General features: G+C 58.2%; 45 protein-coding genes, 2 tRNA genes and 2 pseudogenes (2 of these 49 cut by a window edge). 21 read left to right on the top strand and 28 right to left on the bottom strand.

Annotated features, from left to right (window positions below):
* Positions 1-682, top strand: the 3' portion of a protein-coding gene (locus tag ACSMXM_RS03805) for a CDP-alcohol phosphatidyltransferase family protein (RefSeq protein WP_460314087.1). It extends 23 nt beyond the left edge of the window; 682 of the gene's 705 nt are visible here — the last part of the coding sequence; its start codon lies off the left edge, out of view; its stop codon occupies positions 680-682.
* 786 nt (positions 683-1,468) lie between these two features.
* On the opposite strand, the gene ACSMXM_RS03810 is transcribed toward ACSMXM_RS03805, so the two are convergent.
* Together ACSMXM_RS03810 and ACSMXM_RS03815 are read right to left on the bottom strand one after the other, a co-directional pair.
* A complete protein-coding gene (locus tag ACSMXM_RS03810) occupies positions 1,469-1,717 on the bottom strand; it encodes a hypothetical protein (protein WP_460314088.1) in 249 nt (82 codons plus the stop codon).
* 338 nt (positions 1,718-2,055) lie between these two features.
* Complete coding sequence (locus ACSMXM_RS03815; RefSeq protein WP_460314090.1) at positions 2,056-2,262, bottom strand: response regulator; 207 nt, start codon at positions 2,260-2,262, stop codon at positions 2,056-2,058.
* A gap of 222 nt (positions 2,263-2,484) precedes the next feature.
* Between ACSMXM_RS03815 and ACSMXM_RS03820 the strand changes: the two are divergent.
* Positions 2,485-3,287: pseudogene (locus tag ACSMXM_RS03820) on the top strand (transposase); the annotation flags it as partial.
* 428 nt (positions 3,288-3,715) lie between these two features.
* Positions 3,716-4,828 carry a sigma-54 interaction domain-containing protein gene (locus tag ACSMXM_RS03825; RefSeq protein ID WP_460314092.1) on the top strand — a complete coding sequence of 371 codons (1,113 nt, stop codon included), beginning with the start codon at positions 3,716-3,718 and terminating at the stop codon, positions 4,826-4,828.
* Between the two features lie 290 nt (positions 4,829-5,118).
* On the opposite strand, the pseudogene ACSMXM_RS03830 reads toward ACSMXM_RS03825, so the two are convergent.
* Both ACSMXM_RS03830 and ACSMXM_RS03835 read right to left on the bottom strand, forming a co-directional pair.
* Positions 5,119-5,355, bottom strand: a pseudogene (locus ACSMXM_RS03830) (transposase); the annotation flags it as partial.
* A gap of 225 nt (positions 5,356-5,580) precedes the next feature.
* Positions 5,581-7,164, bottom strand: coding sequence for a ShlB/FhaC/HecB family hemolysin secretion/activation protein (locus tag ACSMXM_RS03835; protein ID WP_460314094.1), 1,584 nt, complete (start codon positions 7,162-7,164; stop codon positions 5,581-5,583).
* A 259-nt stretch (positions 7,165-7,423) separates the two neighbouring features.
* Here ACSMXM_RS03835 and ACSMXM_RS03840 point away from each other — a divergent pair, with 259 nt between their 5' ends.
* Together ACSMXM_RS03840 and ACSMXM_RS03845 are read left to right on the top strand one after the other, a co-directional pair.
* Positions 7,424-9,310 carry a FecR family protein gene (locus tag ACSMXM_RS03840; RefSeq protein ID WP_460314096.1) on the top strand — a complete coding sequence of 629 codons (1,887 nt, stop codon included), beginning with the start codon at positions 7,424-7,426 and terminating at the stop codon, positions 9,308-9,310.
* A 2-nt stretch (positions 9,311-9,312) separates the two neighbouring features.
* Positions 9,313-11,649: a putative bifunctional diguanylate cyclase/phosphodiesterase gene (locus tag ACSMXM_RS03845; RefSeq protein ID WP_460314098.1), complete on the top strand. Its 2,337-nt coding sequence runs from the start codon at positions 9,313-9,315 to the stop codon at positions 11,647-11,649.
* 268 nt (positions 11,650-11,917) lie between these two features.
* Here the strand turns inward: ACSMXM_RS03845 and ACSMXM_RS03850 are convergent, their stop codons facing one another.
* The 4 genes from ACSMXM_RS03850 to ACSMXM_RS03865 all read right to left on the bottom strand — a co-directional run bounded on the left by ACSMXM_RS03850 (position 11,918) and on the right by ACSMXM_RS03865 (position 13,908).
* Positions 11,918-12,238: a YidH family protein gene (locus ACSMXM_RS03850; RefSeq protein WP_460314100.1), complete on the bottom strand. Its 321-nt coding sequence runs from the start codon at positions 12,236-12,238 to the stop codon at positions 11,918-11,920.
* Positions 12,239-12,413: 175 nt separating this feature from the next.
* Entirely contained in the window at positions 12,414-13,304 is an 891-nt protein-coding gene (locus tag ACSMXM_RS03855) for a VOC family protein (RefSeq protein ID WP_460314102.1), read from the bottom strand.
* Between the two features lie 59 nt (positions 13,305-13,363).
* Complete coding sequence (locus ACSMXM_RS03860) at positions 13,364-13,642, bottom strand: hypothetical protein (RefSeq protein WP_460314104.1); 279 nt, start codon at positions 13,640-13,642, stop codon at positions 13,364-13,366.
* Positions 13,643-13,707: 65 nt separating this feature from the next.
* Complete coding sequence (locus tag ACSMXM_RS03865) at positions 13,708-13,908, bottom strand: hypothetical protein (RefSeq protein WP_460314105.1); 201 nt, start codon at positions 13,906-13,908, stop codon at positions 13,708-13,710.
* Between the two features lie 805 nt (positions 13,909-14,713).
* Here ACSMXM_RS03865 and ACSMXM_RS03870 point away from each other — a divergent pair.
* Positions 14,714-15,604 carry a GGDEF domain-containing protein gene (locus ACSMXM_RS03870; RefSeq protein WP_460314107.1) on the top strand — a complete coding sequence of 297 codons (891 nt, stop codon included), beginning with the start codon at positions 14,714-14,716 and terminating at the stop codon, positions 15,602-15,604.
* 84 nt (positions 15,605-15,688) lie between these two features.
* On the opposite strand, the gene ACSMXM_RS03875 is transcribed toward ACSMXM_RS03870, so the two are convergent.
* Together ACSMXM_RS03875 and ACSMXM_RS03880 are read right to left on the bottom strand one after the other, a co-directional pair.
* Positions 15,689-18,505 (bottom strand): bifunctional diguanylate cyclase/phosphodiesterase, encoded by a 2,817-nt coding sequence (locus ACSMXM_RS03875; RefSeq protein WP_460314109.1) that lies wholly within the window; start codon positions 18,503-18,505, stop codon positions 15,689-15,691.
* Positions 18,506-18,801: 296 nt separating this feature from the next.
* A complete protein-coding gene (locus tag ACSMXM_RS03880; RefSeq protein ID WP_460314111.1) occupies positions 18,802-19,125 on the bottom strand; it encodes a hypothetical protein in 324 nt (107 codons plus the stop codon).
* Between the two features lie 226 nt (positions 19,126-19,351).
* Here ACSMXM_RS03880 and ACSMXM_RS03885 point away from each other — a divergent pair, with 226 nt between their 5' ends.
* Together ACSMXM_RS03885 and ACSMXM_RS03890 are read left to right on the top strand one after the other, a co-directional pair.
* Positions 19,352-19,690: a hypothetical protein gene (locus ACSMXM_RS03885; RefSeq protein ID WP_460314113.1), complete on the top strand. Its 339-nt coding sequence runs from the start codon at positions 19,352-19,354 to the stop codon at positions 19,688-19,690.
* A gap of 11 nt (positions 19,691-19,701) precedes the next feature.
* On the top strand, positions 19,702-20,340 hold the full coding sequence (locus ACSMXM_RS03890; protein ID WP_460314115.1) for a hypothetical protein: 639 nt from the start codon (positions 19,702-19,704) through the stop codon (positions 20,338-20,340).
* A 753-nt stretch (positions 20,341-21,093) separates the two neighbouring features.
* Here the strand turns inward: ACSMXM_RS03890 and ACSMXM_RS03895 are convergent.
* From ACSMXM_RS03895 to ACSMXM_RS03915, 5 genes are all read right to left on the bottom strand, one after another.
* Positions 21,094-22,275, bottom strand: a complete 1,182-nt coding sequence (locus ACSMXM_RS03895) for a surface lipoprotein assembly modifier (RefSeq protein WP_460314117.1) — start codon at positions 22,273-22,275, stop codon at positions 21,094-21,096.
* Complete coding sequence (locus tag ACSMXM_RS03900) at positions 22,272-23,039, bottom strand: transferrin-binding protein-like solute binding protein (RefSeq protein ID WP_460314119.1); 768 nt, start codon at positions 23,037-23,039, stop codon at positions 22,272-22,274. Before ACSMXM_RS03900 ends, ACSMXM_RS03895 begins: the two co-directional genes overlap by 4 nt.
* Before the next feature lie 344 nt (positions 23,040-23,383).
* On the bottom strand, positions 23,384-24,064 hold the full coding sequence (locus ACSMXM_RS03905; protein WP_460314121.1) for a PEP-CTERM sorting domain-containing protein: 681 nt from the start codon (positions 24,062-24,064) through the stop codon (positions 23,384-23,386).
* 393 nt (positions 24,065-24,457) lie between these two features.
* Positions 24,458-24,799, bottom strand: a complete 342-nt coding sequence (locus ACSMXM_RS03910) for a hypothetical protein (protein ID WP_460314123.1) — start codon at positions 24,797-24,799, stop codon at positions 24,458-24,460.
* Positions 24,800-25,418: 619 nt separating this feature from the next.
* A tRNA-Gln gene (locus tag ACSMXM_RS03915) sits at positions 25,419-25,493 on the bottom strand.
* 146 nt (positions 25,494-25,639) lie between these two features.
* On the opposite strand from ACSMXM_RS03915, the gene ACSMXM_RS03920 reads away from it, so the two are divergent.
* Together ACSMXM_RS03920 and ACSMXM_RS03925 are read left to right on the top strand one after the other, a co-directional pair.
* Positions 25,640-26,641: a GDP-mannose 4,6-dehydratase gene (locus tag ACSMXM_RS03920; protein ID WP_460314124.1), complete on the top strand. Its 1,002-nt coding sequence runs from the start codon at positions 25,640-25,642 to the stop codon at positions 26,639-26,641.
* 11 nt (positions 26,642-26,652) lie between these two features.
* Positions 26,653-27,393, top strand: a complete 741-nt coding sequence (locus ACSMXM_RS03925; RefSeq protein WP_460314125.1) for a YdcF family protein — start codon at positions 26,653-26,655, stop codon at positions 27,391-27,393.
* A 6-nt stretch (positions 27,394-27,399) separates the two neighbouring features.
* Here the strand turns inward: ACSMXM_RS03925 and ACSMXM_RS03930 are convergent, their stop codons facing one another.
* The 3 genes from ACSMXM_RS03930 to ACSMXM_RS03940 form a co-directional block, all read right to left on the bottom strand.
* Positions 27,400-28,683 carry a nucleotide sugar dehydrogenase gene (locus ACSMXM_RS03930; RefSeq protein ID WP_460314127.1) on the bottom strand — a complete coding sequence of 428 codons (1,284 nt, stop codon included), beginning with the start codon at positions 28,681-28,683 and terminating at the stop codon, positions 27,400-27,402.
* Between the two features lie 49 nt (positions 28,684-28,732).
* On the bottom strand, positions 28,733-31,441 hold the full coding sequence (locus ACSMXM_RS03935; RefSeq protein WP_460314128.1) for an SLBB domain-containing protein: 2,709 nt from the start codon (positions 31,439-31,441) through the stop codon (positions 28,733-28,735).
* Between the two features lie 156 nt (positions 31,442-31,597).
* Positions 31,598-32,500, bottom strand: coding sequence for a branched-chain amino acid aminotransferase (locus ACSMXM_RS03940; protein ID WP_460314129.1), 903 nt, complete (start codon positions 32,498-32,500; stop codon positions 31,598-31,600).
* Between the two features lie 79 nt (positions 32,501-32,579).
* Between ACSMXM_RS03940 and ACSMXM_RS03945 the strand changes: the two genes are divergently transcribed.
* A complete protein-coding gene (locus ACSMXM_RS03945) occupies positions 32,580-33,086 on the top strand; it encodes a MarR family winged helix-turn-helix transcriptional regulator (protein ID WP_460314131.1) in 507 nt (168 codons plus the stop codon).
* Here the strand turns inward: ACSMXM_RS03945 and proC are convergent.
* Genes proC through ACSMXM_RS03965 form a run of 4 tightly spaced genes read right to left on the bottom strand, consistent with a single transcriptional unit; the run spans position 33,083 to position 36,487 of the window.
* Positions 33,083-33,886, bottom strand: a complete 804-nt coding sequence (gene proC, locus ACSMXM_RS03950; RefSeq protein ID WP_460314132.1) for a pyrroline-5-carboxylate reductase — start codon at positions 33,884-33,886, stop codon at positions 33,083-33,085. The two genes, ACSMXM_RS03945 and proC, sit on opposite strands and share 4 nt — an antisense overlap.
* A gap of 53 nt (positions 33,887-33,939) precedes the next feature.
* Positions 33,940-34,272: a 2Fe-2S iron-sulfur cluster-binding protein gene (locus ACSMXM_RS03955; RefSeq protein ID WP_460314134.1), complete on the bottom strand. Its 333-nt coding sequence runs from the start codon at positions 34,270-34,272 to the stop codon at positions 33,940-33,942.
* On the bottom strand, positions 34,269-35,402 hold the full coding sequence (locus tag ACSMXM_RS03960) for a cysteine desulfurase family protein (RefSeq protein ID WP_460314136.1): 1,134 nt from the start codon (positions 35,400-35,402) through the stop codon (positions 34,269-34,271). The genes ACSMXM_RS03955 and ACSMXM_RS03960 overlap by 4 nt, the downstream gene beginning before the upstream one ends.
* Positions 35,399-36,487 carry a cysteine desulfurase family protein gene (locus ACSMXM_RS03965; RefSeq protein WP_460314138.1) on the bottom strand — a complete coding sequence of 363 codons (1,089 nt, stop codon included), beginning with the start codon at positions 36,485-36,487 and terminating at the stop codon, positions 35,399-35,401. Before ACSMXM_RS03965 ends, ACSMXM_RS03960 begins: the two co-directional genes overlap by 4 nt.
* Before the next feature lie 83 nt (positions 36,488-36,570).
* Between ACSMXM_RS03965 and ACSMXM_RS03970 the strand changes: the two genes are divergently transcribed.
* On the top strand, positions 36,571-37,215 hold the full coding sequence (locus ACSMXM_RS03970; RefSeq protein ID WP_460314140.1) for an alpha/beta hydrolase: 645 nt from the start codon (positions 36,571-36,573) through the stop codon (positions 37,213-37,215).
* 78 nt (positions 37,216-37,293) lie between these two features.
* On the opposite strand, the gene ACSMXM_RS03975 is transcribed toward ACSMXM_RS03970, so the two are convergent.
* Entirely contained in the window at positions 37,294-38,376 is a 1,083-nt protein-coding gene (locus tag ACSMXM_RS03975) for an anhydro-N-acetylmuramic acid kinase (RefSeq protein ID WP_460314142.1), read from the bottom strand.
* Positions 38,377-38,408: 32 nt separating this feature from the next.
* Here ACSMXM_RS03975 and tyrS point away from each other — a divergent pair, with 32 nt between their 5' ends.
* The 4 genes from tyrS (at position 38,409) to ACSMXM_RS03995 (ending at position 43,601) form a co-directional block, all read left to right on the top strand.
* Positions 38,409-39,635, top strand: coding sequence for a tyrosine--tRNA ligase (gene tyrS / locus ACSMXM_RS03980; protein ID WP_460314144.1), 1,227 nt, complete (start codon positions 38,409-38,411; stop codon positions 39,633-39,635).
* 104 nt (positions 39,636-39,739) lie between these two features.
* Positions 39,740-40,684: an MraY family glycosyltransferase gene (locus tag ACSMXM_RS03985; RefSeq protein ID WP_460314146.1), complete on the top strand. Its 945-nt coding sequence runs from the start codon at positions 39,740-39,742 to the stop codon at positions 40,682-40,684.
* Positions 40,681-41,658 (top strand): NAD-dependent epimerase/dehydratase family protein, encoded by a 978-nt coding sequence (locus tag ACSMXM_RS03990; protein WP_460314148.1) that lies wholly within the window; start codon positions 40,681-40,683, stop codon positions 41,656-41,658. Before ACSMXM_RS03985 ends, ACSMXM_RS03990 begins: the two co-directional genes overlap by 4 nt.
* A 59-nt stretch (positions 41,659-41,717) precedes the next feature.
* The gene (locus tag ACSMXM_RS03995) at positions 41,718-43,601 is read left to right on the top strand and encodes a polysaccharide biosynthesis protein (protein ID WP_460314150.1); all 1,884 of its coding nucleotides are present in this window, start codon (positions 41,718-41,720) and stop codon (positions 43,599-43,601) included.
* On the opposite strand, the gene recG is transcribed toward ACSMXM_RS03995, so the two are convergent.
* The gene (recG, locus tag ACSMXM_RS04000; protein WP_460314151.1) at positions 43,593-45,665 is read right to left on the bottom strand and encodes an ATP-dependent DNA helicase RecG; all 2,073 of its coding nucleotides are present in this window, start codon (positions 45,663-45,665) and stop codon (positions 43,593-43,595) included. The two genes, ACSMXM_RS03995 and recG, sit on opposite strands and share 9 nt — an antisense overlap.
* A gap of 16 nt (positions 45,666-45,681) precedes the next feature.
* On the opposite strand from recG, the gene ACSMXM_RS04005 reads away from it, so the two are divergent.
* Positions 45,682-45,990: an FAD assembly factor SdhE gene (locus ACSMXM_RS04005; protein WP_460314152.1), complete on the top strand. Its 309-nt coding sequence runs from the start codon at positions 45,682-45,684 to the stop codon at positions 45,988-45,990.
* A complete protein-coding gene (gene mfd / locus ACSMXM_RS04010) occupies positions 45,987-49,454 on the top strand; it encodes a transcription-repair coupling factor (RefSeq protein WP_460314154.1) in 3,468 nt (1,155 codons plus the stop codon). Before ACSMXM_RS04005 ends, mfd begins: the two co-directional genes overlap by 4 nt.
* Positions 49,455-49,488: 34 nt before the next feature.
* On the opposite strand, the gene ACSMXM_RS04015 is transcribed toward mfd, so the two are convergent.
* Both ACSMXM_RS04015 and ACSMXM_RS04020 read right to left on the bottom strand, forming a co-directional pair.
* Complete coding sequence (locus tag ACSMXM_RS04015) at positions 49,489-51,585, bottom strand: methyl-accepting chemotaxis protein (protein WP_460314156.1); 2,097 nt, start codon at positions 51,583-51,585, stop codon at positions 49,489-49,491.
* A 165-nt stretch (positions 51,586-51,750) separates the two neighbouring features.
* Positions 51,751-53,883, bottom strand: coding sequence for a putative bifunctional diguanylate cyclase/phosphodiesterase (locus tag ACSMXM_RS04020; protein ID WP_460314158.1), 2,133 nt, complete (start codon positions 53,881-53,883; stop codon positions 51,751-51,753).
* A gap of 90 nt (positions 53,884-53,973) precedes the next feature.
* Between ACSMXM_RS04020 and moaA the strand changes: the two genes are divergently transcribed.
* The 3 genes from moaA to ACSMXM_RS04035 all read left to right on the top strand — a co-directional run bounded on the left by moaA (position 53,974) and on the right by ACSMXM_RS04035 (position 55,903).
* Entirely contained in the window at positions 53,974-54,981 is a 1,008-nt protein-coding gene (moaA, locus tag ACSMXM_RS04025) for a GTP 3',8-cyclase MoaA (RefSeq protein ID WP_460314160.1), read from the top strand.
* Positions 54,978-55,751, top strand: coding sequence for an NAD kinase (locus tag ACSMXM_RS04030; protein WP_460314162.1), 774 nt, complete (start codon positions 54,978-54,980; stop codon positions 55,749-55,751). The genes moaA and ACSMXM_RS04030 overlap by 4 nt, the downstream gene beginning before the upstream one ends.
* A gap of 77 nt (positions 55,752-55,828) precedes the next feature.
* Positions 55,829-55,903 (top strand) — tRNA-Asn (locus ACSMXM_RS04035).
* 305 nt (positions 55,904-56,208) lie between these two features.
* Here ACSMXM_RS04035 and ACSMXM_RS04040 read toward each other — a convergent pair.
* Positions 56,209-56,994 (bottom strand): succinate dehydrogenase iron-sulfur subunit, encoded by a 786-nt coding sequence (locus ACSMXM_RS04040; protein WP_460314164.1) that lies wholly within the window; start codon positions 56,992-56,994, stop codon positions 56,209-56,211.
* Between the two features lie 58 nt (positions 56,995-57,052).
* A protein-coding gene (locus ACSMXM_RS04045) for a lipopolysaccharide biosynthesis protein (protein ID WP_460314166.1) crosses the window boundary here: on the bottom strand, positions 57,053-57,671 show its 3' end. It continues 722 nt past the right edge of the window; the window shows 619 of its 1,341 coding nt (coding positions 723-1,341); its start codon lies off the right edge, out of view; it ends in the stop codon at positions 57,053-57,055.

Here is a 57,671-nt window from a genome sequence, read left to right on the forward strand (position 1 = left end):
CGGCAAAGCGCCGATCCAGCGCACCCAAGACAGCCTTGTTGCAAGCGTTGAGCGGCGCGTCCTCACTCGGATCTGTGGTATCCTGCCTCAATGGGTGACGCCGGACAAGTTGACCTTCGCCGGCATGATGGGCGCAGTGCTGGTTTTTGCAGGCTATCTAGCAAGCAACGTCAACTCCGACTGGCTGGCACTTTCCATCGGGGGATATGTTCTCCATTGGTTCGGGGACTCGCTGGACGGGAGCCTCGCACGGTTTCGCGCTATCGAACGGCCGCGATATGGGTATTTTCTCGATCACAGTTGCGATGGGTTCGCCACGGCGCTTGTGGTGGTGGGCATTGGCTTAAGCTCGTACGTAGAGCTTGAAGTAGCGCTGATTGCCCTCGCCGGATATCTGTTAATGTCGATCCACGCGTTTCTATCGGTGCGCGTTATGGGCGAACTACGCCTGTCCTACTTCAATGCTGGTCCTACTGAACTGAGGATCATTCTGATTGGGCTAACGGCGACAATGTGGATCGTCGGACCAGAGGAACCAATCGTCTGGCAGCTGAATGGCTTCGATTTGTTCGTTGGCTGCGCAGGCTTCCTGCTCATTGGGCTGTTTGTGACGCAAACGACGGCAACTGCTCGACGGCTTGCGCGCGAAGATCCGCCCGTACGCCGTGACGGCAGTTCATAATCCCTGCGCCGGGTATGGATTTCCTGGCACTCATCGCCGGCATGAAAAATACTAGGCGTCCGTTCCAAAATCCCCCTGAAAATTCGGGGGCGTCGAATACGAAAATCCCAAACCGCGCCGCTTCAAGTGCGAGGATCACAGTTTACACAGATGAGGTGTTAGAAGGATGGCGGCATCCGCCTGAACAGCAGACGTTCGGGGGCGTTGATCCGAGCTTTGCAAGCTGCCGTTCGTTTATGTACAGCTGGCCAACATGGCGCGATAATCGGCCACCCCGCCACGCTATGTGGACGGTTATTGGCTCTAATTATAAAAATTTTCTCTAATGTCGAAATGTAAATTTTCGATAACGTGTGCGCACGGCAAGGTATTTTTGGGGGAACATGAAGTACGAGATCAACGCCGATTGTAGAAGCGGAGACAAGAGGTACGAATCTTGACCACGCATTCTTGACCGATCTCGCGTTTTCGTTCCCAGCAAAAGCAGGAGCCTGTCCGCCCTTTGTCGATTTACTGCGTTTAGCTCGCAAAGCTGGATCAACCGCATCGGTTCATACCAGACTTGGTTCAGCTGCAGCTAAACATGTCCCGAACTCCGCAGAGTCATCGTTTGCGGCGGCGGATGCTAGCTCAGTGACAATGTGCCGAAAAGATCGACGATAATTCTCGGCTCGTCTTGAAAGCAGCGCAAGGTCAAGAAGCTGGGTGGAAAAGTGTTGGTCCGAACCAGAACAGCTTGCGGTCTTAACTGACGGCTTATTCCAACAAACCATTGGTTAGATATTGTCAGTCTTGCTCCGCAAGTATGCTGTCGATCATCGTCTGCCAGACGCTACTGGTTCGACTCTCGGTAATTGCGTCGGCAGTGTCCTGACCGGCGCGGGTTTGGGCGTAGCTCGGTATGCGGATCGCCTCGAGAACGGCGCGGACCTGGTTTTTCAACGTCTGCTGCAATCGCTTGTCCAGCGATTCCCAATCACTTGTGCTGCTTTGCGCTTTCGCTAGTGCGCGAGCTGCTCGTTCGATTTGCGTCACGGGCCGCCCCCCAATCGCGTATCTGACCCACACGGATTGCATAACAGATCATTTCGGATATGTCACTAACAATGCATTACTTTGCGCTGAAAGGTTCCAGGGACTACCGACCGGTTCGGTGTAAACGAGATTTTCTGAATACACTCTTCTCGCGGCCTGGGGCCCAAGGTTCTGTTTTTCTCCACCTGGGACGTAACATTTCAAAGGCCGTTAAGTCAGAAGAAATGGCGTCGGCGAGATCGCGCACACTGAAGGGTTTCGCAGGACGATGGACGCCCCCCCACCGTTCCGCGGGGCAGATCGCACATCCTGAGGCAACGATCACCTTGAGATCTGGCTTACGCGCGCGCCCTCTCGATCAGTTCCGCACCGGTCAAGCTGGGCATAGCGAAGTCAGTAATCATCAGATCCCCATCTTTATCGAGGATCTCTAAAGCTGATCTGCCAGAATGGACCTGCGGGACCTCGTGACCCCTCTCCACAAGAATGGTTGACGTGTTGAGCAGGATGATCTCATCATCATCCACGGCGAGAATGCGGAGCATTTCGGCCGCGACGGAGGGTGGCTCGTCCGAAGCGCTGCTAAAGACTTTGACGCTCGTCCGCCGTCAACACACGGATTTGAGGTTGTGATTCAAGAAGGACTTGGGCTTTGTCGAAGTGACGGAGCCAAAATCGTCCTCGAAAAAACCGCCGGTGAGGGTCTCTGCGGAGCTTGTCCTGACGGACATTCGCCGCGCGACGCGGCGGCACTTCTCGGCCGAGGACAAGATGGCGGGCCGGAGGCGCTTGCCGATCGGCCGTCGTCACCAGGCCGTGTGTGGAACCGCATCCCTGATACCGAACAGGATCAGATCATGGAGCGGGCGCTGGAGCAGTCCGAACTAAACCCGCGCGAACTGGCGGTGCGGTTCACGGATGAACGGCGCTACTTCGTATCGGAAGCAAGGGCTTATCGGCTGTTGAAGGCCCATGATCTGATCACTAGCCCCGCGTATGTCGTGATGAAGGCCGCCGATCGCTTCCATACCCGAACGACCAGGGTGAATGAGATGTGGCAGACCGACTTCACCTACTTTAAGATCATCGGCTGGGGCGGAGCCTGCCAAGGTTCCGGCGATGCGTAGCATCGTTGGAAAGCAGGCGGAGGGTGGATGTATCTGTCGACCGTGCTCGACGACTTCTCGCGCTACATCATCGCCTGGAAGCTGTGCACCAATATGCGGGCCGTGGATGTCGCCAATACGTTGGACCTCGCGCTGAAAGCCTTGGGCTGTGGCAGCGCCACGGTGCTGCACAAGCCCCGGCTCCTCAGCGATAATGGTCTCAGCTACATCGCCGACGAACTGGCAGAATACATCGAGGTCCGGAATATGAGCTATGTGCGCGGCGCTCCCATGCATCCGCAAACACAAGGCAAGATCGAACGCTGGGACTAGACACTCAAGAACCGCATCCTGCTGGAAACTACTTCCCGCCTGGCGACCTTGAGGCCCAGATCGAGGCGTTCGTCGAACACTATATTCACCGGCGCTACCACGAGAGCCTGCCAAATGTTCTGAAGACGGACACCATCGAAGAATAGTGGCGACCCGATCTCTCCAGACACCATGGAGCGTCTATTTGCGCCGTTCTCGAGGGGTGAAGTCAGATCAAGCCTTAAAACCCTCGGTCTTGATCTCTACATCTCTTCTTAGATTGCCAACGCGCACGGGGGGACCCCTATCTGCTCATTCGATTGGCAGCGAAACAGCCTTTGTTTTTCAAATGCCTGCTGAACAAGCGTAGTATGCTGTCCGACTTACGTCGCAAGCCCGAATTACCTGAGCCTGTGGTCTATCCCGCCTGAGAGGAAAGGCAGGATCTAGGTTGATGCCGTAGATTCTGTTTAGAGTTTCGTTAAGACTCGTCTTTATTGGCCACCTCAATGAATTGCTGCTTTTGCGCCTGCCTCGGGTGTTGAAAATGCAGGGGCAGATTGCGGCTGGGATCCTTTTCATGCGTAGCTCTTTATCTAACGGCGCCATAGCGACGTCGCATGAATTGCTGGGATCCAGCGCGGCAATTCAGGCCGTCCGCTATTTCGTCCGCGAGGTTGCGGCATCGGACGCCACCTGCCTGATCACCGGGCCGTCGGGTTCGGGGAAGGAAGTGGTGGCGAAGCTGCTGCACCGGCAATCGCCGCGTGCAAAGGCGCCGGTCGTCTCGATCAATTGCGGTGCCATTCCGCGCGAGCTTATCGAAAGCGAGCTGTTCGGCCACGAAAAGGGGGCGTTCACCGGCGCAACTGCGGCGCGGCTTGGCCGGTTCGAGGCGGCCGACGGCGGAACGCTGTTCCTGGACGAAATCGGCGACATGCCGCTCGACATGCAGGTCAAGCTACTGCGGGTTCTGGAAGAGCGCGTGTTCGAACGGATCGGCGACAACCGCACCCGCGCGTTCAACACCCGCGTCGTCACGGCAACACACCGCGATCTTCCCGGCCGGATCGCCGACGGCGAATTCCGCGAAGATCTCTATTATCGCCTGAACATTTTCCCCATCCACCTGCCGCCCCTCAATCAGCGGAAAGAGGACGTCGCCGAACTGGCGGAACATTTCGCACATCACTTCGGCGACGGCGCGCCGGCCTTCACCCTGACGCCGGATGCTATTGACCGGCTGACCGATTATGACTGGCCGGGCAATGTGCGTGAGCTGAAAAACTGGGCGGAGCGCGCGTCAGTCCTCTATCGCGGCAAGCAGGTCGATGCTGCCGGCGCCGACTTTTTATTGTCGCTGGGGCGTATGCGCGAACAGATCGCAGCGGGCGACCAGGTTTCGCCGCTGCCGCGCGCGGCCTTTGCGCCGCAACCGATGGCGCCTGCGACTCCGCCTGTGCCGTTAAATAATCCGGAGGGCATGAGCGAACAGGATAGCCCCTTTGATCAGATCGCGCGCGGGAACGTCAATCTCAAGCAAATCCTTGAGGATATCGAAATGAAGTTCATCGAATCGGCGCTCGCCAAAACGCATCACACCGTCGCTGATGCGGCCCGCCTGCTGGGGCTGCAGAGAACGACGCTTTCGGAAAAAATTCGCAAATACAGCATACATCGCGACGTTGCTTAGTTTCGTGTGGCGGCAGTGTATGCGCCGGGAGCGGCGCTCCCCATGCTAAATGGTCGCGAAGAGCTGTCTTCGTGAGACGGTGTCGGCGTGACCCGACGGCTTCCCTCCGGCGCAGACGCCGGATGTCCTTAGCGCTCCGATGGCTGTTCGGAGTAGCGGGTCACAACCCTTCCGGCCGCACTGCTCCAGTGCCGGCAATTATAACGTTCGGACGTCACGAAACTTTGCGTTTAATCGACACGATCCTCCGCACGGGCTTATCCTGACCTGCGTCTTTTCCAAGTTCGATTGTCGAAATTCATTTGACAGATTGCTCGTCTAAGCTGTTGGTTTTCCTTCTCCAGCTCCTTAATTCGCCGCGCCTGGTCCGTCGTCACCTGTTCCTGCTCTTTTCGCCAACGGTAATACGTGTGCTCGCTGACCGGGATCCGACGACAGGCTTCCGCTGTGGATAGACCGTTCGCCAATGCCATCTCGATTTCCCGCAGCTTGCTGATGATTTCGTCAGGTGAGCGCTTTGTCGGCATTCAGCTTTTCCTTCGGAGGGCTAATAGCAAAAATTTGGAGCAGTGACGGCGGCACGGCTAGCCACAAATGGTATTCATGCCACCTTTTCCGGGGTGCATACCGTTAACTGTAGTGACCGCAATCATAACGCCAACCTGACGCAAGGCGCAATTACACGACAGACCGATTGAAATGAGATGGCCAATTATTTGCGGCCTTATTGGTCAGCCATCGCCTGGCAGCCTTTATATTCGGTAAATCAAACGGAAGCGAAGACGTGCAGCATTCTTTTCGACGAATAGACTGTCAATGTGCAGCGGAACTGCCAATTCCGCGCCGAGGTCGAGATCGCCCGTCAACCATCTTGCGCCGACGCTTGCCGAAGAAAGTGACTGTGCGGGAAGCCCGCTTATCATCCGATAATCGGCAAGACCGGCCTCCACGAGGGCTGAAAGAATCAGATAGTCTTTGCCGCCGCTAAGGGATTGTACATTGCTGACTTCGGCGCTTCCTCCAATCCCCATATCACCCGCGATATCGCCATCATCGAACGCATGTCCGAGCACTGCGCCGCCCAAAAAGAACTGCTCAGAAGACAGGAGCGGTCCACTTGCCATTTGTCCGGTGCCCCCGATCTCGACGCGCCACTCGGGCGACAAGCTGCGACGATAGCTGGCGTTCATGCGGAAAATAGTGAACGCGGGTTCAGCATTAATGCGCGAGCTCAACTCATCGCCCTCAACAGAGGCGCCCAATATGGGTAGCCCCTGGCTAAGAGCGACGTTAGCGCGAACACGGTGCTCTTCCGTCTGTTTATATGTAAAGATCCCGATCCGGGCGGCACGGATCGAATCCTCCCGAGCCATACGTCCGTCCCGCTCAAAGTCATTATCGCGCAGGTCGAGACCAAGGTTTAGCCAGGTGCCACTTTCTCGCTCCCGCGCCAGCGGCATTTCCCAGCGCACACCGCCGCGCACGCTTCGGCCGACGCCGTTCACTCCTTGAGGTTCGATGCGGCTGCTGCCCAGATTGAAGCCGATGCGGTTTCCTTTGCCATCCGCTGCGAATGCTCCGTCAATTTCTGCAGAGAGGAACTCGTTTGGTCGGTCAGGTACAGTTACCAATCTTAGCTTCCACTCGTCGCCGGGCAAAAGCAGGCGGTTAGCTGAAAACAGACCATATGCGCGCAGCGGCCCCACGGACTTCGAGCCATATCCGTCCAGCACGACGTAATTGCCCGCATCCTGTGGTGTGATCTCGACGTCGAGCCGGTAGACGCTTTGCAAGACCGCGTCTGGAACGAGCGTCGCGTCGACGGCATTTACTTCCGGTAGATCCTCCAGAGCAAGCACAGCGCTTTTGAGCTGTTCTGCCCCCAGAGGTCCCTCGGCAGAGGTTGAGCGGAAGAATCTTGCATATTCCGGTGCAGCTTGCCCATCGCGAGTAATTCGGAGTTCCCCGAGGCGACCCTCCTCGACCTGCAGGCGTAGAATGCCTGACGATAATGTCTGCGGCGGAATATAAACTCGCGTGAGGGTATGCCCGGCTGCCTGATATGCCTCTCCGACGGCTGAGATGATTTCGGATAGTTCCTGCGTCCCAACCAGTGTCGCGAGATAAGGCTCGTACGCTGCCGCAACTGCCGCTGGATCTAAAGCCTCTCTGCCTAAGACCTGCACCCCGCTAAGGATGAAGGGAGCTATTTGCAGGTCTGCCGCGCGCATATTTTGACGAGGCGGAGGCGAGTTCAGCTGCGACTCAAGCTCGGCAATCCCTTCCTCAATGCGCATCGGGTCCAAGGCAGAGGGATCTTGAGCATAGGCGGACATAGACCAGCAGCCACTGAACATGAGAGCCAATCTGATCAGCCTGGTGCGGCACTGAACTGAAGCACGCGACATGGAAACTCCGCTTAAAAACTGGACCAGCGGCGCCTCTACGGCAGCATCTCTAATAAAACGTTGAGAAAAACAGACATTTCTGGGCGTTAACCGCAAAACGATACGGACCGTTAATGAGCTAGTGCCACTCTAAAGGTTCTGCGCTCCTCGAGGGGCGGTGGCACTCACGCCAAAAAAGGGTTCGCTCATGTCTGTCGCACGCTTGCTCAGCTTTCTTGCTGTCATCTTCCTCTGGAGCGCCGCGGCTCTCGCAGCGCCTAGCTGGAAGGTCACCGAGATGTCGGGAGACGTCGTACTGACGCGCCCTGGGATGCAGAACGTCGCGCTCTCACGTGGTGCGTCCTTGCAGGCGGGTGACGCCATCCAAACTGGTAAGGGTGGCCGTGCAGTCCTGACCCGCGACCAGGAATATGTAATCCTGGCGCCAGAATCTCGTCTAAGGCTTCCCGAGGTGCAGGCGGAGCGTTCGCTAGGACAAGTATTACAGGATTTCGGCACCGCTCTCTTTAAGATCGAGAAGAAGGCGACGCCGCATTTCGAGGTGCGCACGCCTTATCTGGCCGCCGTCGTAAAGGGTACGAAATTTTCTGTGACCGTAGGTGCCGCTGAGGCCTCCGTTCAGGTGACGGAAGGTGCAGTATCGGTGGAGGCGCTTGACGGTTTGTCTCAGGTTCTCGTCACTCCTGGTGACATAGCAATGGTAAGAGCCGGTGGAAGCGTGGAAATCCTCGATCCCAGTGCACCTGTAGCACCGCCCGCAGAGCCTGCCAGTCCAACGGAGCGAGCGACCCCCAGTCAGCAGCAAGCCGCCCTCGAAGAAAGCGTCGCTCCAGCTGAGCAGCCAGTTGTACAGAAGGCCCAGGTAGCCCCGGCTCCGCGGATTGAACGGGTGATCTCAGCTCCGCGCGTGGATATTGCAAGTGCAACCGACGGACTCATCACCGAGATATCGCCAACAACAGGCCCAGAAGCATTCGTGCAAGCAGCGGCACTCGACGCCGCAGCCACAAAGGTGGCTGTAGAACCGCGTTCTGTCGTCAACCCTGACACTGGAGGAGGGGAGCGTTCTGAGACTCCCGGCTCGAATGAGAGCAACGGCAATGGCGGCGGTAAGCCTGACGTCGCGCCGGGCACTCCCGGCAATGGAAATGGCAACGGCAATGGCGGCGGTAAGCCCGACGTCGCTCCGGGCACTCCCGGCAATGGGAATGGCAACAGCATTGGCGGCGGCAAGCCTGACGTCGGACCAGGCACTCCCGGCAAGGGGCCTGGCAATGGCAATGGCGGCGGTAAGCCTGACATCGCGCCGGGCACTCCCGGCAATGGAAATGGCAACGGCAATGGCGGCGGTAAGCCCGACGTCGCTCCGGGCACTCCCGGCAAGGAGCCTGGCAACGGCAATGGCGGCGGTAAGCCCGACGTCGCTCCGGGCACTCCCGGCAAGGAGCCTGGCAACGGCAATGGCGGCGGTAAGCCTGACGTCGCGCCGGGCACTCCCGGCAATGGAAATGGCAACGGCAATGGCGGCGGTAAGCCCGACGTCGCTCCGGGCACTCCCGGCAATGGAAATGGCAACGGCAATGGCGACGGTAAGCCCGACGTCGCTCCGGGCACTCCCGGCAATGGGAATGGCAACAGCATTGGCGGCGGCAAGCCGGACGCCGGACCAGGCACTCCCGGCAAGAAGCCTGGCAATGGCGGCGGCAAGCCCGACGTCGCGCCGGGCACTCCCGGCCAGGAGCCTGGCAACAGCAATGGCGGCGGTAAGCCTGACGCCGGACCAGGCACTCCCGGCAAGGAGCCTGACAACAGCAATGGCGGCGGCAAGCCGGACGCCGGACCAGGCACTCCCGGCAAGGGTGAGGGCGGCGGCAAGCCCGACGGCGCGCCGAACGCTCCCGATAATGGCAATGGCGGCGGTAAGCCCGACGTCGCTACGATCGCGCCTGAATTTAACGACATTTCGACGACGCCTTCCGCACCTCAGCGGCCAGACGCGGATGCTCGAATTGACACCCTACCTGAATCGGTGGGTAACGGCCGCTCAGGACGACCATCGATGCACGTCAGGTAATTATGGTCGCCAGCTTTGTCGGTCATCCCAAGTATGCTCGTGCGATGCTCCTCACCATGCTGGGTGTCGCTATCGTCGCCGGGCTCCTTGGCTTCCTTGCACCCTTCGAGCGCATGCTACTCGACGTCCAGACCCGCTTGGGTGACACCCCGGCATCTGGTGAAATCACAATCGTTGAGATCGATGCCAAAAGCATCGAGGCATTAGAGCAGTGGCCCTGGCCCAGGAAGTTCCACGCGGAGGCACTTACTAAGATCGCTGCAGCGGATCCTCGCCTGATTTCTTTCGACGTCGATTTTTCATCAAAGCAGTCATCTGTAGACGATGCCGCATTGGGAGCCGCCTTGGAGAAGACGTCAGCAACGGTGATTTTGGCCGCCTTTGAACAGGATGTGGAAGGGGGATCGCGGCGTACGGCATCGCTCCCGTTGCCCGCACTGCGAGCCAGTAGCTTTGTCGGCAGTGCGAACGTGATGCCTGATCCCGATGGAGCGGTTCGGACCTATCCAGTCGCCACTGAGATTAATGGAATTTTGCGTCCCTCGCTCGCGACACTGACGGCGGAAGCAAATCTGCCTGATACAGAGGCCGTCGTCATAGACTACGCCATTGACCCAGACACTATAGGACGCTTGTCATTCGTCGACGTGCTAAGAGGCGACTTTGACCCCTCAGCTATCTCTGGGAAACGCGTACTGATTGGCGCTACGGCAATCGAGCTTGGTGATCGCTATCACATTCCGGGCCATGGACTCCTTCCTGGTGTCGTCGTCCAAGCTCTAGCAGCGGAAACGTTGCTGGATGAAACTCCCCTCGTTCCCCTGTCTCGCCAGGCCTCGGCACTGCTGGCGCTGATCGCCGCGCTGCCATTGGTAATTATGTTCGGGCAAACGCGCCGCTTTGTTGCAGTGGCGGCGGCAGGAGCTACGAGCGCTGTCATCGTTGTCACCTTTTTACAGGGCGAATATGGCCTCGTTCTCAACATGGCGACGCCGGTGGCAGCATGGGCTATCGTCTTGATCGCGGGCCTTGGCATAGAAGGTCGTTTGCAGTTTCGTCGGCGGGATCTCCTCAACCCATTTACTCAGTTGCCCAACAGACGCTTGCTGGAACGAGAGCTCGCAACAGATGGGTCCAGCGGAAAGGCACTCGCGCTTGTTCGGGTGCAGTCATATGACAAAATATCTTCTGCCTTTGGCGTGGAGGCCTCACAGGGGCTTATGCTCAGAGTGTCAGAGCGTATTTCTTTCCGAAGTGAAAACGCAGCCGTCTATCAACTAAGCAGCAATCTTTTTGCTGTTCTGGTAGATTCTGTTTCCTGTGACCCAGAAATATGGTTCGCAGGGCTTGAGCTCGACCTTGTTCGGGTGACAGAGCAAGGCGATGTTCATGCCGATATCCGCGTTAACGCTGGCTTTGATCTCCCCGCTCAAAGCGCCGATCCGTTCTCATCACGAATAGACCGCGCACTTCTTGCGCTCAGCCAAGCAGAGGAAGGTAAACGGAGGCTAAGTTTGTCGGGCCAGCAAGACCGAGATAATGAGCGCTGGCGAGTTGGTCTTGCGAATACGTTGCGAAAGGCCATTGAGGTTGGCCATCTGCGCTTGGTCTATCAGCCGAAGATGTGCATCCGCAGTGGAGCGATCGAACATGTAGAGGCACTTGTGCGATGGCAGGATCCTGAGCGAGGGCCGATCTACCCTGACCAATTCATTCCTTTGGCGGAAGCGAATGGAAGTATCAGCGATCTCACCCGTTTCGTCATTACTGAGGCTGCCGGGATGGTCGCAATCCTGCGCCAGCGCGGTTTGGAAGTGGGTGTAGCAGTTAACATCTCTACCAATGATCTCGCTGATCCAAAATTCGTGTCGTTTGTCGCCGAAACCTTACGGGAGGCCGCCATTCCCCCTGCCCTTCTCACGATGGAAATCACCGAAACGGGTCTTATTGACGGGCGGCATGAAGCGCTTTCTGCAGCGCGTGAACTAAAGGCATTGGGCCTACGTCTTTCTATCGATGACTATGGCACGGGCCAGTCCACCATGGCCTATGTAGAGCAGTTCCCGGCCGACGAGCTGAAGATCGACATGTCTTTCGTCATGAAAATGATTGGCGACAGATCCAACTCCATCCTCGTCAATTCTGCTATAGAACTTGCCCATGCCTTAGACATGCAGGTCGTCGCGGAAGGTGTGGAAAACGAGGAGATTCTTGCTGCGTTAAGAGCTAAAGGCTGCGACTATGGACAGGGCTATCACATTGCGCGCCCGCTAGAAGCGGAAGCCATGATGGCATTTCTGGCTGAACAGACAAATGAACCCCAGCGGCGCGTTGCCTGAAGAAGTAAGGCTCCTTCTTGGTGCTCAGCGCTCTCTACCCGGTGGGTGTGGCATGATTTCCAAAGCTCATTGAGCCAAGTTCTATAATTGGGGAAAATACGCCCTCCCCGAACAGACGCTCCTGTTCAGCTTCGCTCCACCTCCCGGCGGCCGTGGCGCCGCAGGCAATAATGCACTAACAATCCACCCGAACCACTCGGTGGAGACCGGTCAGCTTTTTCAACTTTCTAATAATCCGTTTTGTGACGAGGTGTCGTGACACGGGCGTCTACTTTCCAGGTTTCATGGACAGACTCCAGAAGGCAGCGATCAATAGCAATGCACCAAAAATAACGAGAAAACTCATCGTACGAATACGGAAGGTCTTTGGCTTCTCGATAGCATGCGCGGATAATCGCTTAAACGCACTGCAGGCGCGCAGCTGCGCTAAATATACTATTATGCAACCAAGAAGTATGAACAGCGTAGCAATCGCTTTGGGGACCCAAGCGGGTTCGAGCCTGTCAAAGAGGGCGTTGAACCCAATGCCGATACCGATCGCGGCAAAAGCTGTTCGCATCCATCCCGCAAATGTTCGCTCATTTGCCATTGCCGTACGGTCCTCGGCCCAGTCCGTCCGGTTCTCTGCATAATCAGTGCGCTCCTCAGCGAGGTCTTCGCTTCCTTCGCTGGAAGGTGTTTGTGATCGCACCATCCTGAACCTTTGAAATTGAGTGCCGCTGCTTACGGCTATTGATGACGCGTGCCGGATACTCAATACCGGATCAGCTAGTCACGTGGTCTGCCCAACTTCCGCCTGCCTCGATGAGCTTCGCACGCACGGCGTCGATGTCATCGGTCCACCAAGCGAGATGTGTGAGACCTATCTGATTGAGCTTGCGCCGCTCTCGCGGTCCGAAGCTGCCAGGTTCGTAGACCTCAAGTAGTTCGATGGTATTGCCCTGCGTATCGCGTACCATCTGCGCGCGCAGCTTAATGCCCGCAACTTCATTGATCTTGGCGAGCCAGTCGAACCCGCCGTCGAGGACGTAGTTCTCCGCGGGCTCGAAGCCTAGCGCATGATAGTAGGAAAGCGCAGCATCAACAGACTCGACGCAGATACCAGAATGCGAGAAGCGGCCCGGTGTTCGGGGATCGTGCATCAGTTCGATGCGTATCCCATCCGGATCCGTGCAGTAGAGCATAGTCGTCCGATTATCGGCGAAATGCGCGCGGCTTTCCTCTACGACGTGGCCGCCCGCCTTGCGAAGCCGTTCCGCTGTGACGTCTATGTCATCCACGTAGAAGCTCAGGTGAACTAGTCCATACTGGTTGGTAGCGCGCCTTTCGCGCGACCCAAATGCGGGTGGGTTTTCGAAGTGGAGTAGCTCAATCTTTATTCCGTCGGGATGCATCAGCATAATCGGATGCAGCGCAATATCCGGGATTTCTGTGGTGAGCGCCATTTCCGCACTCGCCATCACGCCATAATCCATCTCCTGCTCGAACCCCAGGCCATCTGTATAGAAGCGGAGAGACGCGGCGAGATCACTCACGCATAAGCCACGGTGTGAGAAGGTAAGGGGCATCGGGCTCTCCTGTTGTCCTTGATCGTCGCCGCGATAACTAACAGCGTGCCGTTTCCCTGTCAGCAGCCGCGGCGGAACGCGGCGCATGCTTCAGCTCAACCGACTCAAATACCATAACCGTGAATCCGGCGAAGCGCGGCGGAGGTTCACTGCGGCTCGAAATCTAACCGCCGCTGATACAAGGCGATCAGCCGCTCGTGTCGCTTGGCTGGCGTTCGAGCAGCGCCCAGGCGCAGGCCGAACAACTTCAGGAGTCCGCGCAACTGGTTGCCCATCGCTAATCGGGTTGTAATCAGTTGCGTGCGGATGCGTAGCGCAGCACGATCAATGTGCGTTGCTGACGCCTTCATATGCACGCGCTTGACCCAGCCTGTGCGAGCAAGTTGGGCCAGACCTTCGGCGTCGTGCACATCACTCTCGTTCACGCAGGCCGCCAGCACGCCTTTGGGATGACGGGAGCAGATGCAATCAACCGGCACGCTTCGCTCGATCAGGCCATGGTACAAGAAGGTCGTAATGGGCCGGTCTCCAGCACAATACGGACTATGCCAGGACAGTGCTTGCCGATCCACTTGGCAAGGAGGTCTGGATCGCTCGCCACGACGTCGCGTTTGAACACAACACCGTCCGCATCAGCCACGCGCACGTGACTGGTCTTGTCGCTCACATCCAAACCGACAAAAATCGTCATGGGTTACCCTTCTGCATTGAAGTGCCAAGGCGCTTCATACCATCCAGGATCGGTGGCTAAATCAATTACGCGTTGTCCAACCATGCAGACATTCGGCTTCAGAATTACCCGTCGGGGTTCGCCAAGGTTCGCGATCGAGCTCTTCGATAGGGTTGAGGCGCGAAGCTGCCGCACCGGCATTCACACCGCCTGTGGATGGGTTCGCCCTTAAAAATAGCGGCTAATAGGCTCCATCCGGATGGACGATCTCGTCTCTGGTTAGGACATCCATTATATTGCGCACTGAACATAGTGTGAATGATAGACCACACCTTCAAACCGCCAAATCGTGCGGATCACGGCCGCTCCACGTGGCTGGGATAAATCAATGAGGACGGCTTTTAGTTTCTTCGAAAACCGCAAAATCTATCAACCTACAGTCAACTTAATGAAACTTACGAGGGGAAAAGCGTTTAATTACAACGACCGGAAATTCACCTTATCGAGGCATAGCTTGCTCCTTTGAAGAGGGAAAACAGGTCTTCTCGGTTTGGAGTTATAAGCGTTCTGAGTCCCTACCCTTTTCTGACACTCCGGCTTGCAATCAGCCTCTTTGATGTCCTTCAAGAAACAGATGCACTATCCCCATGATGATGCTCAAGCGCGTTCCCATGGGCAGAGGCGAAGACGCACGATCGTCAGTGTGCGAGGTAGCAAACCAACTGCCCCACGTGCTCCTGCGGACCTCAGAACGCCGGAGATCGCTAATCCAATTTTCATACCCCATCTGCTAAGCGTACGCGCTCAGTAGCAATGCGGTGCAGTAATGTTAGCGAGTACCCCATCCTTTTCGAAGGAGAACCCGAGCTCGATTTTCGAGCGCGCACTGGATGCGCTGCCGGATGGGGTCCTTCTTGTCAGCGCGGATCGGGAGATCCTATATTCGAACGCCGCTTTCGCCCGCTTATGGAATATGCCGCCAGGTGCAGCCCATCGCGACGACAGGAGGACGTTGCAGTCGATTCTGGACCAGCTTGTCGATCCTGACGGGTTCCGCGCCGAAGTGGAGCGGCTTCACCGCACGCTGGAATCATCCGAGGACGAGGTCCTGTTCAAAGACGGGCGGATATTTTCCCGACGCAGCGTACCCTTTCATGGAGAGGGCGATGCCCATGGCCGCATCTGGATCTTTACAGACGTAACGGAAGCAAGGAACGCGGTTGTCGATCCACTCACCGGCTTGGGAAATCGGTTGGCATATCAGCGTGAGTTTCCACCGTTCGTGGAAGGGGATCGTAGCGGGCAGGTACGTTCGGTCGCCCTTATGGATGTAGACAATTTCAAGAAGTACAACGACATGTATGGCCACGCGGCTGGCGACGAGGTTCTCCGGCAAATCGGCACCATCTTGCGTTCGCATCTTCACCGGGCTGACGATCTGCTTTTTCGGATCGGAGGAGAAGAATTTCTGATGGCGATCCACACTCGGCGCGACATAGATGCCCACCGTCTTTTTGAAGCGATCAGGACCAGCATCGCCGTGATGAACAGGCCTCATTCGGGTAATGACCCGCATGGAATTGTCACTGCGTCATTTGGGGCCGTGTCGTTCGTCGGGCCAGGATCATCTGATGATGTTTTCCAGCGCGTCGATAAAGCTCTCTACCGGGCAAAGGACCAAGGCAGGAACAGGGTCGCCTACGCAGAGGCTGTTTAGCGGAACGGCTTCTGCGGTAGTTTGGTCCACGGTCATCTCAAGAGCTTAGAAACGTGCACAACAAAACCGCCGAGAAAGAGCGCTCTATCGTTTGGTAATCGCGGGATTGAACCTCCAATCGCTTAGAACCCGCTCGGGTTTCCATTCCGATACGAAATGCGACACCTCCGGACCGGGAAGCGGGCGTGCGAAAAAATAGCCCTGGCCGATATCACAGCCCCGGCGGCGTAACATAAACGCCTGTAGTGGCGTCTCAATGCCCTCAGCCACAGTCTGAATGCCGAGGTTTTTTGCCAGATCAATCAGGGCTCCGACTATAGCGGCATCTCGCTTATCATCAGATATCAGGCGGGACACGAAGGTCCGGTCTATCTTTAGCACGTCTATCGGGAACTGCTTGAGGTGGGTCAGGGACGCATACCCGGTACCAAAATCGTCCAGCGCAATTGTAACGCCCTCCTTTCTGAGAGCCCGCAGCGCGGAGCCGACCTCTTCCACATGCTTGCCAAGGAAGACCGTTTCCGTGATTTCAAGTTCAAAGAGATCTGGGGGAACTTTCGTAATGCCAAGTCCATCCAAGATGCGGTTCGCCAGATCTCCGCGGCGAAAATCCTCGGGCGATCCATTCATCGCAATTCGCCCGAACTCTTGTCCTTGATCTAGCCATATTGCCATGTCGGAGGAGATCTGCGTCAGCATCCGATCAGTGAGCTCGGGTGCGAGGCGCGGATCTTCAAATGCCGCCTGGATTGACGATGGTGGCTGAATCCCGCGCTTAGGGCAGCGCCATCGCAGGAGCGCCTCGAATCCGACGATTCGCCCTGTTCTGAGACAGATTTTCGGCTGATAATATGGTATCAGTTGCTCACCAAGCAGGGCGTCCCGCGCATTGATACGCATGCGCTTCTCCCGCTCCGCGGTTTCGCGCATCGAAGGCGTGAAGCGACGCGTGTTTCCCGTTCCTTCCGCTTTCGCAGCATATAGTGCGAGATCGGCGCTCTTGAGCAGGCTTTCAGACCCCTGTCCGTCAGCGGGAAAGACAGCGGCTCCCATACTGAGGCTGATCTCGATCTCTTGACCGTCATAGGTAATATGTTTGCTGGTCCCCTTCAGGATTTGCCCCAAGGCTCCCGATTCTTTGTCCACTTCGGCAAGGTCCGAGATTATCAGTGCGAATTCGTCGCCTCCTAGTCGCGCAATGGTTGTATTCGGGCCAGTCCCATCCGAAAGAAGAGCGGCCACCTCCTTGAGTGTGGCATCACCCGCGGCGTGACCAAGTGTATCATTGATCGTTTTGAACCCATCAACGTCCACCACGATCAATCCCACCTTTCCGCCGGTTTTCGTTGCCTTTTCAAGTGCAGCGTCAAGCTTAATTGAGAAGAGCTTCCGATTTGGCAGGTGCGTTAGTGGGTCGTGATGCGCCGCCCAGCGAAGTTCGTCCTCGCCGCGCTTACGGGTGGTAATGTCCATAAGAGATCCGACCATACGCAATGGCTTCTGGTCCTCATCGCGAACCACATGCCCGCGGCTTAACAGACAGACGTAACGTCCGTCTTTTGCCCAGAACCGAAACTCCTGCGTCCAGGAATTAGCGCCTGAGTGTAGAATGGATTCAAGTTCAGCGAGCACACCCGGCCGATCCTCTGGATGTACTCGGTTAATCCACCATTTCCTGTCCGTCCCAGATCTCATTTCCGGATAGCCGAGGACGTCTTCGACAGCGCCGGCCCATTCAATGACCTCACAGTTCGCTCTCACATCCCAAATTACATCATTGGTTGCGAGCGAAGCTAGACGGTAGCGTTCCTCACTCGCTCGAAGCGCAAGCTCGGCATTTACCTGCTCATGAATATCTTCAAGGCTACCGTACCACAGGACAATTTCCCCATGTTCGTCGCGTCTCGGTCGCGCTCGTGCACGAAACCATCTATAGGATTCGTCCGCCTGTCGCAGACGATACCGAACATCGGCTTTATCGGCGTCTCCGCTCAGAATTGCTGCTTTCCAAACCGAAAGCACGGTAGGAAGGTCATCAGGATGAACTTTGTTCGCCCATCCAATGTCGTTCGCATTCTCAGCAGGTTCGCCTACGACCTCGCTCCAGCGCGGACTTATCTCGATAATCCTGCCGTTCGCATCTGCAATCCAAGGTATCTGGGGGCTGAGTTCCACAGAATAGCGGTGATGCTCCTGACTTTTGAATAGGCGCTCGCGATCCACTGCGGTCGCACGAGCCACTTCGAGATCGTGCAACGCTAATCCTGCTCCAACCGCTAGGATGAGCGCAGAAGTGACTATCACCAGAAAAGTGAGGCCATCGAAACCAAGGTCGAGATTTGTGAAATTAGTCTGCCCCGTGGGGATAATTCCCACAGATGACATCGCCACCATGTGGAGTGTTGCTGTGCCTGCGATAAGGCACACCGCTGCCCAGGGCAGACTTTGTGGGTTTCGATTGCGCGCTAGCATCCCAGAGAAAACACAAAACGGAAAGCCTAAGCCTATCGCCACGGCTATAAGCACTGGGTCGTAAAAAATAATGCCGTCAACTCTCAGCGCGCTCATGTCGATGAAGTGAGCAGCAGATAAGGCAAGTCCAATAAAAGCCCCGCCTAAAACGCCCCGGCGACGACCGTCGACCGACAGAATGAACCAAGCGCACGTGGCCATGAGCACTGCCAAGCAGGCCGAACCAAGCATTACCGGCGCATTGAAGCGAACTTGGACTCCGGGTGTATAAGCCAGCATTGCTGAGAAATGCGTCGCCCAGACCGTAAGGCCGGTCGAAAGCCCCGCGAGATAAAGTCTGTACCGTCGCTGCGGCCCCTGAGACTGAATTCCACGCCGACCAACGGAGAGCGAGATGACCGACCCGAAACCACAGATCAGGAGGGCCACCAACAAGACTGCTGGGTCGTGGTCATACCTGATGCAGGTGTATACTTTGTACATATCTGCTCTTTAACGCGGGGTGTCGTTTTAGCGTCCAGCGTCAGGCCTACCCTGGGAGAAAGAAGACTTTGTTAAGGCTACTGCAACTATGTTCTATGGACGCGCCGTCCCAGATTGCAGCGGTCTAGACCAAGCTCCTGTAGGCTCACACCCGTTAACCTGTTCTGGCCTTCGTGATATATAAAGGCGGAAAAGCATAATCAGGGGAATGGGGCTGCCTAAGGCAGACAGCCCCTCCTCATCTATCTCCTGTTCTTAAGAAAAACCAAATCTTCTATCCGCCCGCCGGACGGAATGATTTGCCAACCACGCTTCTCGTCGTACCTCCCGATGCCGGAGAGATTCCTTGAGAGAGCATTTTTCAGGCGCTTTCTCTTCTGCGGTTCAAATTCGTCCGGAGAAACCGGTCCGATCCGATATCCGAAGTTCCGAAGGCCCAAGCCCACGTGAACGGCAGTGAAAAGAGATCCTGCCCTTATAGTATCCGGAGAAAACACATAAGCCTCCGAATTCAGTACCTCCCTGGTTTTTGCGTCATGGACCATGCTTACGCGATACAGCTTCATTTGCCTTCCTTTCGCTCGAGTTTGCTGTGGTATGAGCAAGCTAGAGCGACCCGTCTTGGGATGCGGGTGGGAAAACTTTGGAAAATTTGTGAGACTCGTCTCCGAAATCATTCTCTCGAAAAACGCTTAAGGGCACCTATCTGAGCCGGGCGCGTAACTATCCCCTCAGAGCGGGCGGAGGTCGCTCACCAGCTTTCAACAAAAGTGGACCAAGTTGCTAAACACAATGGTAGATCCGGCACGAAAATCTCAACACCTGACAAAACTTTTTGAAATGGACGCTGACAAACGCGTCCGGTACTGGTCACAGAAAAATCCTTGGCGAATTCTACCTAATGATACGTTGCGCCTAAAAAACGTAAAAATAGCTTATTCTGATATCGAGACTGATGGCAGAGGCAACGTTAAGAGGATGCCAGCTAATGCCGAATACCGCCCCTGCTTTGGCGAAATTGTGTGTTATCTTCGCTTCCCCCAAGAAGAGATTAGAATAGTGATGGGTCGTCCGCAGGTAAAAAAACTAGATGCGGTAGATGCAATTCCTTCAATGCGTGCCGGCTTTTAGCGCAGTCCAGGATGACACGCTTGCCTTTGTCAGCTAAATCTGCGATAAGTAACTGGCAGTCTTTAGGTGGCCGAGATCTATTTCAACAATTTAACTCTGACGAGGAAATTAGAAGCTCGTTACATCCATTTCCTACAAGTTGGTTGAAATTACTTCGCGAGTTAGAAACACACTCTGCGTTCACCAATGCAGCCGATCCACGCATGGCGGCGTATTGGGCCAGTTCACAGGAGCGGCACCTTGAAAAGAACAGAAAGGCCGTTGCTGCGGCTCGTCAGCGCCGACTTCGTCGAGGAGAGAAGGACGATCGTTTCAACGAAAGGCTATTAGAGCAAGCGAAGATACGACAAGATGAGTTAAAGCGCCTTTGCAATCTACCGAACCGGCCAAGGAGACTTCGGAATTTAGATAGCAAAGGCATTAAATTTACATGCGCCGCTTGGGTGGCGAAGGTAGATTTAGAATTTGCGGGTAACAAAGTTAATCCCTCCTCTGTTGCAAGGCGACTAGTTAAGCACTTTGGTAAAAATCATAACACCCTTAGAGACAGAACCGAGAGGGATTTGATCCGCGTAGACTTTCTAGAAAAACTCCATCACTCAAGTGGCGGTAAGGAAGGATGGGCGCCCTTTGACCCATATGGTGACTGAGGCGATCTGAGTGACCGGGAGTTTGCGTTGAAGCCGGATTCGAGACTGCTACCTCGAAACTGAACGTTGAACAGGAGGAGCCAAGCTCAGGATACAGCTTCGTGAGCTGCGCGGTAATCGCCCCAAAGATTAATAAGCTGTTTCCCGCCGCAGACGCGTGGCTGCGCACTTACGATCATCCTAGGTAGAAATGTCCGGAGTGCGCCAGAGCCTAGAGCATTTATAAGGACGGCACACCCTGTTGTACCCCCTACAAATTATTCCACGTCAATCTCCTACAAAATGGATGGAAATCACATCACTCCGGTGATTTTCTAATTTCCTGTGACTTAAAATAGTATTAGAGTTTAAGGGGTTAACTATCTACAAAATCTGTCGTTGGAATTGGTAGAATACTCTAAATATTCTACCATTCCGAGACTGAGACCGGAACGGATGGGAAAAAGAGTGAATGCGGTGTTCCCCGGTCCAGGAGACAAATCACGGCTCTCATAACTTCAGCAGACTGAGACGCCCCAGCATGTCTTATCTCTCATCCCGGCGGGATTATTCGTATCCATCCCGTGAGGGCCGCGACGTAGCCCAATATGCGCGGTGATGGCGGTTGATCGCGGCGCCCAGTTCCATGGCAGTAGTTCATCGAGTTCGCTGACCGGGTGATCGGCGAGTCCAGCTTGGACCGCCGTCGTTGTGCAAGGTCCACATCTAAGAGTCTAATCACTGGACCGGCCATCTTCACGGAGGTGCCACTGCTCAGAACCGATATAAAAGGTCGGCGGATACAGACATTCGATCGAACTCATAAAAGGCGAGCGTCGAATGGCGCTCATCATACCGAAAGCTAATTGCTGGAAAAAACCTCCACCACGGCCTGTTGCCGATGATCGTTGCGGCACCGGTGACATAAACTTCCTGCCTCCGCCCCGAAAAAACTGGATCATCTCCTTCGAAAGCTCGCCTTTCCAGGGAGGTTTCGAGAACGGCATCAACCCCGATTTCGGGCATGGATCTTACAAGCTGTGCGGTGAGGGCCATCGCGGCCTGATGGTAGCCGCTATCTTTCGCCCGCGTTATGGAGAGTGAGCCTCCCGGCAGGACGGATGTTTTGGAACCAAGATCGAAACCGTATTTGCCGGCAGCGCGAACCTGCCAACCGTCAAGATAGTCGGCTTGCCGATAGTCCAAGTGCGTTATTGAGAGGTCTGTAAAAAGCGTGTTCCCGTTTGAGAACCTTTGTCGGTACGCTCCGCGCAAAAAAGGTGACGTAATCTGCTCCTCCCCCTGCGCATAGAAACCACTGCCCGCGAGTACGGTAGTCGCGCCGTTAGGGCTTTCCAAACTGACCGCCAAATTCCCGTTTCGGTAGGACGCGCTCGTCCTATCGTCCAGAATTCCGTCAATAGTCCCTAATATGCCAATCCTGCCTGTAGCCGCCAGAGGAAGCTTCCCTTCTGCAGAATAGTGAAGGCCTAGAGCTGACGTCGGTGTCTCCTGTTGAAGTTCGACCGGCACGCCGAATACGATGAATTCTGTCTCATCCGTCACAGCACTGGGGTTGGTCCGGTAGGTAAGACCGAGCATTGGTCGGAAATAGCCGACGCGTCGGTCGACTTGTTCCAGATAGAAATTGATAGAACGCCGAACGGCGTAGGGGAGCTCTGTTTGGTAGTATACCTGCTGAAAAACACCCTTTGCCTCGGAAAATCGACCGGACAGAAACAGCGCGCGACCAAGTTCTAACTGGACGCGGGGCTCTTCCGTGAGCTTTCCTAACTCCGAAAAAATATAGATCGCTCGATCATACTCGCCAGAGAGCATGGAAAGTGTGCCAGCGCGAAAAGCACGCTGAAAGGACTTTTCTCCGGAGGCAGAAGCAGAAGCGGCCGCACTCAGTAAGAGTGCGACCGCAATTGCGAGAAATGAAGAAAACCTCACGGGGAGACGGCGCCGAAGCCTCCGCCAAAGCTCTCCACGCCGGTGCCAGACACGGGAGTGAGAGCAAATACTCCGCCGATTTCCTGGGCACCCGGTCCATAAAATTTAGCTGTCGCTTCGCCAGTGAGAAGACCGTTCTGACTCGCTAGCGTTCCTGTCAGGCTATTTTCGCCGCTCGCCCAGGTAAGTTCTCCCCCCAGGTTCAACTCATTGTAGCTAGCGCCGGATATTACATCCATCGTACCGAATGAAGCTAACTCAGCCGAACGAGAGGCAAAATCAACTACGACCTGCACATCCGCGCCGACGAGTACGTCGAGGCCTTCCGGCGATAGATAGACGCCGCCGAGTAGGCCCGAAAATGTCGCCTCGCCAGTTGTTGGGACCGCATTGGCGGAAGTGGAATTGCCGATCGACACCGCGCCCGCAGTGCCGCTGCCCGTGCCTATGCCGGATTCCCACACGCCGAAGGACTGGTAGTTCCATCCGGTCTGATAGGGATCGACCGCAATGATGATGTCCGTTTCCGCTTCATTTACCGCTGCGAATAGACCTGCGCCGAGATCCGCTACCTCATCACTTTCCGAGACGGAGAATCGAAGGTCGGTGCCGGCTGTATCGAGATCGATATCAGTTGTTACCCGGTCCCCGTCAAAGCGGGTGGTGTAGGTAGCGTTATTCACATTGGAGGGCGCCGATACCGCTGTTACGCGCGTGGCGTTCGCCTCATAGCTGAACTCCTGCGCAATCCCGCTGATTTCCACCTCAGTGTTGGCCTCAATATCTGAAAAGCTCGTGAAAGCATTGGACGCTGGCGGAGGCGGGGGCGGGGGCGACGTTCCTGGACCGTTGACGTCAGATCCACCTCCTCCACAAGCCGAGAGAGCCAGAGCGCCGGTGCAGCTTGCGAGTAGCGCAGCGTATTTAATCATAAACAGTCCTCTCCGAACGACGGCCCAGGAAGGTAGAGCACCATGTCGGATTTAAAAAGTGTGAAGCACTCGGGCTTATTTGCCGATTTGAACTTGAAGCCTGCGCCTGTCATTACCTGTCCTGGTGAAATAAAACTTTACCTTGTCTAGAAAAAAAGTTTTAACGATCAAAGTATTTAGGCGAGGGTCTGCGAATTTGCAGAGCGAGAAGCCTTGCGGGATGCAACAACGCCTACCCCCAAAACGCCTAACGTGAAAAGCGCAAAAACAGCTGGTTCCGGGACATCTGCGTTGACGATGAAAGTTCCCGAGAAATTCGCAACGTCGGTTGCGCCGTCAACAGTGAATTCGTAATCTACCCCGCTGGCGTAGAAATTGATTTCTAGCTCGTCATATATATCGCCGATGTCATGACCGTCGTACAATTCCACGCTAAATGAGTAACTTATGACGTGAGCTAGCGTCCCTGACACAGTTTGCCCGTCAGCCACAGGGCCAAAAGGATCGTCCAGTTTAAAAATAGATGGGCCGGACGTTATTTTGTAACCGCTAGCGCCACCCGGCTCAATCAGCAGGTATCCGGCGAAAGGGTAGTAGACTGCGCCGTAGCCGCCGGTGCCCGTCAGCGTTGTCGTAATGGAATGAACACCAAAAAGCTCTATGTCGAGGCGATCTACCGGATTATCGCCCGTGAAGAACTCGCTAACGTTGAGGACAGCGGTGCCAATCGGGGCGTATCCTACAAAAGCAGGTTGACCGGTGATGAGTACGGGCTGCGTAAATAATACTGCGGCTTGGCCCGCACTAGGAATGAAGGAAAGCCCGAGCGCGCTCGCGAACAACGTGCCGTATTTCATAAAAAGCCCCCCCGCCGGTTGTGATGAGTTCCTTATGGCAACGAAATGGATTGTCAAAAGGTTTGTTAACCACAATATATGGCCCCCGCTCTGCGCATCGCGGAGTGTCAGCTCCCACCTGGAGAGACAGGGCAGGAGGTGTGGTTGACTAGCATTGGTAGAAAGTCGGTAGATCGCCAGGGAGGGTTTGAACTTCCTATTCGTTCGAAATCGCGGCATGCATTGGCTACAGCGTTTAAAGGCGCCCTTGCTGTGGGTTCGTTAACCCCTCTATACAATCGTTCTAATCCTGGGCTGCTATCCAAAGCCTGTACAGTAAGAACAATCGCGGATTGGGTATCTAAAGCGAGGGAAATAGGGAAGGGCTGCCCAAGATATACAGCTCCCCATCATCTATCTCCTGTTTTGAGGAACGCCAAATCTTTTAACCTCCTGCCGGACGGAACCACACGTCTCGTCGTACCTCACGATGCCGGAAGGATTCCGTGAGAGAGCATTTTCAGGCGATCGGCTCGGCACCGGGCGTAGCTTCTGGTGCTCAACGTCGTCGATGATGTAACCCGAAGGTAACATCGAGCAGTCGTCGATACGTCTATCTCCGGCCGGTGTGGTCGCTAGCTGGCCGATCTGATCGCCGAGCGGGATGCACCTAAGATGATCGTCAGTGGCAACCACACCGAACTCACTTCGAACGCTGCGCTTGCTTGAACCGGCGATGTCGACGTCGAGTGGCATTACATCCCCCTCCCCCCCGGCAAGTCGACCCAGGATCGGTTCGTCCAGAGCTCAATGGTAGCATGCGCGACGACAGCTCCACGATGCGCTGTTCTTCACGATGGGTCAGGCGGGGCAAGCCTCACGGGCTGGGTCGATAACTACAACACCCAGCGTTCGCTCTCGTCGCTCGGCTACGCCCCTCCCAAGGCCGTTCGCCGCCGATCTCGAAAAGCAACGGCCGGGCTTAAGCCCGCCCGTTGCCTCACCTGCGCTCATGCGCGACAACAATGGAGGTCTCTGGTTACCGCGGGATGAAAGGCGTGGGTCACGTCGTCTCCGATAAAGCAAGGAGCAGCCTATCTTCCCAATCCATCAGTGCGCGAGTGTCTCGACGTTCCTGTTGCATGCTAGGTTTTCTTGCCTGCGGCCCTCAAATATCGGCAGCGCGCCGACCTGAGATTTTTCGTACGGGATGCGGTTTACGCAAATTTACGCGCTGCCTGCGTTGTGGGCATTCGAAGAATCAGGCAACTTCCACAACCTTTGCGGATTGCGAGCAACAAGTGCTACACTGACTGCTACTGAACTTTTTAAACGCATTCCTGTAAATGTTTGAATTAAATATAAAGTTTTTCGCTGGCTGGGGCGGCAGGATTCGAACCTGCGAATGGCGGCACCAAAAGCCGCTGCCTTACCACTTGGCCACGCCCCAGCATGCGAGTCTCCGAATCCTGCTGACGCAGCGCCGGATTGGAAAGGGCGCTCTAATATATGGAGGGGCAGTTGAAAAGGGTGGTTGCCCCCTGCCCCCGGCCCCGCTACCTCGCACGCAGATTTGCACTTCGGAGACTTTGACGCATGACCTATCTGGTGACGGGTGCCGCCGGTTTTATCGGTTACCATCTGTCGGAAAGACTGTTGGCGCGCGGCGAAACCGTCCTGGGTATCGATAACGTAAATGATTACTATTCGACAAAGTTGAAGCGGGACCGGTTGGAAGATCTCCAGCGTCGGCACAATAATTTCACCCTTATCGAAGTTGATTTCGCTGACCAGGCAGCTTTAGTGGACGCGCTGGCTCAATATAGCCCAAAACGTGTTGCCCATTTGGGGGCACAGGCGGGCGTCCGTTACTCGATCACGAATCCGCACGCCTATATTCAGTCGAACTTGGTCGGTCATATCAATCTGCTGGAATATTGCCGCCATTCAGATAGCGTCGAGCATCTGGTCTACGCATCATCCTCGTCCGTTTATGGCAGCAACAAGACCCTGCCCTTCAGCGTGGAAGACCGCGTGGACAAGCCGATCTCTCTCTATGCCGCCACGAAAAAGGCGGACGAGTTGATGAGCGAAACCTACGCCCACCTTTATCGACTGCCACAAACGGGTCTGCGTTTCTTTACGGTGTATGGGCCTTGGGGTCGACCTGACATGGCCATGTGGTTGTTTACGCAGGCAATCATGGAGGGACGCCCGATCGAGGTATTTGGGGAAGGGAATATGCAGCGCGACTTCACCTATATCGACGATATCGTTTCAGGCGTCGTGGCTTGCCTGGATAACGCGCCTGCCGATGATGGAGCGGTAAAGGCTGGCGGGTCGGTCGGCCCGCACCGGCTTTACAATATTGGCAACCATCGTTCGGAAGAATTGTCCCACATGATCGGCCTCATCGAGAAATCCCTAGGCAAGGAAGCTGTCAAGATCATGCTGCCCATGCAGCCGGGCGATGTCCGAGCCACTTATGCGGATATCGATGCGATAAGTTCTGATCTGGGATATAAGCCGACAACGACCATCGACGAGGGTATTCCTCGCTTTGTCGATTGGTACATGCGCTATCACGGTCACCGTTAGGGCCGCGGCGCGTGAACTACGCGCTATGGGGGCTATTTGGACCGGTAAGCTGGCCCTTTTGGTTGTCGACGGCGGCGCTGCTCTTCCTCGCAAGGGGCCAGCATTTTCTTGCAAAGACAAGTTTGGCTGCAGCGGCAACGCTTTTCCTGCTATTCGGACTTTTGCCAACCGGAGAGGTGCTGGTCCGCCTGCTGGAAGATCGCTTCGAGCAGCCCGCATTCTTGCCGCAGGTCGATCGCATTCTCGTTCTCGCCGGCGGAGAGGATAGTTTCGCATCGGCACGAACAGGCCAGGTAGAATTTGGCGTACATGGTGACCGCAGCGTCGCGGCCGGCCTCCTCGCAAAGCGCCACCCCTCGGCAAAACTCTACATCGCAGGCTATGGCCGCATGGGGAAACTGCCCACCAGCGATACAAGGATTTCTGCAAGATACTGGGCCGAAAGCGGGATAGCGGCAGAACGTATCATAGAGGTCGAAGGTACATCGGACAGCTGCGCCAATCTGTCCGGTTACGCCGCCGCCGCGCCTTCTGGCCCCGTCGTCCTCGTCACGTCGGCATTCCACATGCCGCGCGCCATGGCCTGTGCCCGCTCAGCCGGCGTCAACGCGATCCCCTATCCGGTAGACGTGCAGGTGGGCAGCCAAATTCAGTGGCGCCCCCAAATCGAACGGAACCTGTCGCTACTCGATCTCGCTCTGCACGAATGGATTGGGCTTGTGTGGTACAGGGTGCACGGCCGGATTGCGTAACAGGCTCTAAAGCTGCCACCGTTTCACATCACCGCTAAAGCTACGGTGCCGCCATGCCCCCTTGATATCCGCTAGCAAACCACCTGATTTTACGAGAGACGTTAGCTTCTCATCGGGCATTGCGACATATTCCTCATGCGCAACCGCCATGATCACGGCGTCATACTGCTTCCCATTCAGCGCCGCAGGGTCTATCCGGAGGCCGTACTCCTCCTCCGCTTCCTCGGCATCGGCGAGGGGATCATGTACCGTCACCTCATGGCCCAGCCACTTCAGGCGCTCAATCACATCGACGACCTTGGAGTTGCGAAGGTCTGGTACGCCCTCCTTGAAGGTAAGGCCCAGCACAAGAACATCGCCTGCTTTTCTCAAATGATCGTGCACGCGATCCGCGACGAACGCGCCCATACCGTCATTTATGGATCGGCCAGCCAGGATGACGCGGGGAAGGTGCCCCAGTTGTAAGGCCTTGTAGCTCAAATAATAGGGGTCCACCCCGATGCAGTGGCCGCCAACCAAACCGGGTGAAAACTGCAGGAAATTCCATTTGGTGCCGGCAGCTTCCAGAACATCGTGAACCGACAGGTCCATCTTTTGAAAGATGACCGATATCTCGTTCATGAAGGCAATGTTGATGTCGCGTTGCGCATTTTCAATCACCTTCGCGGCTTCTGCAGCCTTTATGGAGGCTGCGCGGAACGTGCCGCCGCTCGTAACACGACCGTACATTTCGCACAGCATGTCGGCAATTTCGTCGTTTTCTGCGGATACGACCTTCATGATCTTGTCGACGGTGTGAACCTTGTCGCCCGGATTGATGCGTTCTGGCGAATAGCCCAGGTAGAAGTCTTTCCCCTGCTTCAGGCCTGACACTTCCTCGATCAGGGGACCGCAGATTTCCTCGGTTACGCCGGGATAGACGGTCGATTCGTAAACGATCGTGCGTGGTTTTGCGGCATCGAGAATAGTTGCCAAAGCGCGCGTTGCGCCTCTGACGGGACCCAAATCCGGCTGGTTCGCGACATCTACCGGTGTTGGCACGGTCACGATAAAAATATCCGCGTCGCTGGCATCGGCGATCTGGCTGGAATATTGCAGCGCGCTTGCCTGTAGCGGCTCATCATCAACCTCGCCCGTCGCATCATGGCCACCGCGCAGCGCAGCTACGCGTTCCTTATTTACGTCGATACCAATCGTGTCGAAATGCTTGGCAAGCTGGACCGCCAGCGGCAGCCCGACATAGCCCAGTCCGATTACGGCAATCTTCGTGCCAGAACTCAAAGGGGTCAACGCAGCACCTTTCCTGTAAGTAGAGCGAGCATGCTTAGACGGAAATGGTTTAATTCCTGTCAGCAAGAATGAGGGTTGTCGCGATTGCCTGTGCAACGCCGCCAAAGATGCCCGTCACCGTTTGCGCGATCTCAAGGCCGAGCAGCGGGGTGAGATCCCGCGGGACGAAGATGGTCGACCCGGGTGGGACAACAACATCGGACCGGCGCCAGAAACTGCGACGGATCGGCTGGGCGGCCCCATTTGGAAATACGACGAAGATCCGTCCGTCATCGCTTTGCGGTTGAGTGCCGCCGGCATCTTCCAGATATTCGCTGATCGACTTATCCGCTTGGAACTGCAAAGCTCCTGGATTGAGGACACTGCCGAAAACATAGACGCTCGTCGGCCGGTTCGGAACGTAAATCGCATCGCCACCTTCCAATAGCGGGTCAAGATCGGGGCGTGCAGCCAGGGCTGTGAGGTCGGCCTCCACCACCATGCGCCCCGGCACATCGGCAGAGCCAAGCGTTTCAATAATTTGAGAGGTGGCACCTACCGCTTCGGCATCGACTTCGTTTCGAGCCGCCAGGGTCAGCACTGTTTCCCTTAATTCCCTGGCTGCTCGCTGCTGTGCCGCACGTTGGGATTCCTTCACGTTTTCGCGTGTGAGGACGGCTCCATAGGGATAGGCGTGTTCGGAATAGCCGCCGGCGCGCGCTATGACTTGGGACAGGCGTTCTCCCGGTCGAATGGCGTAAAGGCCGGGACTTCGAAACTCACCCGAAAGTAGTACCGTCCCATCTTCTGCGTTGCGCAGCGGGGCGGTGATACGAATTTCGTCGCCCGGTGAAAGGATGATGTTCTGCAGACCGGCAAGCGCTCGGCCACTCGGCAGATCGAAGCGCTCGAAATCCCTGTCACGCAATACTTCGAGCGTGGCAGCATCGACCGATGCCAGGATGCCATCGGCCGCCCCTACGATCATCGCGGCATCTTCGCTGCGCGCGATTGGATAAGCGCCTGGCCGACGGACGGCGCCGCTTATGCTGACCGTCTGCTCCAGAACAAAGGTTAAAAGGTCGGCATCTTCCTCAAACAATTCCGGACAAATTGATTCTTCGTCCTGATCGTCGAGCAAACCATTTTCATCTACCTGCGCGGGGCGCGTCGTGCGCTGGTTGCCCCGCGAACTTCTGTCGAGCAACTCATCGTTCGAAAGTGCGGTGCCCACCGCAGCGACGTCATTGTCGCCTTTGAAGAAGCTATTTCGTAAAATGGTGTTGAAGCGCGGAGACTGGGTATCCGCAGCGATCGCTTCCAGAGCGAAAAGGGATCCGCAGCCGTTAATCGATTTCCCCTCCAGAGCCTCCCAAGCGGATTTTCCAGCGAGAACTTCCCGCACGGCAGAGCTGTTAATGAAGGCAATATCTTCACGACTAAGGATTGTCAGCTCATCATCCGCCCGAAGCGCGACGGGGCTGGTGCCATTGAGCGCGCCGACAAGGTCGATAGCTTCGAACTCGGCCAGGCCTGTCGACGGACTGCGGCGTTGCAAAACAGCCATCGGGAGGTACGTGCCCAACTGCAAATCCTGATAAGGCCCGATTAATTCTGCCACGGTTCTGGCCTGCCCCAGAGAGCGTGGTCCGGGATTCGCAACGTAACCGGAAAGCGTCACGCGGTTCAATGTGCCACCGGCGCTACCTCCGACGATTGTGACGCCATCCCCGGCGAAAAGGGGCGTGGAGTTGCTCTCAGACGGCACCAGACTAAGTTGGCCATCCTCTTCGATACGACTGATCACAGCGCGATATCCGCGCGGCGGCACTGCGCCGCCGGCATAGGACAGCAGTTCGCCCAGGGACGTTTGCCCCCGGATCTCATAGATACCGCGCCGTGCAACGCCGCCGGTAATCGCGACCGTCGGCCCAATAACGGGCACCACGATTCGATCCCCGTCCTGAACTGATACGCTGGGCGGTGCGCCGATGCCGAGCAGTCCGTACAGATCGACCTGGCGCGAGGCACCGCGTCGATACACCTGAACATTGCGCAAGGAGCCACTTTTGCGGATGCCACCAGCCCGCGCGAGCACCGCTGCGATGTCGGCCATTGAAGTGACTTGATATTGTCCCGGTCGCTCGACCTCGCCGCCGACGAAGACCGTGATAGAACGGACACCCCCGAGTGAAACGTAGACATCAGTGCCAAGAAGATTGCCGCGCGTTACGGAGGCAATCTGTTGTCGTACAACCCCGAGGGACCGCCCGGCCGCTTGGATTGGTGGCAGGGAATCCACAATCAGGCGTCCGTCACGCGCGACCCGGGCGGTGGAGCTGCCACTATTCGCGCCGGAGAAGGTGACGAGTAGTTCATCCCCAACGCCGAGTATATAGCTGTCATCGACGCTGCCGGTTAATGCGGGAGCGTCGCCGGACGTATTCGTGAAGAGATCATATCCAAATTGACGGAGGGTCTTATCGTCGAGCCGCTCGCGATATTCCTCTTCGATCTTGGAGGCTCGCTCAAGCGCAAGCAATTGTTGGCGAGAACGAAGCCGCCGAACCTGAAGCTCTTCCTCGGTAAGGGGGCGCGTACTCGTACTGAATGGATCATCAATGTCGCTATCTCGTCCAGACGAACGATCGCGGCTCGCCTCTCTGGAACGGTCGATCTGATCCGCCGGGTCTCCGCCAGGAACCCCTGCCCGAGAGCGGTTCTGAAGCTGCTCTACAAGTTGCGGCGATAATTGTGCTTTGGCAGCATTAGCGGGCAAAACAAAACAAAGCGCAAATATCACAAACAGGCGAACTGCCCGCTGTCGGACCCGATCGGTCGATACCATTATTTCAAAATTCCCCGGACACGGCCCTGTCTATGGCGGCCTGATTAGCGGGACGGTATTCCTCAGGTCAACCGAACAGCGTTGTTTCTAGTCGATGGAAATACGCCCATTGACGAGGTTCAGATAGTCTTTTCTGAGGTCCAGCGACATATCGCCGACCTCGAACGACCAGGGTCCGATTTCTGAGACGGGGGTCACTTCGGCGGCGGTGCCGGTGAGGAAGCATTGTTCGAAGCTTTCCAACTCTTCCGGCCAGATGGCGCGTTCGACGATGTCGATGCCCTTGTCGCGTGCCAGGCCCATCACGGTGCGGCGGGTGATGCCGTCAAGGAAGCAGTCGGGCGTCGGCGTGTGGAGGGCGCCGTCCTTCAGGAAGAAGATGTTGGCGCCGGTCGCCTCCGCCACCTGGCCGCGCCAGTCCAGCATCAGCGCATCGCCATAGCCGCGATCGGCGGCAGCGTGCTTTGCCATGGTGCAGATCATGTAGAGGCCCGCCGCCTTCGCCGCCGTCGGCGCGGTATAGGGCGCGGGGCGGCGCCACTTGGCGATGTCGAGACGCACGCCCTTGCGGATCGCCTCCTCGCCGAAATAGGCGCCCCATTCCCAGACGGCGATGGCAAGGTGCGGCTTCGACTTCTGCGCCGCCACGCCCATCTGCTCGCTGCCGCGCCAGGCGACCGGGCGCTGATAGCAGTTCGTCATGCCGTTCTTCTGCATGACCTCGATGCAGGCAGCGTCGATCTCCTCTCGTGACCAGGGCAGCTCGAAGCCCAGGATGCGGCCGGAATCGATCAGGCGCTGGCTGTGTTCCGACAGCTTGAAAATCTCGCCATTATAGGCGCGCTGCCCCTCGAACACCGAAGAACCGTAATGCAGCGCATGCGTCAGCACATGAACATTCGCTTTGCGCCAGGGCACCAGCTGTCCGTCAAACCAGATCCAGCCGTCGCGGTCGTCAAATGTGGGCTCGGGAAGAGGTTCTTTGGACATTGAAAGGCTTTCTGTGGGTGGGCGTTTCGAACGGCGCCCTCCTTGCCGAAAATAGCGTTGATGTGCAAGAATAGTCAGCATGGTTGACCTTCCGCAAACGAGCGTTCCTTCTGCGTCACCGCTGTTCCTTAGAGAAAGCGAGGTGCGCCGGGGTATCGAGCTGCTATATTTCGGCTATTCCGATCTCATCAGTATTGCCGATGCGCGTCTGGCGAACAGCGGCCTTGGCCGCGCGCACCATCGGGCGATGTATTTTATCGCAAGGCGTCCTGGCCTGTCGGTCGGCGAACTGATCCGGCTGTTGAATGTTACGAAGCAATCGCTCAGTCGCGTCCTTGGAGATCTGGTGTCACGGGAACTCGCGACATTGGCAGTTGGAACGAAGGATAGACGAGAGCGGCGCATTACCCTCACGGATGCGGGTCTTCGGCTCGAACATGAGCTTTTCGAACTACTGCGCCAACGCATGGCAGGGGCCTATGCCGCTGCCGGGCAGGACGCGGTTACCGGATTCTGGAAGGTGCTGGCCGAACTTCTGCCAGAGACGCGAAAACCGGAAATTCTCAGGATGCAGGCAGAGACCTAATCCTCATTGGAGATTTCGCGGGAGCGCGTGGCTGCCGCGCGCACCGCGGCGCGTATCACCGCCGGCAAGCCTGGATCCGCATCCAGTGCTTCCAGCCCCGCCTCTGTCGTCCCATTGGGACTGGTCACCGCGGCCCGCAATTCCCGTGCCTCCCGCGCGTCGTCCGCCAACAGGGCGCCAGCGCCGATAATCGTCTGGCGGGACAGCAGCCGGGCAAGCTCTGGTTCCAGACCCACGCCCTCGCCCGCCGCCGCCAGCGCCTCGACCATGCGAAAGACATAGGCCGGGCCGGACCCGGAAACCGCCGTTAGCGCGTCGAATTGGACTTCTTCCGACAGCCAATGAGTGGCGCCGGTTACATCGAAGAGAGCGCTGATATTGGTCCGCTCAATCCCGGAAAGTTGTTCTGTGAACAGACCGGTGACACCTGCGCCCACCTTGCACGGCGTATTGGGCATGGCGCGAACGAGTTTCCCCGTGGAAACATGCTTTGACATGGCGGGAAGCGGAAGGCCGGCCATGATTGAAACGATAATCGTGTGTTCGGTAAGAAGAGGCGTCAGTTCTGTCAGCACATCGGCTGCCAAATCAGGCTTTACGGCGACCACAACCACATCTGCAGTGCCGTCAATCCCGGCGAAATCCCTGACATGAGAAGCGCCGTCGGGGGCGTCGACATCCGCTGGATCGATCAGGAATATCTTCTCGGCGATGCCGGCCGCGCACCAGCGGGAAAGAAGCGCCCCGCCCATATTACCGCCGCCAACGACACACAATGTTCCGATTTTGTTCGTACTCATGGGGCAGGCAGATAGCCGCGTGGTTGATCGCTATCAATAAGCAGAATCAATTCTTATCGGGACATGTCCACGCTTCCTCCGGGCATGCGCAGCACAATTTCGCGCAGCTGCTCCGTTGCCATTAACTGACAGGAAAGGCGCGACTGCCTGGTTGCGCCATAGGCAAAGTCGAGCATGTCCTCCTCCTCCTCGCTGGGTGGGGCCGGGGCTTCGCCGGCGACAGACATCACGAGCACGTGACAGGTCGAACAGGCCATCTGGCCTTCGCAGGTACCCTCCAGGGGCTGACCCGCATTTTGGGCGGCCTTGAGCACCGGTTCCCCGGCAGGGACTTCAACCTCGGCAGACATATGCCCATCGGAATCGAGAAAGCGGACCAGCGTCATGCCGCCATTTTCCGCTGCGCCTGAACGGCCTCTGCTATCATCCTGCTTGCTTCCTCAATGTCCTCTTCCGTTGTGAACCGCCCCCAGCCGATGCGAAGGCTTGCGCGGGCGAGGGCCGGGTCCGTGCCGATTGCCTGCAGAACATGACTTTTGCGGCCCGCCGCGCTGGCGCATGCCGCACCCGAGGAAATCATGAGGCCACGCAGATCGGACAGCAGCCGCGATCCATCAATGCCGGGAAAAGCGATGTTCAAGTTTCCGTACCAGCGATGCACGATACTGCCATTTACCTGAAAGGGTTGCGGAAGACGCCCAAGCATCAGGTCCCACAGCCTGCGCGCGTGGTCAGCGTCCTCCTTCATCTGCTCCGATGCCAGCTTCGCTGCAGCCCCCAATCCCGCCAACAGAGCTGGTGGCAAGGTGCCGGAACGAAGACCCCCACCCTCTTGCCCGCCGCCGTGCATCTGCGGCGAAACTGACGTTCCTGGCCTTATGAGCAGAGCTCCCACACCTTTTGGCCCGTAAATCTTATGCGCAGATATGCTGAGAAGGTCGATTCCCACATCATTGATGTCGATAGGCATTCTTCCAAAGGCCTGCGCCGCGTCCGAGTGGAACAAGGCTCCGACTGATTTCGCGAGGCCGCCAATCTGCTTCAGTGGCTGGATCACGCCGATCTCGTTATTGATGGCCATCACCGACACGAGAGCCACGTCTTCGTCGAGTGCGTCCTGCAAGGTGGCGAGATCAATAAGGCCATCCGACTCCACCGGTAGAATGGTCAGATCAAAACCTCGTGCCTCGAGAGCACGCGCGCTTTCCAATACGCAGCTATGCTCGGTGGCCAGGGTTACCAGGCGACGGCGGCCCTGCGGGGCAGCCTCCATCGCGCCCTTTAGCGCCAGATTATTCGCCTCGGTCGCACCCGACGTGAAGATGCACCATTCGGCCGGTGCGCCGACGAGAGCGGCGACGTTCTCGCGCGCCAGATCGACGGCCGCCGCCGCCTGCCAGCCGCTGCGGTGCTGCGAGTGCGGATTGCCGAAATGGGTATCCCAATAGGGCTGCATAGCGGCAAGGACCCTAGGATCGACGGGCGTCGTGGCCTGATAATCCAGATAGATGCTCATGCCGCCACCCGGCGTGCCGCAAGGTCTTCCCATGCTGTGCAGAAATCGTCGATGTCCGAATCCGTTGTTGTCCACCCGGTGCTGATTCGGATCGCTTCGCCAGCCTCTTGCGGGGCCACCCCCATGGCGGACAGTACATGACTGGCGCCAACCTTGCCAGAGGAACAGGCGGAGCCAGCGGATACGGCGAAGCCTTGCAGATCCAGACTAATCAGCTGCGTCGTTGCTGCCACGCCAGGCATTCTAATCAGACTGGTATTGGGCAATCTTTCCGCACGTTCGGCAAAGACACGGCCACCGGCCGCTTTAAGGCGGGCTTCCATCCGATTCTGCCTTGCAGCCGCCTCGACGAGCCAGTCGCGGTCGCTGTTGGCAATGGCCGCAGCAAATCCCATGATGCCGGGAAGATTTTCCGTTCCGCCCCGCAATCCCCTTTCTTGACCTCCGCCCTTCTGAACTGCGTGAAGGCCAGTCGCGCAGCGGGCGATGACAGCCCCTATTCCGGGTGGGCCACCCAGCTTGTGCGAGGAAACCGCCAGGAAGTCGGCGGGCGGCAAAGGCCGTTTCCCCGCAGTCTGTACGGCATCGACGAACAGGGTTCCCCCCGCCGCCTGCACCAGTTCGTAAGCTTCCTCGATCGGCTGCAATGCGCCGGTTTCATTATTCGCGTGCATCAGGGCGACATGCGCTGGGTCCTGCCCGTCCCCCAAAATATCGCGGAGGGCGTCGAGATCGATAATCCCGTCCTGCCCTACCGGCACCAAGGCCGCGTCAGGCGCACTCATCAACACGGCGTCATGTTCGATCGCGGATACGAGCCGCCGCGCCGCCGACATTCCCCGCATGACCAATGTCGCCGCCTCTGTGCCGCCGCTGGTGAAGACAAGCTGGTCGGGAAAGACCCCAAGGCCGGTGGCGATCCGTTCGCGCGCATCCTCGATCATGGCGCGCGCAGCCCGACCCGGTCCGTGAACGGAGGAGGGATTGGCCCATAGACCGGCGGCATCCGCCATGGCCGCCACCGCCTGCGGGCGCATGGGGGCCGTCGCGTTCCAATCCAAATAAATCAGTCGTTTTTTCGTCAAGCTGGTTTCCGTTGAGAAAAGCGGAGTTCATCCTATATAGGCGCGGCCTCATTTCAAAGTTTCGGCCCTGAAAGTCTCATCCCATGCCCGAAGTCATAATTCCCGGCCCCGAGGGCCGTCTGGAGGGCCGCTATACGCCAGGCCGTGCCGCGCGCGTTCCAGTTGCGATCATCCTGCATCCGCATCCCGGAACGATGAACGACGCCCTGACAATGGCGATGTACAATAGCTTTACGCGCCGCGGTTTCGCCACCCTGCGTTTCAATTTTCGCGGGATCGGCAAGAGTCAGGGCGAATTTGACAATGGTATCGGCGAATTGTCCGATGCGGCCAGTGCGCTTGACTGGGTGCAGCAGTTCAACCCCGAAGCGCCGTTTACCTGGGTCGGCGGCTTTGCCTTCGGCGCCTGGATCGGCATGCAGCTATTGATGCGCCGACCGGAGATCCGGGGCTTCCTGTCGCTGGCGCCGCCCGCCAATCTTTACGATTTCGGCTTTCTGGCTCCCTGCCCCTCATCCGGGCTGATTCTCAACGGCGGAAGTGATGATGTTGTCACGCCCGGCGGCGTGCAGAAGCTGGTCGACAAGTTGAAGACGCAGAAGCACATCACCATTACCCACAAGGTCGTCGAGGGGGCCACCTATGGCTTTCCCGGTCGTCATGAAGAGGTGATGGCGGTGGTCGATCACTACGTCGACATGCGTCTGGCGACGGACCTGGCACGATAGGGTCGGGAGCCCGACGCGATGTCGGGCTACTTTCCAACATTCCGGTTCTGCCGTCGACATTGCAGGTTCCATAGGCCTTTAACTGGGCGAGTGCAGGGTTCCACATACGACGGGACGGTCAGGGCCGCTGATTTCCGGAAAGCTTGTCGGCAAGCCGCGCAGGTGGCGGACCGCGAACCAGGCAAAGCCTTCTGCTTCCATCGAATCGCCGTTCCAGCCGACGTCTTCGACAGGGAGAGAGGTGATGCCTGTGCGCCGGGCGATTTCCTGCATCAAGGTTAAGTTGTGCCGTCCTCCACCGGTGACGAGCAGGCGCTGGGGCCTTTTCGGGACATGGCGCATCGCCTGAACAACGGTCATGGCCGTGAACGCCGTTAGCGTCGCGGCGCCATCTTCGGCAGCGAGGCCCCGAACCGCGGCGAGTGAGAAATCCTGCCGGTCGAGCGATTTGGGCGGTGACCTGTCGAACCAGTCAATATCGAGCATGGTTGCCAATATTTCCTCATGGGCGGTGCCCCGCGCCGCTAGTGTGCCATCCTGGTCATAGGATGCGCCCGTCGCCTCCCGCACCCAGTCATCAATCAAGGCATTGCCTGGCCCGGTGTCGAAGGCGATGATCTCGCCGCCCTGCCCCAGCCACGTCAGATTCCCCACGCCGCCCAGATTGAGGATACCCAAAGGTCGCTGCTGTCCCGTTGCGAGCGCGCGGTGGTAGGCAGGCAGGAGCGGCGCCCCCTGCCCGCCCGCGGCGACATCCGCACTTCGCTGGTCGTCGACGACTTCTGTCCGTAATAATTGTGCCAGCAAGGCACCGTCGCCGATCTGCCATGTCCAGCCTCTATCAGGGCGATGTGCGATCGTGTGGCCGTGGAAGCCGACAATGTCGGCGGCGGCTCCCAGGGCGCCAACAGCTTCGGCATGAATCATGGTCAAGCGCCGGGAAAGGGCATCGTAAGGCGCACCATGACGGGGCACATCCTCCTGCAATGCCTGGGCCACCGCGTCACGAATGCCAGCGCGGGTTTCCTCGTCATAAGCGCGGGAGGCATTGGCAAGCGGCCTGATATGCGCTTCCCCATCGGTTTCGATCAGCGCTGCATCGACGCCATCCATGGATGTGCCCGACATCAGTCCGATGGCGCGGTAAAGGCGGCTACTCATATCATCTCCCTCGTGCTAGGGGCGCGGCCGCCATGACGACGTACAGCTCCGATCTTCTACGCCTGCTCTCCGAGCGCGGCTATATCCACCAGATAACCGATGCCGAGGGGCTGGACGAGAAGGCAGCCGCCACGCCGATCGCTGGGTATATCGGCTTTGACGCCACCGCTGCATCCCTCCATGTTGGAAGTCTGGTGCAGATCATGATGCTGCGCCGCCTGCAACAGAGCGGCCACAAGCCGATCGTGCTGATGGGCGGCGGTACGACGAAAGTCGGGGACCCCTCCGGAAAGGACGAGATGCGCCGCGTCCTCGATGACGACGCGATCAACGCCAATATAGCGTCCATCAGAACGATATTCGAACGTTTCCTGAGATTTGGCGATGGCCCTTCAGATGCCATAATGGTGAACAATGACGACTGGCTGTCAAAACTGGAATATATTCCGTTTCTGCGGGACATCGGCCGGCATTTCACCATTAACCGCATGATGACATTCGACAGTGTCAGGCTGCGGCTGGATCGCGAGCAGCCGCTGACATTCCTTGAATTCAATTACATGATCTTACAAGGATATGACTTCCTTGAGCTGTATCGTCGCGATGATTGCGTATTGCAGATGGGCGGTAGCGACCAGTGGGGCAATATCGTTAACGGCATGGAGCTGGTCCGCCGTGTGGAGGGAGGACATGCGTTCGGTCTTACAACCCCCCTCCTGACCACTGCCGACGGCAAGAAGATGGGCAAGACGGAGGCGGGCGCGGTCTGGCTGAACGAGGAGCAACTACCCTCGTATGACTACTGGCAATTCTGGCGCAATACACAGGATGCGGATGTTGGACGGTTTCTGCGTCTCTTTACCGATCTGCCTCTCAGCGAGATTGAGCGGCTGGAGGCCCTGGAAGGCGCCGATATAAATGGCGCCAAGGAAGTCCTTGCAAATGAGGCAACTGCGATGTGTCGGGGGAAGGCTGCTGCCGATGCAGCTGCGCAAACGGCTCAGAAGACTTTTGCTAGCGGGGGAACCGGCGAGGACCTGCCTAGCCTGACCGTCGATGCGCCTGTCTCTATTCTTGACGCGCTTGTCGGAATTGGCTTTGCTGCATCGAAGGGCGAGGCTCGCCGCCTGATAAAGGGGGGCGGCGCGCGCATGGATGGCGAAGCGATTTCCGATGAGACTGCCCTGATAGGCACGGAGTCCGAAACCCGCCTGTCAGCCGGGAAAAAACGCCACGGCATCGTACGCCGCGCGAAATAGAAGCGAGCGTTATCATGAGGTTTACCACGGGCGCTGATATCCCGTCCGCAATAGGCATGTGGCCCGCCCTCATCCTTATCGTCATCGCGGCCATTTTCACCGCCATGGCAACCCGCGCCGTTTTGCCGTGGTTGCGGCGGAAGGCGATCATGGATGTGCCGAATGCGCGGTCGAGCCATCATACACCCACCCCGCGTGGCGGTGGCCTGGCGGTCGTGCCGGTATTGCTGTTGCTAATGATCGTCGGATGGATGGCCTACTCCGATGTTACGCTGGGGCATCTGGCGTTACTGGCGGGCGCGGTGGGTCTGGCGATCATCGGCTTCATGGATGACCGCTCAGAACAGTCTCCGCTTCTTCGGTTTTTTGTCCAGACTGTCGCCGTTGTGGTCGCATTGCCCTTCCTTGATGGGCCGGTTTTTCAGGGTGTTATGCCATTTTGGCTGGACCGTATATTGACGATTGTCGCGTGGTTGTGGATGGTAAACGCCGTGAACTTCATGGACGGGATCGATGGCATCACGGTCAGCGAGTTAGGCATGGTGGGCGCGGGTATTTTTTTACTCGGCATTATCGTTCCCGCGATCGGGGGTGATCTTGTGGTTGCCGGCGCCGTGACTGTTGGCGCGATGGTGGGGTTCGGCATCTGGAACTGGCATCCGGCACGCCTGTTCATGGGGGACGTGGGCAGCTTGCCCTTGGGATTTCTTGCCGGTGGACTTTTGCTTGTGCTCGCGTCGCGTGGCTTCTGGCTGCCAGCGATCATCTTGCCGCTTTATTATGCGGCGGACGCTACGATTACGTTGGTGACGCGCCTTCTGCGTGGCGAAAGGATATTTGATGCGCACCGCTCTCACTTTTATCAGCGGGCCGTCCAGGGGAAGTGGTCCCATGCGCACACATCGTCGGCAGTGCTCGCACTGAATGCGGTGCTCGTTCTGCTGGCCCTGCCGCTTCTTCATCTAGGGGAATATGCGCGGCTGTTGATGGCAGCTCTGGCTACTGCTCTGTTGCTGCTTGCGATGACCCGCGCGGCGAAACGGGCATGATCGTCGCCGTAACCGGCTCGACCGGGTTCGTCGGACAACATCTGACGAAATATCTTGAGCAGACCGGGATCCAAACAATCCGCGTCGGTCGTGCGAGCGGGCCGTCCGTGGATAGAGCCGTAGGCGACTTCGCCCCAGCCACAGATTTTGCGGACGCTCTTGCCGGTGCCGATGCCGTGATCCATCTGGCAAATCGTGCGCACGTAATGAACGAAACGGTCGCCGATCCCGAGGCGGAATATGATCGGATCAATCATTTGGCCACCGCAAAGCTGGCGCGCGATGCAGTTCGTGCGGGGGTGAGGCGGTTTGTATTCGTCAGCTCCATCAAGGTGAATGGGGAGACAGCGACTGAAGCGCAGCCTTTTCGCGCGGATGATGAACCGGCCCCGGCGGATGCTTATGGCAGATCCAAGCTGGCAGCGGAGCGCGCACTGGCGAAGATAGCCCAGGAGACAGGTCTGGAGGTCGTCGTCATTCGACCGCCGCTCATTTACGGTCCAGGCGTGAAGGCAAACTTCGCTGCGCTGATTGAATCAGTGTTGTCGGGATCGTCCCTGCCGCGGCTGTTTGGTGCGGCGGAAAATCCGCGCGCCATGATTGACGTCGGATTATTTTCCGAAGCGCTGGTGCGGACGGTACGACACCCGAAAGCGTCCGGGCGCACCTTTTTGGTGGCAGATCCCGTCATATTGCCACTGAATCAGCTGATTCGTGAGCTATTCCGAGCGTCTGGGCGCGACGAACCGTTATTCCCCGTACCCACGGTTCTGCTTAGAATGGCGGGTCTGCTAACGGGCCAGGGCGAACGGATCAGGCGGCTGTTGGACCCGCTCAGCATCGAACAGTCGGAGTTCTTCAGGTTTATGCAATGGCATCCCGATAAGGGACACGATCTGGAACGAACAGTGGCGTGGTTTCGAAACCATATTTCCGGTACGGGGATCCGCAGCGCCAGACAAAAGGTAGTATGAGTATGGAGTCACGGCGAAAGCTTTCCCGGTCAACCTTAGCGCTTCTGCATGACATCTTCATGGCAGCCGCGAGCTTCGTCATCGCGTTCGCGGTACGGCTGGAACCGGAAAGTCTTTTGGGCAACGGGTCGCTGATTCTGCAGACGGCTTTCTGCGCGATGGCGGTCGGCGGCGTCGTCTTCATATTGATGGGTCTTTACCGGGGGATATGGCGTTATGCGTCGATCGCCGATTTGTCTCGCATCGTCCAGGCCGCGTTCGTTACGACAGCGGGCGTTGCCATCGCTCTGTTCTTCCTGAACCGGCTCGAAGATTTCCCGCGCATGATCCTTATCATCGCCTTTGTCCTGATGGTGTTTTTGCTTGGCGGAACGCGGTTGGCCTATCGCAGCCTGAAGGACAGGGGTTTACGCGGCGTCCTCCGGAGTAAGCACGGAAAGGAACCGATCATTGTGATCGGCGCGGACGCGGAGGCCGACGCCTTTATCCGCCGTCTGAAGACAAGTTCCGACACCCCGTATACGGTGGCATCGCTGGTTAGTCTTGACCCGCGCTCGAAGGGCAGTTCCATACAGGGCGTTCGCGTCGACGGATCGCTACGCGATCTGCAGAAGGTGATACACAAGCTAGTTGCTCGCGGGATCGAGCCCAAGCGATTTGCGCTGTCGCCATCAGCTCTGGAGGCCAGCGACATCGACGAGCTGATCGCGATGGCGGGTGAACTCGGCATGTCGCTGGACCGCATTCCGACATCGCTCACCCTACAATCCGGTCTGGACGAGGAAGTGCGGCTGCGTCCGGTGGCGATCGAGGATCTTCTGGGCCGTCCGCAAACCAAGCTGGACCGATCTCCGCTACGGGAATTTCTTGCCGGCAAGCGGGTTCTGGTAACGGGCGCCGGAGGGTCGATCGGCAGCGAACTCGTGCGGCAGATTGCGAGCTACGGCCCCTCGGAGCTGACGCTGTTAGATGCCAGCGAATTTGCGCTCTACAAGATCGATATTGAAATAAGCGAACGCTACCCTAGCCTTAACCTCAATTCGATGATTGGTGACGTGCGGGATACGCAGCGGATAGAGGATGTTTTCGGTCGGGCCGCTCCGGAAATTGTTTTACACGCCGCCGCCTTGAAGCATGTGCCGCTGGTAGAGGCGAACCCCAATGAGGCGATCCTTACCAACGCAATCGGTACGCGAAATGTGGCAGATGCCTGCCTGCGCCATCGCACCAAGGCAATGGTCCTTATTTCCACCGACAAGGCCGTGAATCCGGCAAATGTGATGGGCGCGACGAAGCGTTTGGCGGAAAGCTATTGCCAGGCGCTGGACCTGCATTCGGAGCGTCGCAAGCAGGATTTGCGCTTTGTCACCGTCCGGTTCGGGAATGTGCTGGGCAGCACGGGGTCAGTCGTTCCGCGGTTCCGTCAGCAACTGGAACGCGGCGGCCCCCTCACAATCACGCACCCGAATATCACGCGCTACTTCATGACGATCAGTGAGGCCGTCGAGCTGGTCCTGCATGCGGGCGAAATCGGCAGCCGTGGCAGCGCGGCGGCCGGCAAGATATTTGTGCTCGATATGGGCGCGCCCGTGCGTATCATAGACCTTGCCAAGCGCATGATCGAACTGTCGGGCCTGAAGGTCGAGCGCGACATCAAGATTGAGATTACCGGCCTTCGTCCAGGTGAGAAATTATACGAAGAACTTCTGCATGACGGCGAGGAAGCCGTTCCGACGGAGCGCGCCGGCATCACACTCGCTCAGCCCCGAACGGTGGATTACCGGGTGCTGGAGGCCGCATTGAAGAAGCTGCAAGACGCCGCCCAGCGCAGGGACAGGGTCAGCACGTTGCGCCTGTTGAAGGAGCTGGTTCCCGAATTCACCCACGAGCATGAGGTGCCGCAAAGAGGCGCCAAAATCGTATCGCTGCCCTCGTCAGCCTGATTGTAGCAGCGGGACAGCCGTGTCGCGCTCGAACATGTAAAGTAGCGCGCGCATCGCATCGCGGCGGGAACTACCCTGAAACCCGCCCTCATGCTCAAGGAACAGTTTTGCATCGGCGCGGGCACGATCGGCGAGGTGCATGATGTCGTCCGGCCGTGCCACGCGATAGCTACCCTCCCCTGACTGTCTCGTGCCCAGCAATTCACCGGCGCCACGCAGCGCTAGATCCTTCTCTGCGATTTCAAATCCATCGTTAGTGCCACGGATCAATTTCAGGCGATCGCGCGCCGTTTCGCTGATTTCCGGCGCGCGCAGCAGCAGGCAGACCGATTTCCCCCCGCCCCGGCCAACGCGACCGCGAAGCTGATGCAGCTGAGCGAGCCCAAACCGTTCCGCCTGCTCGATGATCATCAGGGTAGCCTCTGGCACGTTTACACCAACTTCTATGACCGTAGTCGCCACCAGAAGCCGGATATCGCCTGCGGCGAATGACGCCATGACGGCGTCTTTTTCGGGACCGGGCATCTGGCCGTGAACCATGCCGACAGCATCATCGCCGAAGCGCTTCTTTAGGAGTGCAAAACGGGTTTCAGCGGCTGCCTGCTCACCAGCGCCGTTGCCCTCCTCTACCAGCGGGCAAACCCAATAGGCGCGACCACCGCTGTCCAGAAGACGCCCAGCGGATTCGACGATTTCGGACAGGCGGTCCTGGCTGATGACGCGCGTTTCCACGGGGACACGGCCCGGCGGCATCTGGTCCAAACGCGACTCGGCCATTTCGCCAAACTGCGTCAGCGTGAGAGTGCGCGGAATCGGTGTGGCCGTCATTACAAGGACATGTGGCGGCACCCTCGCCTTCGACATGAGGGCCATACGCTGATTCACGCCAAAGCGGTGTTGCTCGTCGATCACCGCGAGGGCCAGATCCTTGTACGTGAGAGCGTCCTGAAAGATTGCATGGGTTCCGACCAGAATATCGATCTGGCCCGCAGCGAGTTCCGCATAGAGCGCCGTCCGTTTCGCGCCCTTTTCGCGGCCCGTCAGAATCGCGCAGCGCACGCCCAAACCGGTGAGCATATCAGTGAGAGTGGCATGGTGTTGACGTGCGAGCAGCTCTGTTGGTGCCAGCATAGCGGCCTGCCCCCCCGCCTCCACGGCGCGCAACATGGCGGCCAGGGCCACGGCAGTCTTGCCGCTGCCGACATCGCCCTGCAGCAAGCGGAGCATGGGCGCATCTGCGGCGAGGTCGCCGATGATTTCTGCGATCGATCGTTCCTGTGCGCCGGTCAGCCGGTAGGGAAGCTTCGCCCGGAACTGGGTGATGAGACGGTCCTCCGCTTTCAGGGCGCGGCCACGCCGTTTCCGGGCCGCCTCGCGCATGGCCAGCAGGGCAACCTGATTGGCCAGCAGCTCGTCATAGGCCAGCCTTGTTCGCGCGGCTGCGTCATTGTCAGCAGCGTGCGCCTTCTCCAGCGCATCAGCCCAGCAGGGCCATTGCTGAGACGCGATGAAATTTCCGTCCGCCCACTCGCCAATGTCGGGAATTCTCTCCAACGCATTGGCTATCAATCCGCCCAGCCGTTTATTGGTCAGACCCTCGGTAAGCGGATAGACCGGCTCTCGCTCGGGTATTTCGTCGCTATTCTGTTGCGTTACGACATGATCCGGATGAACGATCTGAAGTTGATCGCCGTAGCTTTCCAATCGGCCGGAGATAATGCGCGTCTCCCCGGGGGGAAGAATTTTACGCGCATATCCACGATCGTGAAAATAGACGAGGGTCGCTGGTCGCCCTGCCGCGTCCATCACGCGGACGCGGGTAGGCCGGCGCCCATCGCCATCGTCAATTTGGGAGACCGTCACCTCCGCGATGATGACCTGACCCACCATGGCGGACTCAAGGCGGGCAACGCGAATGCGGGGAATATGCTGGACCGGAAGATGGTAGATCAGGTCGAGAACTCGCTCGATGCCAAGTTTCGCCAATTGCTTTTTCAGGCGCGGCCCGACCCCATCAATCGTGTCGCAGGGTGCGAACAGGGGGTTGAGGAGTTCCGGGCGCATATCTAGGTCACCTTATGTGAATGACGCCCCAGAATCACAACAGGATCCACTTGCCGCCCGTCGCCGGAGGCTGAAGTTCCGTGCCTGGCATCGGGGTACGAAGGAGGCCGATCTGCTGATCGGTGGATTTTGCGACCGCCACCTCGCAGCCTGGGATGAAGAAGCCATCGCCTGGTACGAGACCCTGTTGGAAGAGCAGGACGTAGACATCATGGCATGGGCCATTGGAACGCAAGTCGTCCCCGAACGCTTTCAGGGCGAAACCATGCAGGCAATGCAAATTCTTGACTATATTCCCAGCCCGGAAAGAAGCACCCGAACTTGAACAGGATTGAGACGATTGCCGCGGCATCGTCGCCGCTGGCAATCGGCGGTGCGCCCAGCGGATATCTGCCGCTTTTCATGACCCAATTGGCGACGCAGGCGGCACGCACCGGTGCGCGAGCGGTCTATATTGCGCCGGACGACTTGGCCGCGACGAACCTTGCCGACGCAGCGGCATTTTTTGCCCCGGATGCGAGAATCATTTCACTGCCTGCCTGGGATTCGCTGCCCTATGACCGGGCGTCACCCTCGCTGAAGGCGAGCGCAGACAGGGTTGCAGGGCTGGCCGCTCTGGCAGACCGCCCGCAAGGCGCCGAACTCGTCGTGACGACCGTGAATGCTTTGACGCAACGTGCGCTGCGACCAGAGAGAATTCGCGCGCTGACCGTCAGGATAGCAGCGGGTGAGGTCATTGAACCCACGGAGCTTGCCCAGCGACTGGCCGCGAACGGCTTTACGCGCACCGATACGGTGCTGGAGCCGGGCGAGTTCGCGGTTCGGGGCGGCCTCATTGATCTGTTTCCCGGTGGACGGGAAACCGCCTTGCGACTGGATTTCTTCGGCGATGAGATCGAATCGGTCCGCGCCTTCGATCCCGGAACGCAGCGAACGGTGGGCGACGCGGATGCGTTCATCCTGCAGCCGGTCAGCGAACTGCTGCTGACCGACGATGCGGTAACGCGATTTCGGCAAACCTATGTCGAACGCTTTGGTGCGTCTGCCACTAGCGACCCGCTATATCAGGCGGTCAGCGAACGGCGCCGACTGGCAGGCATGGAAAACTGGCTGCCGCTGCTGGAGGGAGAATTGGGCACCGTCTTCGACCTCCTGTCTGAAAATGACGTCATTGTGGCTGATGAGGGCAGCGCCCTTGCCGCGGACCAGCGTTTCGAAGCCATTCAAGATTATTATGATAACAGAATGCAGGCGTTGGAAAAAAGTGCTGCAAGCTACCGGCCGCTCGCCCCGGATGCATTGTACCTGACCCCGGACGAATGGCATGAGCTGAAGGGCCGCTTCGGCGTTCACACGGCCAGCGCCTTCGAGCAGCCGGAAGAGGAAGGACGCAGTGTGGATTTGGGCATCCGCCCTGCCCGCAATTTCGCGCCAGAGCGCAAGGGGGAAAACAGCATCTACCAGGCGCTCGGCGCCCATGCCGAGACGCTGCGAAAGGATGGCAAGCAGGTGATCCTCGCCAGCTATACCGTCGGCGCGCGCGACCGGCTGAAGGGTTTGCTGGAAGAGCATGGGCTAGGGCCACTGAGCGAAGTGCCAGACTGGCAAAGCGCGCGTTCAGGTACTGACAGCATTGCGCTGGCGGTGCTGCCGCTGGATCATGGCTTTACCGACCACGACATCGCCGTGATCAGCGAGCAGGACATGCTGGGCGATCGGCTGGTGCGGCGGGCCAAGCGGGCGCGGAAGGCGAATGCCTTCATGGATCAACTGGCAATGATGACGCCGGGTGATCTTGTCGTGCATACCGATCATGGCATCGGTCGCTATGAGGGGCTGACGGCCATCGATGTCGGCGGACAGCCGCATGACTGTGTTGCGCTGACCTATGCCGGGGATGACCGGCTGTTCGTGCCGGTTGAGAATATGGATGTGCTGAGCCGGTACGGCGCCGGCGAGGATGTCGCCCTCGACCGGATGGGCGGTGCCAATTGGCAGGCGCGAAAAGCGCGCGCCAAGGAACGTATCGGCGAAATTGCTGCCGGGTTGATCCGTACAGCAGCGGAACGATCGTTGCGCGAAGGCAAGAGGCTGGACGTCGATCCTTCGCAATTGGGCGCTTTCGTTGACCGCTTCCCCTATGAGGAGACGGAGGATCAGCAAAACGCCGTCGACGATACGCTGGCCGACCTGGCGAGCGGCAAGCCAGTGGACCGGCTGATTGTCGGGGATGTGGGGTTCGGAAAGACGGAGGTGGCGATGCGTGCTGCCTATGTCGCGGCATTGGAAGGGCAACAGGTCGCCGTCGTCTGCCCCACTACCTTGCTGGCGCGCCAACATGCGCGAAATTTCCAGCAACGTTTTGAGGGTTTGGGGATAGAGATCGGCCATCTGTCCCGACTTGTCGGCCAAAAGGACACGGCGCGCGCGAAGGCGGGCATTGCGGATGGCAGCATCGACATCGTCATCGGCACGCACGCGCTCTTGGCGAGGTCGATCGAGTTCAAGCGTCTTGGCCTCGTTATTGTCGATGAGGAGCAGCGGTTCGGCGTCACGCACAAGGAGCGTCTGAAGCAGCTGAAATCTGACGTGCACATGTTGACGCTGACTGCCACTCCTATCCCGCGCACGCTGCAAATGGCGATGTCCGGCATGCGTGACATGTCGCTGATTGCCACGCCTCCAGTCGATCGACTGGCGATCCGAACCTATGTGATGCCGTGGGATCCGGTGGTCGTGCGCGAGGCGCTGCTGCGTGAACATTATCGCGGCGGACAAAGTTACTTCGTGACGCCGCGGGTAAAGGATATTCCTGAGCTTGAGGCGTTTTTCCGGGAATACGTGCCAGAGGTCAAATACATCGTGGCGCACGGACAGATGAGCGCGACCGCGGTCGAGGAGCGCATGAGCGCCTTCTACGACAATGAATATGACGTTCTGGTGTCGACCACGATCATCGAAAGCGGCATCGACATTCCGAGCGCCAATACGATGATTATCCATCGGGCTGACATGTTCGGCCTCGCGCAGCTGTACCAGCTGCGCGGAAGGGTCGGACGGTCGAAAACGCGGGCCTATGCTTATCTGACAACGGCGGAGGATACACCGCTCAGTCCCACTGCGCAGAAACGGCTGCAGGTATTGTCCAGTCTTGATTCACTGGGCGCCGGATTTCAGCTTGCGGCACAAGACCTCGACATACGCGGGGCCGGAAACCTTCTTGGCGACGAACAGTCGGGTCATATCAAGGAAGTTGGGTTCGAACTTTATCAGTCCATGCTGGAGGACGCGATGTTGGTCGCGAAGGCCGACGCGGCGGGCATCGACAAACCGCGTGAGGCCTTCAGCCCACAGATCAACGTGGACGCCGCCATCCTGATCCCGGAGGATTATGTCGGCGACCTCAATCTGCGCATGTCGCTTTACAAGCGGCTTGGCGACCTCACGTCACGCGAAGAGATAGACGCGTTCGCTGCGGAGCTTATCGACCGTTTTGGCCCGCTGCCAGACGAGGCGAAGAACCTGATGCAAGTCATAGAAACGAAATCACTTTGCCGCATCGCGAACGTCGAGAAGATCGAAGCCGGCGCAAAGGGTGCCCTCATCACATTCCATGAAAATGAGTTTGCGCGGCCGGAGAAGCTGGTGGGATTCCTGCAGCGCAATGCGGAGGTGGTGAAGCTGCGCCCGGACCAGCGCCTGTTCATCAGTCGCGACTGGCGCAGCCCACAGCAGCGCCTGGCTGGTACGGTCAAGATCGCGCGTTCGCTTGCGAAGATGGCAGGCTGAACCGTTGGCGCTTTGCCCCGCACAAGGCCGTAGGCTAGGCGGCGCGCACCCGGATCAGGAAAGCGTCGACTTCCTTTTGCAGCATTTCTGCCTGCGCGGATAATTGGCTTGCTGCCGAGAGCGATTGTTCGGCAGCAGAGCCCGTTTGCTCGATCCCCTTACGTACGCGGTCGATATTACGCGCGACCAATTGGCTTCCGCTGGCAGCCTGCTGAGTGTTGGAGGCGATCTCGCTTGTAGTTGCGGATTGCTCCTCCACCGCCGCCGCCACTGTCGCGGCAATCCCGTCGATACCGCTGATGGATGCGGTTATCGATTCAATCGCCGCGATGGCATCGCGGGATACAGCCTGAATGCCCCCTACCCGCTCGGCGATTTGGGTAGTTGCCTTGCCGGTCTGGCTAGCGAGAGCCTTGATTTCGCCGGCTACCACCGCGAACCCACGACCGAAATCGCCGGCGCGCGCCGCCTCGATCGTCGCATTCAGCGCGAGAAGGTTGGTCTGCTCGGCAATATCGTTGATCAAATCGACAACTTCACCAATTTTCGTCGCGTCTTTCGCAAGCCCTACCACGATCGTGTCCGTGGAACGGGCTAGGCGAGCCGCATTTTGCGATTTCGCCGAAGACTCGACGACCTGTGCCGAAACTTCTGCAATGGAAAGCGCCATCTCCTCGGATGCATGAGCAACGGCAAGAGCATTCTGGCTCGACTGCTGAGCCGCCACGGCGGCTTCCGCGGAAACCCGCGCACTGTCGCCTGCAGCGCCCGCAACCTGCCGCGCCCCGGCTTCGATCTGGCGAGCAGCCATGTTGACCGCGCTTGCAACGTTTCGGACCGAGCTTTCGAAGTTGTCTGCAAGTTCCGACAAAGCCTTGCGTTTTTCCGCCTCAGCGAACAGGCGTTCGGCTTGCCGTTCCTCCTCGCGTAGGCGCTTGGCCTGCGCTTCGCGCTTCTGGGCATCATCGGCGGCGGCGCGTTGCGCTGCGACCTCGCGCGCATTTTCGTCAAACACCAGAATCGCACGCGCCATATCGCCGATCTCGTCCTTGCGATCCAATCGTGTCACGACAACGTCGCGCTCACCGGCAGCCAGTCGCTGCATCAGACTGGCCATATTTTCTATCGGCGCGGCGATCAGTTCCCTGCTGACCAACCATGCAATGATCACGGAAAACAGGCCAACAATCAGAACGGTGCCCAGGATCATGAGCAATAGGTTGAGAAGTCCCCGAACCGAGGCGATTGACCGGCCCGACATTTCGGAGATTGTCCGCCGCAGATCCTCCCCGTCCGCTTCAAAAGCAGGCCCCAACTCGCCGACCAGTTCCGCGACGCTGGCGTTGCGCGCGCGGGTCAACCGATCCACCTGCCCAAACGCAAGGTGGTATTGGCCCACGTTCCGGGCGAGTTGATCGGCGGCCTGGCTCATTGCCGTTCCGGCAACGGCGGTCACCAGGCCGTCCATCGACTGGTCCAAGCGTCTCAGATCCAGGCGCGCGGCCTCCGCCGCAGAATTGCTGCCCGTAAGGCGGAAAGTATCGACTTGGTGCCGCGCGGCTGAATAATCACGAAGCGCCTGAGCTGTCGATCTTGCCGCCACTAAACTGCCCGTGCGGAAGGTCTCCTCGATCATCGTTTCGAATTGCTCGTCGAGGGTGGGCGTCAGTTCATCAAGCGTGGCCCCTGCCCCGGCTTCGATATTTTCCTGCGCGCTCACGATGCGCGCGAAATTCGCCTCCAGCGCGTCAAGACGTCCGTCCATCGCCTGATTGGCATGAATAAAGTCGGTCTCCTCAATATTGGCGGCTGCGCGTTCCAGGGCGGCTCGGCCTTTCGCGATCTGACCACGCACCTTCCTTTCGGGAGCATCGCCGGGCGCGATGACATAATCCTTGATGCTGCTTTGTGCGCTTCCTACCGCGGCCTCTGCAGCGGTCACCGCCTGTGCTGTCTTCGCGATCATGCGCGCCGAGCGGGCTGCGTCGGCCATCATCACAACGCCAATGCCGATCAGCAAGGCTGCCGCGCTGCCGGCAATAGCCACGCCGCCGAACGCTGCCAGGACTTTCTTCGTTATGGGCCAGTTGCCCGTTCGCCGCCGCAGCCAATCGACCAGGGAGGTCTTCATGTTTCCAAGCCTGTTCATCCCGGTCGACCCCGATGTTCGAGCAGCAGTTCGAGAGATTCCTAGAACAGATGGACTTGCAGGAGGGTTAATATCGGCGGGCGGGGACCAATCCGCCTATGACGTCAAGACGCCGTGTGGGATGGATGAGCATGGCTATCCCTAAGATCAGGCGTGTTCCAACTCGCCTGCGTGGTTCCAGACCTTCACAAAGCTTTGCAGATTTTCGGAAGAAAGCGCCTCGGAGCACAGATAGCCTTGGTACCAGTTACAGCCCTCGCGCACGAGAAGGTCCAGCTGCGCCTGTGTTTCCACCCCCTCCGCGATGACCGTCATGCCAAGGGAGCGAGCCATGTCGACAACCCCGCGCACGATGATCTTGTCGCGCACTTCGCCCTCAATATCGGCAGCGATCGTTTTATCGATCTTCAAATAGTCGAGGGGAAGCGATTTCAAATAGGCCAGCGATGAATAGCCGGTGCCGAAATCGTCAATGGCAATGCGAATGTGGCGGGCACGCAGACCCGACAGCATGTGGGCCGTACGCTCAAGGTTTTCGACGAGCCCGCCTTCGGTAATTTCCAATGTCAGCCGCTCAGCGGGAAAACCCGTCTCGTTCAGGATCTCGATCAGGTTAGGAACGAAGTCGGTGCCCCGCATGTCCGCGGCGGTGACATTGACGGACAGACGAATATCCCCCAACTCGTCAGGCCATGCCGCCGCCTCCCGGCAGGCCTGGCGCACGATGTTGCGCCCCAGTTCCACGCCAAATTCAGCCCGTTCTGCTGTCGCTAGCAATGTTTCGGCCGGCAGCAGGCCGTAGATCGGGTGGTCCAGCCGCACCAATGCCTCGACGCCCGAAATCCGTCCTTCGAGCGCGTCGACCTGAGGCTGGTAGCGAATGTCGAGCTCGCCATCCCGCGCGGCATCCCGCACAACCTGCTCCAGGCTTGCAAGACGCGCCGGATCGTCTTCCCGCCCGGTCAGATAGACCTGGAAGCTGTTCGGGTCGGCGTCGCGGGCACCGGCAAGCGCAGAACTGGCGCGATGAAGGAGTTCATCCGCGCGCTGTACGCCACGATCGGCGGCGGCAATGCCAATACGGCAGGCGACGTGGATAACGCGCCCCTCAATGACAAAAGGCCTGGAAAAGAGTTTGGCAATAGACTGACTTAGAAAGACGGCTTGATTCAACATGACAGGCCCGAAAGCCACGATGGCGAATTCTGCCCCGCCCAATCTTGCGGTGATTGCATTGGGCAGTGCGCTCTCCTCCATAATGCGGGTAAGGCGACGCGCGACCGCCTGCAAAAGCGCGTCGGCGACCACGCGCCCATAGGCCGCATTCACCTGATCCAGGCGCGAAACACCCAGCAAAATCGCAATCGCCGCAGGATCGTAGCTGTCCGCATGTGTCAGCGCTTCGTTCAGCCGCGCGCGGACGTGGGTCAGGCTGGAGAGTCCAGTCAGCGAATCATAATGGATAGAAAGCCGCTGCTGCGCCGCCGTGGCATCGATGTCCTCGACGGTGGCGGCAAGCCCGGTGACCGTGCCACCCTCGTTCGTCAATGTCCGAACGTGATGAATGATGCGATGGGCCTCGCCCTCCACAAGGATCCTATGCGAGACTTCGCCAGAAATGCCGGCTGCGAGCAATGATTCCATGGAATTTCGCACATGCACGCGCTCTCGGCTGGCCAGCATCCCCAGCGCTGCGTCGACATCCAGCCGCGTTTCCGAGCGGGAAATGCCGATCATCTGCGCAAGGTCTGCGGATATTTCGATATCGCACTTGCCCCGTTCCCATCTCCAGCTTGGGGAGAGAGATAAATTCGCCTGTGCCTCGGCCACCGCCGCCTCGGTCCCGCTCGCCCGCATGCGCCGTATGGACCGCTCAACGAACTTCAACGCGGTGCCAAGTTGGTCAGCGCCAAACGGGCTGACCAAATAATGGGTGGCGCCCGCCTCATATACATCGGGCAGTGCAGCAGCGTCCTTGCGCGACAAAAGGACGAGCAGGCCGCCCCGCCGTTCACCGACATGTCCTGACAGCGAGCGCGTGGCCTCCAGACCCGTCGCAAGCGCCCCGCGTGCATCAACCACGGCAATGAAAGCTCGTGATGTCCGATAGCTGCGGCCGGGATTTTCGGTGGACCCGCAGGAAATCACCTCACGGCCCGTCCCCGCGATCGCGCTGGTCGCTTCGCGGCGATAGCGCGCTGAATACAGAAAGACGGGCGTCCGTTGCATGGCGAGAGTGACGGTCTCCTGCTCGAACCGCATTATGCCGGAACGATCCATTCCGTTCCTACCCGAATGTACCCGCAGGTGGCCAGTGCCCGTTTGCCGCGCTTGCCCTGAAGGTGCGCAATGGATACGCACTAACGAATAATGTCGGCACTTCCCCCTCTTGTGGATAAATTCGGTCGCCAGGTCACCTATTTGCGGGTGTCGGTTACGGACCGGTGCGACCTGCGATGCACCTATTGCATGGCGGAGGACATGGAGTTCCTTCCCCGCAAGGACGTGCTGAGCCTGGAGGAGATCGATCGGATCGCCAGTGCCTTCATCCGCCGCGGCGTGCGTAAACTACGGCTGACCGGGGGTGAGCCGCTGGTCCGGCGCGGGATAGTGGGCTTGGCGGAGCGCCTTTCCCGGCATCTGGATAGTGGCGCGTTGGAGGAGCTGACCCTTACGTCGAACGGCAATCAGCTTGCGAAGCATGCGGCGGGCCTGGCGAATGCGGGGGTGCGGCGCATCAATGTCAGCCTAGACACGCTGGATGCCGACCGGTTTCGCAGCATTACACGCTGGGGAGATATTGAGCGGGTGAAAGAGGGGATTGCGGCGGCGCAAGCAGCCGGCATCTCCGTCAAGATCAACGCCGTCGCGCTGCGCCATGTGAACGAGGACGAACTCGAATCGATGATGCTGTGGGCGCATGGCGCGGGTCACGACCTGACGTTTATCGAGACAATGCCCATGGGCGATACCGGCGAGGATCGCGCGAATCATTACTTGCCGCTGTCCGTCGTGCGCGGCCGCTTGGCGGAACGCTACGAACTGACGCCGCTGGCTTATTCTACGGGAGGCCCGGCGCGTTACTTTCAGGTCGAGGAAACCGGCGGGCGGTTGGGGTTCATCACGCCGCTGACGCATAATTTCTGTGAAGGGTGCAACCGGGTTCGCCTGACGGCGACGGGTCAGCTTTACATGTGCCTGGGTCAGGAGGATCGCGCGGACCTGCGGGCCGTGGTGCGCGCCAGCGAGGATGAAGGCATGCTGGACGCGGCGCTTGACGAGGCGATTTCGCGAAAGCCGAAGGGGCATGACTTCGTCATTGAACGTGGCGCCAGCTCGATATCGACCCCACGCCACATGAGTTTTACTGGCGGATGAGCTTTCCTCGCGCTGCTCTTGCCGTGTCGCCGACGCAAGGGGGGCGTGACGCGGAACAGGTCGTCCGAACGTTGCATGACTGGGTTCCCTTGGAGGAAGCGGACATGGTCGTTGCGTTGGGCGGCGATGGGTTCCTGCTGCAATTGTTGCACGGAATGCTCAATCAGGGTCGCACCCTTCCCGTATTCGGTATGAACCGGGGAACGGTAGGCTTTCTGATGAACGAGTTTCGTACCGAAGGTCTCGCCGACCGGCTTCGTAATGCCAAGAGTTTTCGCCTGCACCCGCTGAAGATGGATGCGCGCACCATTTCTGGCGAGCATGTCGTCTCCCCCGCGATCAACGAGGTGTCGCTGCTGCGCGAAACCCGCCAGACGGCAAAGCTGGAGATCAGTATCGATGGCCGTGTGCGTATGTCCGAACTGACGTGCGACGGCGTACTGGTGGCCACGCCCGCAGGATCGACTGCCTATAATCTTTCGGCCAACGGTCCGATATTGCCGCTTTCGAGCGATCTGCTTGCCCTGACGCCGATCAGCCCGTTTCGGCCCCGGCGGTGGCGCGGGGCGCTGATTCCCGCGGCAGCGCAGGTTACGTTCCGCATGTTGGAGGCGGGCAAGCGTCCGGTATCTGCGGTTGCCGATCAGCGTGAGGTGCGCGACGTTGCAGAGGTGACTGTGTCCTCGGACCGCCAGGTTGGTTTGGACCTGCTGTTCGACCCCGAATATGCGCTGGACGACCGCATCGTGATGGAACAGTTTTTGACGTGATCGCGTGTCTTTTCAGGAATGCCAACATATCGGGTTGGCAGGCTGTCACACCGTTGGTATAGGCCCGCCTTCAGTGTTCCCCGGTAGCTCAGCGGTAGAGCAATCGACTGTTAATCGATCGGTCGTCTGTTCGAATCAGACCCGGGGAGCCACTGAACCTTTTGGCAGGTTCCTGCGCATCGCCGGATAAGCCTTTTTCCATATTGATCAGTTGTTTGTCGGGTACATCGCCATAGGGGCGAGCTTGTGCTGGCAGCTACAGTTGAGGCTTCCACGGCGTGGTCGCCAATATGCTGCCACGGCGGACCGTTACATCCCGTCCCATATCGCGATCATTGCTGATCGGAGGACGGGCGGTGTGTGCAGGAGCGACCACGCTGCGCTCATGAGCAGACGCCCATGGTCGTCTGCGCATGAAAGAAGGGGTCGGCGTTACAGGTTTCTGGAACGAGAGGCCTTAAACTTGCCGCTCGACCACCATCTTCTTGATTTCCGCAATGGCCTTTGCAGGGTTCAGACCCTTGGGGCACACATTCGCGCAGTTCATGATCGTATGACAGCGGTAGAGCCGGAACGGATCCTCCAACTGGTCCAGACGCTCGCCCGTCATCTCATCGCGGCTGTCGGCGAGCCACCGATAGGCTTGTAGAAGAATGGCGGGACCAAGGAACTTGTCCTGATTCCACCAATAGCTGGGGCACGCCGTCGAACAGCAGGCGCACAGGATGCACTCGTAAAGACCGTTCAACTCGTCGCGCTGCGCCTCCGACTGGATGCGCTCCTTGCCGGCCGGAGCGGGCGTTTTTGTCTTCAGCCAAGGTTCGATCGAAGCATATTGCGCGTAGAAGTGCTTGAAATCAGGAACAAGGTCCTTGATCACTTCCATGTGCGGCAAAGGGGTGATGCGAATCTCGCCCTTAAGCTCATCAATTGGCTGCGTGCAGGCCAGCGTATTCGTGCCGCCGATGTTCATTGAGCAGGATCCGCAAATCCCCTCGCGGCACGACCGGCGGAACGTCAGGGTCGGATCGATCTCGTTCTTGATCTTGATGAGCGCGTCAAGCACCATCGGACCACAGCTTGCCATGTCGACATCATAAACGTCGTAGCGTGGATTCTCGTCATCATCTGGTGACCAGCGATAGATGCTGAAAGAGCGAACCTTTTCTGCGCCTTCGGGCGCCTCGAACCGGCGGGTCTTGCCGGTGATCTTGCTGTTTGCAGGCAGGGCGAATTCGGCCATGGTCGAACCTTCGTAACATTCAATTTGCAACGGTCGATAGCGCCTCGCTAAGCGAACGTCACGCGCCGTTTTCCTTATTTCCGGTGTCAATGTGTCGCTTCAGCGACCAGGCGAGGGCTACCCCGGCGATCAGCGCGCCGCCGAGAATGGCAAATGCGATGCCGATCGCGTCCCAATATGCACCGAGTATGGCCATTGCCGCGACGGCGAGCGCGGTGGTCACGACGCGTACCTTCACCGCCGCCATCTCTCCTCCGCTGGCATAGAGTGCAGGTTCCAGCGGCACAGTCGCGAGACTGATCGCCGAGGCAAGCGCGATGAGAACGAGCAATGGATAGGCCGATGCGAACTCCGGCCCGGCGATGCCTGTAAGAGCGAATCTGCCGAACAGCACCACGACCAACAGAACGACCGTCCCTGCAATGGCGCCGATCGCGAGAGACGAATTTAGCAGGCGCCGGAACGCCTGCTCGCCATTCTCGATTGCGAATGTTTTGGCGCGCATGAGTTCGGGCAGCAATGTCTGCACGGCAAGCGCGCCAACCTTCGTCAGGGCGTTCCCCAGTTGCAACGCGATCTGGAACCCGCCCGCGGCCGCCGGCCCGACAAATAATCCTGTCAACAGCACGGGAACCTGCTTGCCCGCCAATCCCACCATTTGTGCAATGTTGGTTATC

It is taken from the genome of Pacificimonas sp. ICDLI1SI03 (assembly GCF_054740865.1).

Bases quoted from the DNA above. Each gene is read 5' to 3' on its own strand.
- ACSMXM_RS03960 (WP_460314136.1), bottom strand. From the start codon at position 35,402: ATGAGCATCTATCTGGATTATCAGGCCACGACGCCCGTCGATCCTAGG.
- moaA (WP_460314160.1), top strand. From the start codon at position 53,974: ATGTCGGCACTTCCCCCTCTTGTGGATAAATTCGGTCGCCAGGTCACC.
- ACSMXM_RS03955 (WP_460314134.1), bottom strand. From the start codon at position 34,272: ATGACGCTGGTCCGCTTTCTCGATTCCGATGGGCATATGTCTGCCGAG.
- ACSMXM_RS03840 (WP_460314096.1), top strand. From the start codon at position 7,424: ATGTCTGTCGCACGCTTGCTCAGCTTTCTTGCTGTCATCTTCCTCTGG.
- ACSMXM_RS03995 (WP_460314150.1), top strand. From the start codon at position 41,718: ATGGCAGCCGCGAGCTTCGTCATCGCGTTCGCGGTACGGCTGGAACCG.
- ACSMXM_RS03940 (WP_460314129.1), bottom strand. From the start codon at position 32,500: ATGTCCAAAGAACCTCTTCCCGAGCCCACATTTGACGACCGCGACGGC.
- tyrS (WP_460314144.1), top strand. From the start codon at position 38,409: ATGACGACGTACAGCTCCGATCTTCTACGCCTGCTCTCCGAGCGCGGC.
- ACSMXM_RS03945 (WP_460314131.1), top strand. From the start codon at position 32,580: ATGGTTGACCTTCCGCAAACGAGCGTTCCTTCTGCGTCACCGCTGTTC.
- ACSMXM_RS04020 (WP_460314158.1), bottom strand. From the start codon at position 53,883: ATGGATCGTTCCGGCATAATGCGGTTCGAGCAGGAGACCGTCACTCTC.
- ACSMXM_RS04030 (WP_460314162.1), top strand. From the start codon at position 54,978: ATGAGCTTTCCTCGCGCTGCTCTTGCCGTGTCGCCGACGCAAGGGGGG.
- ACSMXM_RS03825 (WP_460314092.1), top strand. From the start codon at position 3,716: ATGCGTAGCTCTTTATCTAACGGCGCCATAGCGACGTCGCATGAATTG.
- ACSMXM_RS03905 (WP_460314121.1), bottom strand. From the start codon at position 24,064: ATGAAATACGGCACGTTGTTCGCGAGCGCGCTCGGGCTTTCCTTCATT.
- ACSMXM_RS03970 (WP_460314140.1), top strand. From the start codon at position 36,571: ATGCCCGAAGTCATAATTCCCGGCCCCGAGGGCCGTCTGGAGGGCCGC.
- ACSMXM_RS03985 (WP_460314146.1), top strand. From the start codon at position 39,740: ATGGCAACCCGCGCCGTTTTGCCGTGGTTGCGGCGGAAGGCGATCATG.
- ACSMXM_RS03845 (WP_460314098.1), top strand. From the start codon at position 9,313: ATGGTCGCCAGCTTTGTCGGTCATCCCAAGTATGCTCGTGCGATGCTC.
- ACSMXM_RS03890 (WP_460314115.1), top strand. From the start codon at position 19,702: ATGACACGCTTGCCTTTGTCAGCTAAATCTGCGATAAGTAACTGGCAG.
- ACSMXM_RS03865 (WP_460314105.1), bottom strand. From the start codon at position 13,908: ATGACGATTTTTGTCGGTTTGGATGTGAGCGACAAGACCAGTCACGTG.
- ACSMXM_RS03835 (WP_460314094.1), bottom strand. From the start codon at position 7,164: ATGTCCGCCTATGCTCAAGATCCCTCTGCCTTGGACCCGATGCGCATT.
- ACSMXM_RS03990 (WP_460314148.1), top strand. From the start codon at position 40,681: ATGATCGTCGCCGTAACCGGCTCGACCGGGTTCGTCGGACAACATCTG.
- ACSMXM_RS04040 (WP_460314164.1), bottom strand. From the start codon at position 56,994: ATGGCCGAATTCGCCCTGCCTGCAAACAGCAAGATCACCGGCAAGACC.
- ACSMXM_RS03920 (WP_460314124.1), top strand. From the start codon at position 25,640: ATGACCTATCTGGTGACGGGTGCCGCCGGTTTTATCGGTTACCATCTG.
- proC (WP_460314132.1), bottom strand. From the start codon at position 33,886: ATGAGTACGAACAAAATCGGAACATTGTGTGTCGTTGGCGGCGGTAAT.
- ACSMXM_RS03880 (WP_460314111.1), bottom strand. From the start codon at position 19,125: ATGAAGCTGTATCGCGTAAGCATGGTCCATGACGCAAAAACCAGGGAG.
- ACSMXM_RS04015 (WP_460314156.1), bottom strand. From the start codon at position 51,585: ATGAAGACCTCCCTGGTCGATTGGCTGCGGCGGCGAACGGGCAACTGG.
- ACSMXM_RS03855 (WP_460314102.1), bottom strand. From the start codon at position 13,304: ATGCGCCGCGTTCCGCCGCGGCTGCTGACAGGGAAACGGCACGCTGTT.
- recG (WP_460314151.1), bottom strand. From the start codon at position 45,665: ATGCGCCCGGAACTCCTCAACCCCCTGTTCGCACCCTGCGACACGATT.
- ACSMXM_RS03910 (WP_460314123.1), bottom strand. From the start codon at position 24,799: ATGCCACTCGACGTCGACATCGCCGGTTCAAGCAAGCGCAGCGTTCGA.
- ACSMXM_RS03885 (WP_460314113.1), top strand. From the start codon at position 19,352: ATGGTAGATCCGGCACGAAAATCTCAACACCTGACAAAACTTTTTGAA.
- ACSMXM_RS03850 (WP_460314100.1), bottom strand. From the start codon at position 12,238: ATGGCAAATGAGCGAACATTTGCGGGATGGATGCGAACAGCTTTTGCC.
- ACSMXM_RS03975 (WP_460314142.1), bottom strand. From the start codon at position 38,376: ATGAGTAGCCGCCTTTACCGCGCCATCGGACTGATGTCGGGCACATCC.
- ACSMXM_RS03870 (WP_460314107.1), top strand. From the start codon at position 14,714: ATGTTAGCGAGTACCCCATCCTTTTCGAAGGAGAACCCGAGCTCGATT.
- ACSMXM_RS03815 (WP_460314090.1), bottom strand. From the start codon at position 2,262: ATGCTCCGCATTCTCGCCGTGGATGATGATGAGATCATCCTGCTCAAC.